This window comes from Furfurilactobacillus sp. WILCCON 0119 (assembly GCF_053471565.1).
Genome location: NZ_JBPCCV010000001.1, coordinates 252,702 through 310,372 on the forward strand (window position 1 = coordinate 252,702; position 57,671 = coordinate 310,372).

Genomic DNA, 57,671 nt, shown 5'->3' on the forward strand with positions numbered 1-57,671 from the left:
ATTTATTACCGGGACAACTCATCGAGGGACAAGATAGTTATACATGGCAATATCGTAATACGATTGGGGGCCGGTTACTGGTCGACATGATCAAGGAGCTTTCACGAAGCGATAAGTTACGGCTACTGGAAAACCTTGCGGATCTGGTTGAATTCACGGATTCACGGCTGACAGTCTTCCTCCATCCAGACAACCTGTTATTTACAGATAGTTTGACCCCACTCGTGATTCACCGGGGCTTAGAAGACATTGTGCCGCCGTTACAAATGGGCCAGCGGGACTTCTTGCGTCAGTACAAAAGCTTTGTCATTTTCTTGATGACCCCGCAGTACGACTACATGGACCTCTATCAAGGCACGTTAGAAGACGTGAAGCAGACACCATTTAATGCGGCTGTTCTCCGGGCCAGCACCGTGGCAGAATTGCATGACTTCTTGACGAACAGCTATCGTGAAGAGCACGACCGGGTTCTTCACGTTGAAACGGTGATTCCAAAACGCCGGGCCCGCTTCTTCCAAACGGGGTTTTACGTTTTGGCTTCCCTGGTGGTGATCCTTGTTGGGACTGTTCTCTACTACTCCGTGAACAAGGTACCGTATGACAACCGTCTGATGACCAGTCAGAAGGACTACTTAGCCACTGACTATGACCAGGTGATCACCGATTTGAAGGGGGATAATCCTGATAAATTGCCAAAGACGGAGCAGTACATCTTGGCGTCATCCTACATCAACGTCGAAAGTCTCAGTAACACCCAGAAAAAGAACGTGTTGAAAAACGTGACGTTAAAGTCTGACCAAAGTTACCTGAAGTACTGGATCTATAACGGTCGCGGGGACTTTAGTAAGGCGTTGAACATTGCCCAGTATATTAACGATGACCAGTTGATCCTGTATACCTACACAAAGTTGTATGACCAAGTGAACGCCGATCCAAAACTGAGTGGTTCACAAAAGCAGGCCCAACGAAGCAAGTACCAGAAACAAATTGATAAGTACGAGAGCAAGCTAGGGGGTGCGAAGAATGGTTTTGGCAACTAAGTTCACGGAAGCGACCACTCAGGCCGCGAACATTGATCCAAACAACATGCGCCTATTTGTGAGCAACGGGATGACCATGCACGCGATGACGGTGCGACTAAACCGTAATGCCGCCATTACCTTCGGAACACCTGCGACGGGCTATGCCTTTGCAGGCCTGGTCCAACCACTAACGGTGAGCGTCGTTGACGGCAGCTTACTCGTGGGAAACCAACCACTGGTATTAGGGGTCCCGCTGACGGTACGGGGGATGACCTACCAACTGTTACCAAAAGGCACCTTTGTGGCCTATGACTTAAAGGGGCGCGGCGACCTTGTTGTGGGCCCACACCCAAGTGATGACATTAGTCTCCGTGAGAGCCTCGTCAACTTTCACATTCATCGCCAATCAACTGGTTTTGAACTAAGCGTCTTTAGTGGTGACTGCTTCTTGAACCGGCAGTTGGTTGCCGCAGCGACGGTGCCCATGGCCGCCGGGGATGAACTGATCTTTGACGGTGTGCGGGTGCTGGTCAAAGAAGACTACCTTCAGCTGGCTGATCCACTGCAACGGACCCACGTGAAGCTGGCACAGATGCCAACCGTGGATGCCGATCTCCCAGATGACTATCCCAATTACCACCGCTCACCACGGATCATCTACCGGGCGCCCGAAGAAAAGGTCAAGATTGATGAACCCCAACCAGCGCCGATGTCACCGGACAATCAGTTGGGACGGGTCATTTTACCGCCCGTCTTGATGGCTGCAATGGCCTTGATCATGACGTTAGTGTCAAAGGGGAATCCCGTAATGATCCTCTCGATGGTCGGAATGAGTCTGGCCACAGTGGTGACGTCCATCACCGCGTATTTCAAGGGGAAGAAGGACTTCCGGGTCAACAGCAAGCTTCGGCAGGCTGAGTACGATGCCAACCTGACGAAAAAGACGATTGCGTTAACCAAGTTGGCGAATAAACAGGCCCAAGCCTTGCTGTACCACTATCCTGATATGGACACGATCCAAACGATGGTGGCGCAGGTCAATTCACGAATTTACGAAAAGACACCACTTCAGCATGACTTCCTCACGTACCGACTGGGGTTAGGAACCGTGCCGGCAAGCTTTAGTGCTCAGTATGAGGATGATCCGTTCACAAAGGACACCTTGGCTAAGGAAGCCATGGCGTTAAAGACGCGGTTCCAAAACATTGATAATGTGCCGATCACAACGGATCTGATGCACGGACCCGTGGGACTGGTTGGACAACGTGAACTGGTCATTGAGCAGGTGCAGGCGATTGCCATGCAGCTCGCAACGTTCCACAGCTATCATGATTTGCAATTTATTTCGATTTTTCCTGAGGCTGAAAAGCCAAAGTGGGACTGGATGCGCTGGTTGCCACACGCAACGCTACAGGCAATGAACGTCCGGGGATTTATCTACCACGAACGGAGTCGTGATCAGATTCTGAACTCCTTTTACCAGATCCTAAAGGACCATGACCAACAGTTGAAGGAAACGGACAACGGGCAGGAAAAGCTGGTCTTTTCACCGCACTACGTCGTCTTTATGACCCACGAAGAACTGGTGTTAGATCACTCGATCATGGAATACTTCTCTAAGGACTTAACAGAGCTTGGGGTGTCCATGGTCTTTGTGGAAGACGTGATGCAAAGTCTGCCAGAACAAGTCCACACGGTGATCGACATTGCCGACTACCACACCGGGCAGGTCGTGATCGAACAGGGTAAGTTAAAGAATCAACGCTTTGTGCCGGATCACTTCCCAGTTGGCTTTGATGCCGAGGGCGTGGCCCGTGGGTTAGCTGCCTTAAATCACCAAGAAACGTTAAAGAATTCCATTCCAAAGGCCGTGACGTTCATGCAAATGTACGACACCCAACGTGTGGAAGACTTGAACATTGGTCAACGTTGGCAGGAACATGAACCGTTCAAAACCCTGGCTGTGCCACTTGGTGAGCGGGGCAAGGATGACATTGTCACGTTGAACCTGCACGAAAAGGCCGATGGTCCCCACGGATTGATTGCCGGGACCACCGGTTCAGGGAAGTCTGAACTGGTTCAGTCATACATTTTGTCGCTGTCAGTTAACTTCCGTCCGAATGACGTCGGCTTCCTGCTGATCGATTATAAGGGTGGTGGGATGGCCAACCTGTTCCGGAACCTGCCGCATTTATTGGGGGCCATCACCAACTTGGATGGTGCACAAAGTATGCGGGCGCTGGATTCCATTAAGGCCGAACTGCAACGCCGGCAACGGTTGTTCAGTCAGTTCAACGTGAATCACATCAACCAGTACCAACGCCTCTTTAACGAGGGCACCGCGACGGAACCCATGCCGCATTTATTCCTCATCTCCGATGAATTTGCCGAATTGAAAACTGGGCAACCAGAATTCATGAAGGAATTGGTTTCAACAGCGCGGATCGGGCGGTCACTGGGGATTCACTTGATTCTAGCAACGCAAAAACCAACCGGGGTCGTGGATGACCAAATTTGGTCGAACTCCAAGTTCAAGATTTCGCTGAAGGTGCAAGATAAGGCCGATTCAAACGAAATCCTGCACACGCCGGATGCCGCGTCCATCGTGGAACCTGGGCGGGCCTACCTCCAAGTTGGGAACAACGAAAAGTACGAACTGTTCCAGTCCGCTTGGAGTGGGGCGGATTATAACCCTGATCAGGAAATTCAGCACGTGGATCAAACCGTTTACGCCATCAATGAGCTGGGACAGTACGAAGTGCTCACCCAGGATTTGAGTGGTGACGACGATAAGAACGCCGCTGAACTGCAAAAGCGGCCGAGTGAACTGGAAGCCGTGATCGATTACATTCACGATTACGCACAGGCTAATAACATCAAACGGTTGCCGCGGCCATGGTTGCCACCATTGGGAGATATCATTGCCATCACGCCTGATGCGACAATTGACTACCACCAAGCTTGGCAAGGACCACTGGACGTCAAGGTGGCAGTCGGGACGGTCGACATTCCGTCACAGCAGGCCCAAAAACCACTGTTCCTTGATCTCAACGAAAACAGCCACACGGCCGTGATTGGTTCCGCCGGTTACGGGAAGTCCACGTTCCTGCAAACGATGATCATGCAGTTAGCCCGGCAGAACAATCCGGAACAACTGAACGTCTACTTGCTGGACTTTGGGACCAACGGTTTATTACCACTGCAGGACTTACCACATGTAGCCGACATCATCCGGGTGGATGAAACCGAAAAACTGGCAAAATTGCTGACGCGCTTAGATAACGACGTTAAGACGCGTAAGCGCCTGTTGAACCGTGCCGGGGTTGCGACCCTTGATCAATACCGCGAGGCCACAGGCGAGCAATTACCGGTCATTGAAGTCGTGATCGATAACTATGACGCCGTTCGGGACTCACCATTTGAAGATCCGTTCGAAAGCATGATGAACACGATTGCCCGTGAAGGGGCCAGTATTGGGATCTTCCTGTTGATTTCGGCTAACCGGCAGGGAGCCTTCCGGATGCAAATGACCACCAACTTGAAGACGCAAATTGCTCTTTACCTGATCGATGCCAGTGAAGTAACTGATGTCGTGGGCCGGACAAAACTAACCATCGAAGACCTACCGGGTCGGGGGATGGTCAAGTTGGACGAACCACGGGTCTTCCAGACGTTCGAACCTTGTGAGGCTGAGGATGCCTTGCATGTCTTGGAGGCGGTCAAGAATGAGGCCGGACAAATGGCGAATGATTGGACCGGTGAAGTGCCAGAAGAAATTCCAATGGTACCGGATGAGTTTACGTTCGATGAGTTTAAGGAGCGAAAAGCAGTGAAAGCGGCTGGTGAAACAATGATGCCGCTGGGATTGAAGTTAAGTGATACCTTGCCAATTGGGCTTGATTTTGAGCGAAAGAATCTGTTGGCATTGATCTTTGAAACAGAAGAACAAATCGAGGCTTATCATGATGTTGTCATTAAGGGCCTACAAGCACAAAGCAAGGCTAATCCAGTGATGTATTTTGGTGATGATGACGATGCTGAGCTTTATCAAGATACTTTTGCATTAGTTGTAAAACCTGCTAATTACCGTACTGTTCTAGACAACCTTTTAACTGGGATACAAACACCTTCCAGCAGTGATAATCGGACAATCGTCTATATCAAGGATATGATGAAATTCATTGAACAAGTTGATTTGACTGATAATGAGGCGGAAATCTTGTTTAAGCAAGCGGGTAAAGCAGGCTATCATCTGATTATTGGCGTCGACCGAAAAGACCTTGAAAATGCGTTTGTGCCAATGATGGTTGTCCTTAAAAACAGGATTACAATTGGGATTATTGGGAGTCGGATGACTGATCAACAATTGATTAATGTTGGCTTAATTAGTAACGAGGCCTACCCGAGTGTAAATGAGGGTTATTACTTTAGTGGTCGGAATTATGAAAAAGTAAGTATGCCCAAAAATTAACATAACTAAGTAGATGTGGAGGATAGGTTGATGGGAAAGCATGATGGTGAAATTGCCGGAAAACGACAGTTACAATTCAGTCAATTATTGAAGGCTCATGATTTAGACGGCAAAATTCAAACTTTGGAAGATGCCAAAAGTGACTTAAAAGGCGCAATCAGTGATTATGTAGATAATAATAGTGACTTTAGTAAAATTGTTACTAACATAACGCCGGACCAGTGGACAGGAACAACCTACACTAAGTTTGGACAGGCGGCTTCCAATTACTCATCGGATTATTCCAGTTACATTACTAAAGTGCAGGATTGTGTAACGCAAATAAATAAAAAGATCAGTGATTTAGAGAGACAACGTTCACATTGTTACTCGTTGCGTGAGTTTTTAGAGGGTGAGATTAGATCCCTGCTAAACGATAAATAGCGGAAGAGGGAAACGATAATGGGAAAAATTTCAATTAACGTTGGTAACTTTAATTCCAACGTAAGCTCTGTTAGAAATGCCGTTAGTAGCGCTAGCGGTGAGAAGTTAAGTCGAATTCAATTAAAACAAACGAGTGCCAGTCCGTTTACTCGATTAGCCGATTCGAGTTCAGAAATTGGTGGGTTGATTAGCAAAATGAACAGTTTACTAAATCAGGACGTTAGTAACTTTAGCCGTGTTCCGAGTGAGATTCAAAAAGCCGATAATAAAGCATATAAGTGATGGAGGTCAACTTGATTTATGGTTAAGGTAAATATGTCAGAGGTGACTGACGGGTATCAAAAATTAACAAAGCAAAGTTCAGCTGTACAAAAAAGCTATCAACATGTTAGTAGCGCACTAAATGAGCTAGCTTCAACAAAAGGCTTTTCAGGTGCAACTGCGAACAACATGACCAGTTACATTCACCGAGCAGATATTACGAACTTGCGGTTGATTGATTTAGAACTAAGTGAGTTGGTCGACAGTTATAAACAGGCAATGGCTTTGTTTCAAAGCGAAGTGGATAATTCTAGCGCAGCCATTATTAGTAGTAGTGCGTTAAGTAAAGCCAGTAGTGCGCTGAGTAAAAATGAATCAAACCGAAGCACAATTGATAGTAAGGTTCACGCGGCCATTAGTAGTGCAAGTTCGGTCATGTCTCTGTCACAACCATCAATGAATAAGATGAAGACTGACATGAGCGATGCCCAAAAGGTAGTAAAAAAGACGCATCAAAAATTGGAAAGCTTTAGTAGTTCAAAGGTTGGTAAAGAAGTTAGCGAAAACATTAGTAACATCAATAAAGGTTTAGTTAGCCCAACAATTGCCAAAGCGGCTAAAGTTAAAAAGAATGACTTTAGTAAAATGCGACTAATGATGGCGACCAATAAAGATCAAGATAGATATTATAAATTATCCGGTAAAAAGGGTGCCTTTAAGAATGCCGGAATGGTTGGTGCAGCGGTTAACTGGGTTTCTAAGGGTAAGAATCGTTATGTTGATTGGAAGCTTTTAGGTGCCGCAATGGAGGGGAAAGTATCATCTAAGTACGCAGAAGGCAAAATTGAAGGTGGGGTTTTTGCAGGGAAAGTGCATGGCTCAAAACCAGGCTGGGGAATTTCAGGTGAGGCTGCGGCAAAATTGTTCTATAGTGTATTGCAAGGGAAAGCCGGTATGACCAAATCGTTTGCAGGAATGGACGCAAAGGGTGAGACGGATGCGGCAAAGATTGATCTTAAAGGGAAATTAGGGAACGATGCAATAAATGTTGAAACGGGAGTGGGTGCAGATGTGTCATCCTTTGCTGGTGAAGTTGCAGGTTTTGATTCTACCTCGGAAAGGAAGGCTGGTTTTGCTGCGCAAGCTGACGGAGCCGTTGCTAGAATGTCGCTTGGTATTAATTTACTGAAACCAAAAGGTGGTCATGAGCCATTGTTTTCGGCACATATTACGGGAAGTTATGGACCTCAGATTCATGCAGGTCATATGGATAGTATTAAAAAAATTGAACATGTCTTGCCTCATGTGGCTTTATATCAAGTGACGCAATTACATGACCTTGGTTTAGAAAATTATGGTCTTGGTGGTAGTATTTCATACCCTATACTTGGCTTTGATTGGAGAAAATAAAGTGTATGAGAAAAGAAGTAATTACGTTAAGCTGTTTTGCCGTTGTACTAATTTGTTTAGGAGCCATAACAAATAGTGATAAAATCGTGCTGCTTTTGTTTACGGTAATTGTGATCTCCTTTGAGATTGGCTGTCTATTAGCAGTTAAGGTGGCTCCAACACTTATCCGGGAAAATTATCCTTTGGGACAATATTCTGAAACTGATGAAATGCTGGAATTAGGTAGGTGGGTTTTTACAATCATTCTTATAGGACTAGCTTTTATGACTTTTGGATTTCAAATTGGGATGATGGTTGATTTTTCACAATCAAACACAGGTGTAATAAAATACATAGGTATTTTATTATATCTTGGATCTATTTATTTTAGTTCTAGAATAAATCTGCTTTTTGTAAAAAAAACATTGAAAAAGGTTATTGCTATACAAAAAAATAAAACTTCAAAATAAATTAAATTGTATAAGCGAGAAAATGTAAGAGAACTCCACGTTTTTTGAGGATTCTGATTAATGTCTGAGGAAAGTATAAAAATCATATCTGATGACGTTAGAGGCTAATTGGAGAGCAATGAAGAATAAAATAGTCTATATGTTAGTGTTCGCATGCTTAGCTTTTTTTATGTTTTTCGGATTAATCATGTTTAATAATAGTGACAAAGTTACTTTAGGGCTAATGATGCTTATAGGAATTGTTTTTGGATTGGGAAGCTTGTTTATACTTCGTTTCACGGATAATTTAAAACAAGGAAAATATTCAATAATCAGTTCTAAAGTTATCGAGAAGGTCTTCAAAATTGGAATGTTTATTATTTCTTGTTTTTTGATGTTAAGTTCCATCAATGTTTTTTTTAGTATGAGCGACCTCTTTTTTAAAGAATATGTTGGAAATATTGGAGTCTTATTGGGAACTATTTATAGAGTGCTACTCATCATTTACTTGTTTAATATATTTACGGTATTGGGAAGATTCGTTAAAAATCATTTAATTAAATAGTTGCTGTTTGATGGAAAAATGAATGCTAATTATGTAATAAACTAGGAGAACATAATGAATAACACAGAAGATACTGAATTACCATCATTTTCAAAGTTACCAATTGGAACAATAGTTTCTTTGAAAGGAATCGATGAAAAATTATTGATAGTATCAAAAGTGCCAATGACTGAGCAAAATCAGCAAAAAGTATACTTTGACTATGGTGCGACATTAATTCCAACTGGATTATCGGGAGAAAAAGTATTTTTCTTCAACTCTGAGGACATTGATGAAATTGCTTATCCACCATATGAAGATGTGAATACTCAAGAATTTCAAGAAGCACTGGATAAATATATGGCAGAACATGCTAATGAATTGATTAAAGGCGAGAGTGATGTGAATGCTTCTAAGGATAAAAAAGAAGACCAAGGCCTTGATGATGGTTCGGGTGATCTAAGTCAGCTTTTGAAGAATAGACAAGAATCTATCAATAGCGGCACGAAACACGAATAATTAATGCAATCCTCAAAAAGGTAATCCGTCGTTAACTTTTTGAGGATTATTTTGAATAACCAGTACCGACGCCTTTTTAACGAGGGCACCACGACGGAACCCATGCCGCATTTATTCCTCATCTCTGATGAATTTGCCGAATTGAAAACTGGGCAACCAGAATTCATGAAGGGATTGGTTTCAACAGCGCGGATCGGGCGGTCACTGGGGATTCATTCGTAACAAACCAATACTTAGTTTAAGCGAAGGATACTACATGCGTGGTCGTAACTATATCAAGATTAGAATGCCACGTGGATAGTAAATATATAGTAATCGTTCCTGGATAATGAAAGGTAACTTATGAAAAGGCCATCTAAAGGAGCAACAATTATTGGTATTACTTTGTTGATTTTGATCATCGGAATTATCGGAGGAACTGTTACTGTGAAAAATATTGTGGACCATAAAAAGCAAGAAGAACGCGAAGAAATGATGAGAGAAGTTAATAAACATGAGGATGCAATATATGATTTTATTCATAATCAAGATAAATATCAGAGAGTTAATTCTATTCAAATAAATGATAAGACTGTAAAACATAATCCAATGGGTGGAATTGACGTAGACGGAACGGTAAATAACAACAAAGATTTAAGCTGGAATATAAATATTGATAGAGATAGTGAGAGCGGTGAAATAATTGCTGTGAATGCAGCTAATTCATCAAAGCTTGATGATCTTTTTAATGAGGATAATTACAATGGCAAATAGTGTAAATTGGGGGAACATTATCTGAACAAGACCGCGTTAGCGCTGCAAAAACGGAATATAAAGACTGAAAAAATCAAACGGTCGTGATAAACCAAGGTCATGGTAAAAATATTAAAAGTGTTTAGATTGGTTATGTAGCAAAGGTAGTTCATGGCAATGCTTCAAATAGCGGTTTGGACGCTTATGTTATCGTGCCCCATAAGTCTGACATAAAAGCGTGGAGAACATACAGGAGAAGAGTTTATCCACTACATGCACTTTGGTATTTGGGCACCCAAACTAGATCAATGGCATTCGACCAGATAGTTTTTGCAAGAAAACCCAGATTTCTTATTAATAAACCCTGAGGCAAGCAGACAATATTTCTCTGACGAAGAATTTTCAGAGCTCTTAAAAAAGGTAAGTCGACGAAAAAATATAAAACTTAAAGCACATAATTTTATAAGGCATTTTAAGATGTTTTAGACAGCAATATTGTCTAAAGCGTTAGGTACTTGTACCGAGTTATCAGATAAAGATATTAAGAACAAGGTGTATTTATCTGAGGACAACAAGAAGTATTTTAATAATTATTCTGGAGACTAAATGGACGAATATAGAGGACTACAAAATGGACGATGACGAAAACTGGAAAGCCACGGCATTCTTTGATGTTAAAAAATCTAATAATTACTCTGTCATTGAAACAGAGGATGATCGATTTTATTTGATGTCTGTTTATCGTCCATGGTATGGAATTTATGGATTTCTATCATCTACTAATCGTCGACAAGTGATGGAAGTACCTGCAGAAAGAGCAAAGGAATTAAGAATCGATATAAAAGAAGAAAACTTTGCACAGGAACTTTGGGCTATCACAATAATATGTATTGCAGTATTGGGAATTAAACTTTGGATGTTTTTAAGCCTAGCATTTGATTCAGCATTTCAGGAATACGCGGGACTAATAGTTATTGTTTTAGGAATTATTGCGGGCATTATAAGACTTCACATGATGGAAAAGAGAGAACGTCAGGATATACAAGAAATCAAAGAATTTCAGACAACGCACACCATGAAAATCAGATCAAATGCATATGGCAATTTTCTATTATTAATGATTGCTTCAGTTTGTATGGTTATTGCGGCATATGTCTATGTGAAAATATTGGTTGTTCCAACAATTGGGATATTTTGGCCTCTTTTATATGGTCCATCTGGTAAAAGAGTTTATAAAAAAGCAGTCGATTCTGATGTGCCTGGTATGAGTTTTTATCGATGGAAAGACTGGGGCAACGAGGAGATTATTGGAATGGAAGATCCTTCTGAAAGTTTGCCAGTAGTTAAAGTTGAAAAGAAGAATTATTAGTGATTGATTTTTATTGTCCTAGTCATTTACTGCATAGATATAGTGGTGTGTTTTGAATAAGATGACAATAGCTACATAACGATTTCTGAGAAATTTGGGGTATGAATTATGAGTTTAGATGAAAGTGGAATGACAACTGATCAAAAAATCGACAACCTATTTAAGATTTATAAATCTAAATCGATGGTAGATGGGAGCTATAAACTGGTTTGGGGGTCAAAGATCGACGATTCACTCTTTGTGCAAGAGCGAAACGTTCAAGAGGATAAACAAAACAATGAGAATGTTCATAAATATACTCGAAACATGGTCCTTTTTTTACCACCATTATTGTTAGGATTAACACATGATGGCACTCTTGCGACATACAAAGCAGATGTTCTGATGATAAGTACAGTGGCATTCTTGATATTGTGGTATGCCCTTGAAGAAATTGATCAATGGCTTGCATTAAAGGGATCAAAGTTAACTAAGATTGAAAGGTTAGCAGATGTTATGCATGTTGAAGATGAAAAGAAAATAAAAGAAATGTTCGATAAAGCAGAGCAAAGACATAGATTAGTATCAGGGCTTTTAATACTCTTTACTGTAATTGCGGGTGCTAGCTATTATTTTTTCTCGTTCCATAGCATTTTATTTTCTATGTTTGAAATTCTTGAAATGCTGACATTCTTTTCAACTAGCATAACTTATGCGCCATATGAAAGATGGCGAAGGAAGTACTATGGCAAGGTTTTGCGGACGGAATGATTGGAGTAAAAGAGAGTTTTTTAGGTAAAGAGATTCTTCCAAATCATTACCTGTCGTGCAACTTAAAGAGTAAAGCCAAGGTTTAACAAATGCATTACACAAAAAAGACGTTGACCCCCGTATCCCGGTGGCCAACGTCTTTAATTTTGCTCTGTTAATTGCGGTGGGTAAAGCGTGCCCACCAATAGATAGAAATGTAGAAGAACACACTCAAAATACTGATGATGACACCTAACCGGAAACCAGGTGCGCGATAAACCAGGCGAACGTGGTGCTTGCCTGATTGAAGTTTAACGGCGCTCAGGTTACCGGCGACGCGTTGAACGGTGGCATCCTGACCATCAACATAAACGTGCCAGCCCTTGTCATAGGGAATGCTCAAGAAGAGCATTTTCTTATCAGGCTTGATGGTGATTGTACCGGCGAGGTGATCAGGAGTCCAGCCCTTATCCAGATGCAACGTTGACTGGTGTAGGGTTGTTAATGAATGATAGAAGGACTGATCATCCAGCGTTTGCAGTGCCTTTTCGGGTTGCTTAATGGGTTCACGACTCAAGACCTGCACGTGAACGGTGTCGCCCTTACTAAAGCTGCCTAGCGACAGTGCTGATTGAGAACGGACAACCACGCGGGTGTGGCGACGCGCATTGTTCACACTGATCTGAGCGTGTTCCACACTCAATTCAGGGAAGTAGGCGTACAGCGTTCCGGTTGCCTGTGGCGTGACCGTCAGATCATACCGATAACGGCTGTTGACCTTTTGACCACGGTGAACGTGTGTCACCTTGACCCGTTTGAAGTAGTGCGTCTTGGTGCCATTAATACCTTGCCACAAGCGCTGCTGATTCGTTAGGGCCGCCGTATCGGCAAACTTCACGTGGGTGACTTGCTCATTTGCGGCAAAGCCCAGCGGCAGTGCAGTGGGGTGGTCAATAATCTGGTAATTATTGGCGGTCATCCGCAGTTCATAACGCACAGCCAGCAGGGCGTTAGTGAGGTGGGTACTTCCCTCAGCACTGATCCGGCGGGCGTTTTTACTGTAAAAGCCCAGCTGTTCCAGCATGGTCCGGGTGGACTCATTTAAGGTGGAACTGTACAGGTCAATCCCATAACTATTGAAGAGGAGCAGGTCATTATAGTTATTGTAAGACTCACCGTACGCGTCGTTTAATAGTGAATTTCGGTTATTAACGCGGTAAAAGGCGTGGGCGTCTTTTTGAAGTTTATCAAAGTGGGTTTGTTCGATGTCGTAATTCTTGGCGTACAGGGATTGATTACCAAGCGCAGCGGGAGCCATTCCAAGAAAGAGGTTGCTTCCTAGTTCGGCAGCGGTCAGCACTGCCAGTCCTGCGATGGCCCAGTAACGTCGTTTGGAACCCGTTTGTCGGAACAAGAGCCAGCAAGCAGCAAGCCCAATAAGCGTCACCAGCCAAAACCACGGACTAATATAGTACGCCACGTCAGGATCATGTTTGGCTACAAACGGTTGAACGATCAGCGCGGTCACATAGCCGACTGAAATTAGGATGGCGCTAATGCCAAAGGCGCGGTTATTGGTCCGTTTATCCTGAAGGACGTGTGCCTGCCAGGCTTCATAAGCACAGATGAGGGCAACAAAGGTCAAGAAGTACACGTCACGGAACGGAAAGCCGTTTGGGCGTTGAAGCATGTGCCAAATGGTGTCCAGACCGGTGAAAAAGAGGCTGATGACCAAAAAGCCGAGGAGCCAGCCGGTCGTCTTTTTATGGTGTCGACTGATCTTAGGACTGAGGAAGAAGCCGATGACTAAGAGGAGGGCGAAGCTCCCCATGTACAGGCTCGGATCGTGATCCAAGCGGGCGGTGTAGTTGGTCCCATTCATCCCCAATTGAACCAGGGCTTCGAGACCAAACTGGGGGGTGGGGAGAAAGGCCGATAAGGACAAACTTTCCTTACTCGTTTGGAGCATCCCCAGTAATGTCGGAATCAAAATGAAGAGGGTGCTCAAGCCACTTAACGCCGAAACCCCGATAAAACGGTAGATGAGCGGGCGCTGTTGACGACCAGTGGTAAGCAGCGACTGGCCAGTTGGCGCCGCGTCAGCCAACAGATAGACAAAGTAGCAAACCGCAAAGAGACACGTCATGTACCCTAAATAGTAATTGGTCACGATCGTTGCCCACAGTGCAAAAAAGTAAAGGTGAGTTCGGTTTTCTTCCACCAACCGCCGGAGCCCTAGCATTACCAGTGGAAGGAGGATAAGGGCGTCCAGCCACATAATGTCGTAGAAATAGGTTGCCACAAAGCCGCTAAGGGAAAAGACGAGCCCGAAAAGAAGGTTGGTCCAGTTGGTGTTATGGTAGACCCGCCGGAAATAGTAACTGGTGCTCAGACCGATCGCACCGACCTTGAGCATGATGATAAAGGTCACCGCTAACGGAACTTGTCCAGCTGGGAAAAAGAACAAGAGGAGGTTAAACGGACTTAACATGTAATAGGCAACAAGCGGAAAGGCATTGTCACCAAGAGACAGGTTAAACGAATAAAAGCTAAACTGTCCGGTGGTAATGGCGTGGCGAAATTGGGTCAACCAAGCAATGTACTGGGTGCCCATGTCACTCACCAATAAACTGCGATTACCAAACGGGGTTAAATGCATGCACGCAAAGGTGATTGCTACAACAACAATGGGACCAAGGAAGGCCAGAAGGTCGTACCAAAAACGGCGGCGGCCGTAACGATTCATGAGGGGTGTCACGTCCTTTCAAAAACGCAATTGATTATTTTTCTTCCTTAACAATGTAAACGGGCCGGTGTTTACTTTCTAGGTACAACCGGCCAATGTACTTACCGACGATTCCTAAACAAAAGAGTTGGAGGCCACCGACCAGTAAAATGATGCAGACGGTTGAGGGCCATCCGGCCGTGTGATCACCGTGGATCAAAGCCCGAACAACGATAAAAATGAGGGCAATGGCGGACGCGAAAAAGGAAAGAAAACCGGTGTAGGAAGCGATGGATAGCGGTGCATCAGAAAAGTCGATAATCCCTTCTAATGAATAGCTAAAGAGTTGGAAGAACGACCAGTGGGTATCACCGGCGACCCGGTCCTGGTTTTCATATTCAATGTACTTGGTGTTGAACCCGACCCAGCTAAAGATTCCCTTTGAGAAGCGGTTGACTTCTGCCATGGATAAAATGGCGTTCACCACCTGCCGGGTCATGAGCCGATAATCCCGCACGCCCTGAACCATTTGCGTTTGCGAGATCTTATTGATCAAGCGGTAAAAGGCCCGACTGAAGAACGACCGGATCGGGGGTTCACCCTTGCGGTCCACGCGCCGAGCGCCGACAACGTCGTAACCGTCGTTTAGAATGCCATCCAACATTTGTTCTAGTAAGGACGGGGGATCTTGAAGGTCAACGTCCATTACGGCAACAAGCTCACCGGTGGCGTGTTGAAGACCAGCGTACAGGGCAGCCTCCTTCCCGAAATTACGGGAAAATGACACGTAATGAACGTGTTCAGGATCTTGGCTTTGCAGGTCTCGCAACACGGCAAGCGTTTTGTCGGAAGAACCGTCATTAATAAACCAGTATTCTGGTTCGTAATCTGGATAGCGTTGGTTGAGTGTTTTGAACACGTCTTGAACAACAGGGTAGAATAGTGGAATTGTTGGTTCTTCGTTGTAGCACGGAACGATTAGTGAAATGAAGTGTTTACTCACGAAAGAAACTCCTTTTCTTTATTAGTTTAATTAAGTGGTGCTATACGCAAAAATGTAATATCGTCGCACTAGCAATTATAACGAACTCCCGGCAAGAATGACCGGCTTTTGTCGAAAAAGTCACATTGTTCATGAAGCTTCTCATCTTTTTCAAGGAATGGGAATGAGACAAGTCAATGTTTAGCAACGATTGTCATGAACAAACTAACAAGTTGCCAATAACAAAATGCGGTGAAAACAGTGTGATAAGCCGAAATGAATTACTGACTGAATAATCGATTGCCTGAATTTAAGCAATTAATCAGGGCACAAAAGGGTTGAGCAAAATGCTTTACTTCTGCGGTCAGCGGGTTAAACTAAGGGCTCCAATGGTAAAGGACCATTGTACTTTTGTTCGTTGCTTAGCCACGAGTAGAAAAGAGGGTGTCCTCATGAAGCAATATCAAATGCACCGTCAGCAATCAAACAACTGGACGGTTGAAGTGTTCCAAAATCAGCGCTGGTTGCCAGTGCTTGAACACGTTGATTACGAGACGGGTCAGACGGCGTTAACACGGTTGACCCAAGAACGGGGGATGTTTTCAGACTATCGACTTCATTATCAAAATGAGTCGACGCGTCAGACACCCCGTGTTGCATCATAATAAGGTAACGCCATGAACGGGGACTGATTTTTAATCAGGCCCTTTTTTGCTTGTCGGACTGACGATTTAACGTTACGATTACGACACGAATAACGTGAGAATAAGGATCAATTGAAATCTGGGGGATATGGCTTCGTGGAAGTAACATGGACAGCAACAGCTTCGGCACCAAGCGTGAAACGCTTTTTGTTAACACGCGGCGTGAGTAAAAACTTGTGGGAACGGCAAAAGCGTCAGGGTGGTCGCCAACTGCTGAACGGGCGACAAACGACCCCTGACCAGGCAGTGAGTGTTGGTGATCAAGTCACGCTGATTGTTGCGGACGAACCGGCGGATGACCGGATTCTTGTCAGTCATGAACCAGTTGAACTGGTGGCGACCACCGCGCATTGGCTGGTGGCAAACAAACCAGCGGGTGTTTCATCAGTTCCGGGGCCAACAAACCAAACGGACACCATGGTCAATCGGATCAAAGGGTGGTTAGTGGCAAATGAGGCAACAAATTTGGTGCCGCACTTACTGACCCGGTTGGATCGTGACACCAGTGGAATCATGCTTGTGGCTCGCGATGGCCTTACACAAGGATTGATGACGCCACAGGTGGAACAACATGCCATGAAGAAGACGTACTTAGCGTTGGTTGCGGGTCAAATGCCCACGAAGCATGACATTATTGACGCACCAATCGGGCGTGTGCCGGACCAGCCAGTTCGCCAGATTGATCCGGCAGGCCAGTCCGCCCAGACGGAATACTGGGTGGAAGAGACGTTTGCGACGGCTAGTTTACTGCGGCTTCAGCTGCATACCGGCCGCACTCACCAGATTCGGGTGCACTTAACGAGCTTGGGGCACCCCTTACTCGGCGATGAATTGTACCAGGGGCCGACCGAGTTAATGAAGCGGCAGGCGTTGCACGCAGCGAGCCTTAGCTTTGTCGATCCATTGACGGGTGAGCAACAAATCGTAACGGCACCGTTGCCAGCAGATTTCGAGGAAACGCTCACACAACTGCGTCAGGCGGAAACGGTGTAAATACCAACATTTCAACGCGATTTCTGGTATAATAGTTTAGATAATTTTGTGATTAATTTGTAGTGAGACGAGGAGTTTTAAATGGTTTCCCAGTTCAAACCAACATGGATGGTTCCGGCAATTTATAATGTGTCGCCAGAGCGGTTACAACAGGCGGGCATCAAGGCGATTTTAACAGACCTTGATAACACGCTGATTGCTTGGAATAATCCCGATGGTACCCCCCAGTTACAACGATGGATCGAAATGATGCACAAAAATGACATTCGGATCGTGGTTGTGTCAAATAACAATGCGTCACGGGTGTCGCGGGCGGTCTCATCCCTGAATTTAGAGTTTGTGTCCCGGTCATTGAAGCCACTAACCCGTGGGATTCGCCAGGCACAACGTCAATTAAACTTAACAAACGATCAAGTTGTCATGGTGGGTGACCAGTTGCTGACGGACGTATGGGCGGCGAATAACGCACACGTCCGCAGTATTCTGGTTAAACCAATCATTGAAACCGACAAGTGGAATACGCGACCGAACCGGTTCTTAGAACAGTTCGTTATTCGGCGGCTCCACAAAGTTTACCCAACCTTAACGTGGCAGGAGGATATAAAATGAGCGAAACGGCACAAGTAAGTGCAGAAGAAACAGAACCACTGTACTGCATTGGATGTGGTGCACAAATTCAAACAACGGATAAGGACGCGGTGGGCTATACGCCACAGTCAGCACTGAAAAAGGGGCTGGAAAATGGTGAGCTGTATTGCCAACGTTGTTTCCGGTTGCGTCATTATAATGAAATTGTTCCGGTGTCCTTAACGGATGACGATTTCCGCCGGTTACTGGCCCAAATTCGTGATGCAGATGCACTGATCGTGTACGTTGTCGACATTTTTGACTTTAACGGTAGCATGATTCCTGGTCTTCACCGGTTTGTGGGGGATAACCCGATTTTGATGGTCGGTAATAAGGAAGACGTGTTACCGCGCTCATTGAAGCGGAGCAAGTTAACCGACTGGTTACGGCAACAAGCCAACGCAAACGGCTTACGGCCCATTGCCACGACCTTACTGAGTGCTAAAAATGGGCGTGACGTCGATGAATTATTAACGATGATCGATAAGTATCGTGGCGACCGTGATGTTTACGTGGTTGGGGTCACCAACGTTGGGAAGTCAACGTTGATCAACCGGATCTTGAAGCAAAACACCGGGGCAGCGGATGTGATCACAACATCACGGTTCCCGGGGACCACGTTGGACAAGATTGAGATTCCGCTTGGGGAAGACCACGTGTTGGTTGACACACCAGGGATCATTCATCCAGAACAAATGGCCCATTTCTTGAGCGCGGAAGCCTTGAAGTACGTGGCGCCGCAAAAGGAAATCAAGCCGCGGGTTTATCAGCTTCAAGCCGCACAAACGATCTTTATGGGTGCCGTGGCACGGTTTGATCTGGTCGCAGCCCAAACGGACAAACGGAGTGTTGGGGTTTCAGCCTACTTTGAAAATAACTTAACGCTTCACCGCACGAAGTTAGCAAACGCGGATGCCTTTTATGAAAAGCATGCTGGTGAACTTTTGACACCGCCAACTGCCGATGAATTGGCTGACTTGCCACCACTGACTCGCCATGAATTCCGGACAACGGAAAAAAGTGACCTTGTCATTGAAGGGCTAGGTTGGGTAACGGTGCCAGCTAACGCAACGGTTGCGGGTTGGGCGCCAAAGGGCGTTAACGTCTTATTGCGACGGGCCATGATTTAGGCCGATTAAAGGAGAATGAATTAATGGATTTAAAGGGTAAACAAAAGCACTTCTTGCGCTCACAGGCGCATTCATTACGGCCGTTATTTTCCGTTGGGAAAAACGGTTTAACGGACACCTGGTTAGCACAACTAGCCGGTGCGTTAGAAAAGCGCGAATTGATCAAGGTCAACTTGCTACAAACTGCCGATGCAACGGTGGCAGAAGCGCGTGATTTCATTGAAACAGATAAGCGAATCACGGTCGTTCAGACCATTGGTCACACGCTGGTGCTCTTCATGCCAGCAAAAGACCCTGCTGATCAGGATCTGTCGAAGCGAGTGGCCGCGTTAGCGAAGTAATGGTAATTGTTTGGTAGGTAGAGGCAAATAATGATAACAACGACGTTAACTAAACAGGGCCAGCCAGAGGTGCTGACAGAATTAGTGACCGAAATGCCAAAACGACGGGTCGGAATTCTTGGGGGGACGTTTAACCCCCCACATTTGGGCCACTTAATCATTGGCGATCAAGTTGGTAAGCAACTGGGATTGGACAAAGTGCTCTTCATGCCAAACGCCCAGCCGCCACACATTGATGAAAAAGCGGCCATTGACCCGTTATTGCGGGCGCGCATGGTTCGTCGGGCCATCTTTGGCAATCCACTGTTTGATCTTGAAACAGCGGAAATTGAACGCGGTGGCAAGAGCTATACGTATGACACCATTGTTGACATGAAACGGCGCCACCCAAACACGGATTACTACTTCATTATTGGTGGCGACGAGGTGGCTTACCTGCCGAAATGGTACCGGATCGATGACCTCGTCAAGCTGGTGACGTTTGTGGGCGTGGGTCGCAATGGCTTTCAAAAGGCTACGCCGTATCCCGTCATTTGGGTCGACGTTCCGACGCTGGCAATTAGCAGTTCAATGATCCGCGACAAGGTCAAACGCGGTCAGTCGATTCGTTATTTAGTTCCTGAAGCTGTCGAAGCATACATTAAGGAGCATCAGTTATATCATGAATGAAAACTTACATTATCAACAACACATTTATAATGGAACCCGGGCAGAGCTTATCGAAGCTGTTCACGCCAAGCTGAATGAATCACGGTTTGATCACGTCATGCGCGTTGAACAGACGGCGTTAGCATTAGCAGAGGCCAACGGGGTTGATTTGGAGAAGGCCAGCATTGCAGGGCTCGTCCATGATTACGCGAAGCAACGAACTGACGACGCCTTTGTTGCGATGATCAAGAAGCACCACATGGATCCTGACCTCCTGAACTGGGGGAACGCCATCTGGCACGGGGTCGTCGGCGCCGAATTTGTTCGTGATGAACTGGGGATCTACGATGAGGAGATCCTCAATGCGGTTCGTCAGCACACCACGGGGGCGGTTGAGATGGCTCCGTTGGCGCAAGTCACGTACATGGCTGATTACTTGGAGCCAGCTCGGCATTTTGACGGTGTGGAAGAAGCCCGCCAAGTGACGGCTAAGGATCTAGCAGCCGGGGTTGCCTACCAAACCGAGCACACGCTGACCTACCTGATCGAAAAACACGCACCAATTTATCCGGCAACCATCGCAACGTATAATTACTGGGTTGCCAACAAAAAGATGAAGTATAACTACTAAAAAGTGAAACGAGGAATGATTGTGGATAGCAAACAAATGTTAGAAATTGCCGTTAAGGCAGGGGATGCAAAGCGGGCCGAAGATATTGAGGCCTTAGACGTCCAAGAAGTTAGTTTGATGGCAGATTACTTTGTCATGATGAACGGTGGCTCAAAGCGGCAGGTTCAGGCCATCGTGACGGCTGTTGAGGATGCCGAAGAAGAAGCCGGCGTAACGGTTCGACGGATCGAAGGAAAGGCAGAAGGGACGTGGGTTCTGTTGGACTTTGGTGACATCATCGTGCATGTCTTCCAGGAAGAACAACGACACTTCTACAACCTTGAAAAGCTCTGGTCAGACGCACCACTGGTTGATCTGAACGATTGGTTGGGCGAAACAGCATGATTTATGACCAGTTCGCAGCCTTTTATGACGAACTGTTTGATCCAGCCATGTATGATTCATGGCTGGATTTTGTGCGTCGTCAGGGGGTTAGTAAGGACGCCCAGATTCTGGATCTGGCGTGTGGCACTGGTCGACTTGCAGTCAAGCTCGTTTCAGCCGGGTACCACGTAACGGGGCTTGATCTCGCACCAGAAATGCTTACATTAGCGGTTCGGTGGGCTGAACAGGCACACGTTGAATTACCACTCATCGAGGGTGACATGCTGGCGATTGGGGATTTGCCGCAGTATGACATGATTACGTGTTTTGACGACTCGTTGTGCTACCTGAAGGATGAAACCCAGATGCTCACGGCCTTTCAGGAAGCGCATGCCCACCTAACGTCAACGGGACAGTACCTTTTTGACGTTATCACCCCGTACCAGACGGACGTTGTGTACCCCGGGTATATGTATAATTTTCATGATGAAGACCGGGCCTTTATGTGGAGTAGTTATGAAGGTGATGAACCGCACCAAGCAGAACATGACCTGAATTTCTTCATTTGGAATGAACAAAAACAGGCGTACGATCAGCACTCCGAGCTTCATGTGGAACGGACGTATCCGGTTGAAACGTACCAACGGCTATTGCAGGAAGCCGGTTTTTCAAACGTAACGGTTACCGCTGATTTCGGGACCGCTGCGCCTACGGCAGAAACGACTCGGTGGTTCTTTAGCTGTCAGGCATAACTTTTGAGGAGGGCGACATGCGCGTTGTTGGTGTGGTTACGGAGTACAATCCGTTTCATAATGGGCACCGGTACCACCTAGAGCAGGCCCGCTCACTGACACATGCGGATGTGGTGGTGGCCGTCATGAGTGGTAACTTTGTTCAACGAGGGGAAGCTGCGTTGTTGGATAAGTGGCACCGGGCAAATGAGGCACTCCACAATGGCGCTGACGTCGTGGTGGAGCTCCCGTTTTACTGGGCGGTCCAACCAGCCCATTTGTTCGCAGAAGGCGCGCTACGCTTGCTTAGCGCCCTTCAAGCACAGACAATGGTGTTTGGTGCTGAACATCCAGAAACAGACTTTACGGCGCTTGCCCAGGTTCAGATTGACGACGCGGCGGCGTTTAAGACGTTTGATCAAACGTATGCCACGCAGTTTACCAGCCAGTTGGCGGAAAAGACCGGCTTTTTACTGGATCAACCGAATGACATTCTGAGTTACGGGTATGCGGTGGCTAATGCAAACCTTGACCACCCGCTGACCTTGCAGCCACTAAAACGGCAGGGCCAGGGGTATCACGATGAGGATTTAACGACCGCCACCACTGCGTTTGCCAGTGCAACGGCCTTGCGGACGGCCCTGTTCAACCAGAAATCACAAGCTGAGCTTGCCCCCTATGTGCCGGCCACAACACTGGCAGACTTAACGGCAGCTGATGTGACACCGCAAGCAGGGTGGTCAGCGGCCATGTGGCAGTTGCTCCGTCACACGTTACTCATGACGCCGATCGAAGAGTTGGGGCAGATCTATCAGATGGCTGAGGGGCTGGAGTACCGGATGAAAGAAGCCGCTGAACGTCACCAGACATACAGTGACTTCATGGATGCCATTAAGACAAAACGCTACACGTACTCACGCCTTCAACGGGTTTGTTTGTACACCTTATTACACGCCACGGCGGCCGAAATGACGCCACCGCAGGCTGATTATCTGCGCCTGCTTGGGTTTACCCCAACAGGGCAGGCCTTTTTAAACCAGTATAAAAAGCAGTTCACGTTACCAGTGGTGAACCGCTTTGACCAAAAATTAAAGCACGCAACACTGAATCTTGATTACCGGGCGGGCATGTTATACGAAATGCTCACGGGAGTCCCACAGGACTTTCGTCACGACCCATTACGTGTAAACCCTTGATGGCGTGAGTATTTTAGCTGTCAAGGATTTAACGTTGACATTAACTGATGGCGCCGGTATAATGGATTTCGTTGCATTAGGAGGTTTATCGATGAAATGGTCGCTCAAGGAATTAGATAAGTATCGGAATGAGCCGCTTCAAATCGACGAAACTTTGGATGTGAAGGTCGACATGATGGATCGTTTTGACGATCGTGTCATTGATATCGACCCGGTCAAGGTCGTCGGAAGCATCACGGTGGACCGTGATGACGTTCTGCTAGACGTTCATGTTTCTGGTCAGATGGTAGTCCCATCCAGCCGGTCACTTGAACCCGCAGCGTTTCCGTTTGACTTCGACATGAATGAAATTTACATCACTGAGGATAGTCACTTTGATCGTTATGAAGAGAATGAGACAGTTTTACTGTTAGAAACTCAGACGATTGATTTGAACGAGGGTGTGATTGATAACATCATTGCTCAGATTCCAATGCAAATTCTGACTGATGCGGAACGTAATGGTGAGGACCTACCAACCGGGAACGGCTGGTCAGTGATCTCAGAAGACGATTACAAAGCCGATCAGGAAGAAAATCAACCAATTGATCCACGTCTTGCTAAGTTAAAGGGATTGTTCCCTGATCAGGATCAAGACCGTCATTAAGCTTAGCAGATTTTAAAAACACATGTGTGGATAAAATCATTCAAGGAGGTGCTCGTTCACATGGCTGTACCAGCACGGAAAACATCAAAAGAAAAGAAGTTAAAGCGTCGCGGTCACATCAAATTAGCTACGCCTAACTTGTCAGCATGCCCTAACTGTGGAGAACTGCGGATGTCACATCGCGTTTGCCCTAGTTGTGGATACTACGATGGCAAGCAGATCGTTAAGACTGCTACCAACGCTTAATAAGTAACACTTAAAACCACTCAAGAGACCTAGGCTCTTGGGTGGTTTTTTCGATGCTCGCTGGAACCTTGATTCAGCGGTTTTTACATAAAAATGGTGTGCGTCTGCCGTTGGCTCCTGTATAATTAACAGCCGTGACAAAAAACTCATTGTGGGGGTATTGGAATGCGCAATGCTTTATTAGTAATTCTCATTGTAGCGGGCTGCGCGTTTGCAGGGTACTTATTTACAGACCTGTGGCGCCACCGCCAAGATCTTCGGCAACCGACCGCCCCCAGAGGGTGGGTTGCGTTAAGCGCAGTCGGTATTTTCTTCCTATCAACGTTAGGGGTGTCCGATTTCGCCGTTAGTACAGCCATTTATTCGACAACGGGGTGGGTGAAAATGAAACGCCTGCCGGGCACGTTAAACGTTCAGGGCGTGCTTTCCTTTATTATCATGGGCATTGGGTTCATCGGCACGGTTCATGTTGATCCGTTGACCCTTGTGCTGCTGGTGGGCGCGCAGGTTATTGGCGCGGTGATCAGTCCGCGGTTTGTTGTTAAACTGCCGGAACGAATCATTAAACAGTGGCTTGCGTGGGGCCTGATCATTGCGGCCTGTTTTATCTTAGCAGGACGTCTGCACCTGATTGCTGGCAACGGAACGGCCACGGGGTTAACGGGCTGGAAACTGGTGTTGACGTGTGTGCTTCAGATGGTCTACGGTGCGTTAAATAACATCGGGATCGGTTCTTATGCCATGACAACGGCGACCATCTACGCCATGGGGTTAAACCCCATCGTGGCGTTTCCCATCATGATGAGTGGCTCAGCCCTGTCCGTTGCTGCCGGGAGTAGCTTGTTCATCCACTATGGTGATTATGACCGCCAGTTGGTGAGCGTTGTGTCGGTGGCCGGAATCCTTGGGGTTGTACTCGGCCTCATGGCTTTTTCACACTTCAACATTGCCATTATTTCTTGGTTGATCCTGGGAGTCCTGTTCTATACGGCCGGAAACTTGCTATATGGATTGCACCGTTCACGGGTTTAACGCCGAACGGTAGCGAATATGGCGGAAAAATGATAAAATGAGAACGTTACTATAAAATGATTAACGCAGTACCAATGAATAATAAAAGAAAGTCGGAGTGTTAAGTTAAATGGAAAACGCAGAACAAAAGGGTGCCAAGAAAGAACGAATCCTGATCATTGAGGATGAAAAGAATCTGGCGCGCTTTGTGGAACTTGAATTAAAACACGAAGGGTATGCCACTCGGGTTGAATATAACGGCCGGACGGGGTTAGATGCCGCTTTAAACAGTGACTTCGACGTTATTTTATTAGATTTGATGCTGCCAGAATTAAACGGCCTGGAAGTTTGTCGTCGGGTTCGTGAAGTGAAGAGTACACCAATTGTCATGATGACCGCCCGTGATTCTGTTATTGACCGGGTTTCTGGTTTGGATCATGGTGCTGACGACTACATCGTCAAGCCATTTGCCATTGAAGAATTATTGGCACGGGTTCGGGCCTTATTACGGCGGATCGACATTGAGGGTGAACAAAAGAACTTCAAACAAACGGTCGTTGAATACAAGGATCTTCGGATCGAAAAGGAAAATCGCATCGTCCGTCGTGGTGATGAGATCATTAACCTTACAAAACGTGAGTATGAATTGTTATTGACCCTAATGGAAAACGTTAATGTGGTGTTAGCCCGTGACGTCCTGCTACAAAAAGTTTGGGGCTACGAGTCAGAAGTTGAGACCAACGTAGTTGACGTGTACATTCGGTACTTAAGAAACAAGATCGACCGGCCCGGAGAAGAAAGCTACATCCAGACGGTTCGGGGAACAGGGTACGTGATTCGATCATGATGACAACAGATGAGCAGACGCCTAAAAAACGCCACCGCTTATCGTTAAAATGGAAGTGGACACTCGGTACTGGGACGGGTGTCTTTGTCATTTTTACGGTAGTTTTAGGCCTTTTATTTTCTAGTTTTACCACGGTGTTGCTTCGCGAGGAACGACAGCGGACTAATGATGCGGTCGACATTGTGACGCAACGGGTCAAAACGGCGTCCAAGTCGTTAACGACAGCGGATGTGGAACCAGTGCTGCGGCCAAGTGGACGGTTCAATCAACCGAGCGATCCAAGTAAACCTAATCAGCATCAAAACCTGTACAGTGACGAAATCATCCGCACATTGGCGAGTGATAATCTAGCTGTAACGGTGTATGACCGGAGTGGGGCAGAGATTTTTGCGTCTCGAGTGGATGAGGAGCCGTTTAAGGCAGTTTCCGGGCGGCGGTTGACGTTGACCCGGTTAAACGGGCGCCGGGTGTACGTGGAACGGGCCCCCATTTATGCGCATAAGGGGTCTAACCGTGTCGTGGGGTACGTCCAGGTCACCAATCAATTACAAGATTATTGGCAGACCTACAAGCGGATGGGCTCCATCTTGATTGTTCTATTGTTGATTGGATTACTGGCAATCTCTGTGTTTGGTTACATGTTGGCGAGCTACTTTTTGCGGCCAATTGCGGACATTAGCGAAACCATCGAGCGTGCCAGTGCCGATCCACAATCAAGCGCCCGGGTACCATCCTCCAAAAGAAATGATGAATTATCTGATCTATCGGAATTGTTGAATGGCATGCTGGACCAGATGCAACGTTATATCGACCAGCAGCAACAGTTTGTGGGCGACGTCTCGCATGAATTACGGACCCCGGTCGCCATCATTCAAGGCCACATGGAATTATTAAACCGGTGGGGAAAAGACGACCCTGCGGTGTTAAACGAATCCATTCAGGCCTCCCTCGCGGAAACAAAGCGGATGCAGAGCTTGGTCCAGGAGATGCTAGATCTCTCACGTGCTGAACAGGTCGAAATTGACTTTAGAAACCAGGTCACGGACATCAAGGAAGTGGTGAACCAGGTCTTTAGCAACTTCGAAATGATTCATCCGGAGTTTACGTTTGCGTTAGATGATGACTTGCGGAACGCGACTTATGTATCAATGTTTCGGGATCACCTGGAGCAGGTGTTGATCATTTTGATGGATAATGCGGTCAAATACTCACAAACGCGAAAAGAGATTCACGTGGCCATGTCTGCGGCGGGTCACAACGTGCAAGTCCAAGTGCAAGACTTTGGTGAAGGGATTGCGCCTGAAAACATCGACCGTGTCTTTAACCGCTTTTACCGGGTCGATAAAGCCCGGTCCCGTGAAAAAGGGGGCAACGGCCTGGGCCTATCCATCGCGCAACGCTTGGTGGAAGGATACAACGGAAAAATTTCTGTTGAATCTGTATTGGGCCACGGATCCATTTTCCAAATTTCGTTGCATGTGTTGAGTGCTGAAGAACGGACACGTTTGGAGAAGCTCCAAGCGGCCCAGGAACCAGCGAAACCACTGGATGAACCATTGGCGGATAGCAATTTATTGGAATAAAAAAATCCGTTAATAATATTTAGTTATAAATAGTCCAGAAAGAATGTCCGGTTAATTAGTGAATACAACACTAATTAACCGGACATTCTTTGCTTCCTTAATTTAGGCTACCTACATGAAAGCCTTACCAAGTGTTAATTCTAAAGGATTGCTAATTTCGTTCACCCCATTGACGGTTAAATTTCAGCATGGTAACCTGCACACAAGGGATTAAAAAAATTGATTTTTAACAACTTTAAATAAGCAATTAATGATAAGGAGCGAGGAAAATGGGACGTCAGCAACGGGGAGAACAAGACCAAGCTTGCCATTATAAACTGTATAAATCAGGGCGATTTTGGGTCGCAGCTGGAATCAGTGTTTTGGCGATTCAAGGGGCTGGTATTGTCAGTGCAAAGGCAGATTCTTCGACGACCGCGCTACCAGTTGAACAACCGCAGTCAGTGTCACAGAGCTCCAGCCAAGGGTCAGCAGTGGCACTAACGCAAAACCAAAGTCAGGTCAATCCAACTAGTTCGTCCTCACAGTCAGTAGCGACACAAGCGGTCATGTCAGTGGCGTCTTCTGATGGACAGGTTCAAGCTTCAGCGGCATCTGCACAAACGGCAGATGGTCAAACCGCGGCGACGACGAGTAACGTTCAAACTGAAAGTGATCAATTGCCATCTTCCAAAGCGGCTCAAGCGAATGATCTGAACGACCAGTCAACTGTTCATGCGATCCAAATGAAGACAACTGCCGTTGCGTCACCAGTTGCTGAGCAGATTTCTGCCGGTTCCAACGAGTCCGCACATTTGGATTCAGATGTGGTTCAAATTGATGATCCTCAGCTTAAAAAGGCAATGTTAACTGAATTTCAGGTGACGACTGGGGAATTAACGTATGGTGACGTTCGTCATGTTCACTTTGCAAGTAGCACGAAACAAATTGATATTAGTTTAATTCCACAAGCAACTAAAAATCCGTTAACTAGTTTAACGGGGCTGGAAGTGCTACGAGAACTACCAGTAGACTGGAGTGTTCGGCTAATGGTCTACCTTAAGCCGGGCGTTTCGCTCGTACCGTTGACCGGGCTTCACATTACGAGTGCCTTGACCATTCAGCAAGATGGTGCCGGTAATTGGACTGACGCTGACATTGCAGCGTTAAATTCACTAACGTTTGGAAAACTTGATTTATATTGGGGCATTGAACTTGCCGGAAATACAAGTAATGTCAATTCAACAGGGTTAACGAACAATCAACTTTTGAAATTGGACCCAATGTTTACTAATGCCTCACTAGCTAATCCAGATGCTTTGTATTTCTCATTATCAAACCAACGATTATCTGACTATTCTTATTTCTCAAAGTTTTCTAATGTCCATGTATTTTCCGTTAATAACTACCGTGTCTACAACACGCCGGTGAACGCTGCACAGACTGGTAATGATCTAACAATCACCAGTCAAACGGTTGGGATCGATGGGCAACCGGCATTGACGGGTTATAAAACCTACAATAGTAGCGATGCACCGTTAGTGACCATTAATGGTCACCAATACATTATCAAAAATTCAAAGCAATATAGCACGATTCGCTATGCCATTATCGACAATCAGTATGGCGTTAGCGGCTATCCATCCCTTTCAGAAGTGCAGTATGCTAACGGGAATACATTGATCCAAACCGGAATGGAATACTACCGGACGACGTGGGGCAATGTGAACGTTAACTATGTCGATGAGCAAGGAAATGTCATTGCAGACGCCGAGGTAGTGAATGGTGACGTTAACGCTACCTATGCAACCACGCCAAAGACAATTGCGGGTTATAGCGTTAAGTCCGTCACGGGTGATACAACCGGAACCTTTACTGTGCAGCCGAAAACAGTGACGTACGTTTATACTAAGGATGCTGTTAAAGGTGCAGATGTAACGGTGAAGTATGTGGATGAGCAAGGTAAAGAAGTTGCACCAGCGGAGACATTATCCGGTAACGTCGGCGATACTTATACGGCGGCTCAAAAAGAAATCGGTGGCTACACCTTCAAGAATACTGAGGGAAACAGCACCGGAACGTTTACTGATCAGCCGCAAACAGTGACGTATGTTTACACCAAAAACACGGTTCAGGGTGCCGATGTAACCGTTAAGTACGTGGATGAGCAGGGTAACGAAATTGCGCCATCAGAGACGCTATCCGGAAATGTGGACGATGTCTATACGGCCACACAGAAGTCAATTGCTGGCTATACATTTAAAAAGGTTGACGGTAATGTTACCGGAATGTTTACAGAGCAAGTCCAAACAATTACGTATATTTACGCAGCTAATGAAGAACCAAGTGTAACGCCAGGCGGTAACGGCAATGGTGAAGGGACACCTAACAGCGGTAATAACGGAACTGATGCTAAAGGCCCAGATGGCGAACACTCAAGCGAACTACAAACAAGTGGACATGAAAGTACGCCAATGGTTCCAATTGTTCAGAACGAAAAACCAGGCCACGATACAAACGTTAAAAAGCAAATGTTACCTGAAACAGGGACGACCGCAACTGATCGATCCACCGTTGTGGGCGTAATGACGGTATTAGGAACATTAGTTACGTTACTAGGCTTCGGGAGACGTCGGAAAGATTAGTAAATTTTAGTTTAGAAGCAAAAAAATAGGGCTCGAAATCAGAAGATGATTTCGAGCCCTATTTTTATATGACGCGGCAAACGATGAGGAAAAATCGCTTAGTCGTTATCGTGATGATGTTGTTGCTTACCAGCGTTACGTTGCCGGTTATTCTTATCCTGACTGGAATCAGCAATTGGCGCAGCTGATGTTGCCGGCGTTTCTGTCGCCGTAACGGGTTTCGGTGTTGGCTTTTTAATTGGGTTCTTTTCCAATTCTTCAGCAATTTGTGCCCGAATCCGTGGCCGGTACCAAGCGATGATCAATGTTTGCAAACATGCGAACAGTCCACCGACGAAGAAGTACAGCCCCAATGCGGCTGGTGTTGAGAACGTGACGAATAAGATCATAACGGGACTCATAATCATCATGGTCCGCATTTGCTTCTTCTGATCTTCTGGTAATCCTAACAGTGACAGGTAACCCTGAAGCAGGTAGGCCAAGAAGGAAAGAATCGCCAAGATTAGTTTTGGTTTGTCCAACTGAATGCCGTAGAACGTTGCGTGCGTTAATTCAGGCGCGTAACGAATGGCAGCGTAGAGGGCAGCAAAGATCGGTAATTGAATGACTAATGGTAAACAGCCAATCCCACCAGTCATCGAAATGCCGTTATCACGGTACAATTGCATCATTTCTTGACTGATGGCTGTCTTTTCCTCGGTCGTTGTTGCGGCCTTTTGGCGGGCCTGGATGTCTTGCATTTGTGGCCGAACCATGGACATTTTTTCTTGTTGAACGGTTGCCTGGCGTGATTGCCGAAGCATTAGTGGTAACAGAACTAACCGAACGATTACAGTCAGTAAGATGATTGCCCAACCGTAGCTTCCGCCAAGGAACTTAGCGGCCCATTCCATGAAGTGGACCATGGGTTGCCCACCGTATGTCCAGATGATCCCAACGGGTTTCCCGTGGCTCGTCCGCACACAGCCGCTTAACAGCAGTGCTAAAACACCGAGTGCGCTGAGCACCGCGATGCGATTATTCTTTTTCATAAGGTATGATGAATCCTTTCAGATTAACTTTGGTAACTTGCTAAGAATACTAAAAAACGGGGGTGATTTCAATCATTCGTCAGTAAATGTCAAACTTTTTAAACGGTTGGTGGGGTAATTCATGACTCGCCAGTGTTGTGACGTGCGACCAAGAATTCGGTGAGGCCTTGATGGCTTCTGTCACCAACTCAACCATGCTTGGCGACCCCGTAAGACGATCGTGACGTCGCCGTTAACCTCATTACGAGCAAACCCAGTCAAATGGTGCCGGATTGCGAGTTGCGACACGGAGTAACGAAAGCCCACCCCCTGAACGCGACCCTGGGCGGTAAGATGAACGGTGATTTCTGCCATATGAACCTCCAAAAGACGGGATTTGTTGGGAAAGCTACTGTCATCGTAGCATGAAACGGTGCGGATTATGCTATAATTTGACGTCAGTGAGGTAATTATAATGGAAAAAATCGTTTCGCTTCAAAACAACCGGGTGAAGACCTGGAAGAAATTAGCCACCAAGAAGGGCCGCGAACAAGCGGGGACTTATTTACTTGATGGTTGGCACCTCGTCAAGGAGGCCGTTGCTGCTAACGTCGAACTTGTGGCTGTTATGGGAACACGTGAGGCCTGGCAGGCTTATGCAAGTGAACTCCCAGAGCATTTGAACGCCATTGAAATTAGTGATGACGTGGCTAAAGCCATCGGGGACACCGTAACACCACAAGGGATTTTTGCAGAGGTGAAGGTGCCAACGACCAGCACAACGTTACCAGAGGTCGTCACTGGTGCTTGGTTGTTCTTGGATGCGGTCCAAGATCCAGGGAACATTGGGACCATCGTTCGGACCGCGGATGCAGCTGGCTTTAGTGGGGTTGTTTTTGGTCACGGAACGGCAGATCAGTTTGCACCAAAAGTGGTTCGGGCCATGCAAGGCAGCCAGTTCCACATTCAGTTAGTGTCAGAGGACATGTATGCCGCTGTGCGCTACTTTAAGCGTTCAGGCCTCCCGGTTTACGGGACCAAGCTTGATCCAGACGCACAATCCTACCGTGATGTAACGGTGGGGGCCGACTTTGGGTTGATCATGGGGAACGAAGGGAACGGCATGGCTGCGGAATTAGGTAAGCTCACAACGGCCAATTTATACATTCCAATTCTTGGTCAAGCAGAGTCACTAAACGTTGCCATTGCGGCCGGTGTCTTGATGTTCCGGCTGAAGGAAGCTTAATCAATTTAGTTTGCATAAAACGAGCCAAAAGACTATGAAAAAGTAAGCAAACCTGCTACAATACGTTTCAGATTCACAATTGTTCGTTAATTAAAGAAAAGGAAGCATTGAATGAAACCAAATGAATGGAAGCAAGATGCTGAATACGTTGCGCTGGTTAGCGATTTACTAGCGCGTCCAGAAGTGCAGCGGTTGGCAGACTTCACGCAACACCATAACAGCACGCGGTTAGAACACTGTTTAAGTGTCTCATTTGATAGTTACCAAATCGCCAAACGGCGGGGCTGGGACTATCAGGCGGTTGCTCGTGCTGGGCTGTTACATGATTTGTTCTATTACGATTGGCGGACGACAAAGTTTGACTTGGGGACGCATGCTTTTATCCATCCTCGGGTCTCATTACGCAATGCGGAAAAGCTGACGGAACTGTCTGATTTAGAAAAAGACATCATCCTAAAGCACATGTTCGGATTGACGATGGCCTTGCCAAAGTATAAGGAAAGCTTGTTGGTCTCCCTGGTGGATGACTACGAAGCGGTCCATGAGTACGGGAATCACACGCGCCGCAAGTGGCGGGCCATGGTTCAACGGCTCCAATTAAAATTTAGTTAATGACTCAGTTGTGATTAACAACGGGTAGTTAAGTTCAATTAACGAACGAAGGGGGGACAAAAAAATGTCAGAGACAATGACAGAGTTGGCACAATTCAAGATGTGTCCGAAGTTTGAAAAGACGTTTTCAATTCTTGGAAAGAAATGGAACGGCCTCATCATTGAGTCACTACTTGCTCAAGGTGACCTCCGCTTTAAAGATATCGCAAGTTCCATTGATAAGTGTTCTGACCGAATGCTTGTTGAACGATTGAAAGAACTTGAAGAAGCAGGCATTGTGACGCGTGACGCATCCGAAAACTCGACGTTGATCGAGTACCGGTTAACGGACAAGGGACGCGACATGAACGACATGATGACAACGATCCACGAGTGGTCAGACAAGTGGAGTGGCCCTGAATGCTAGTTTGGACATTGACCTTTCTAGTGGCTTAGCCTAAAATAATGATTCGTAAGCAATAAATGCAATGACAAAAAAGAGTAGTGTGACCGCCTTCAGGGAGTCGTGACATGGACTGAAATCACGACATGAGGTAACACGAATTCACTTTTCGAGCAGAGATTGGGCGAGATCCTTATTTAGTAAGGATCATCAAAAAATTCTCCGGTGGTCCCCGTTACGGCCTTTGAGTGGTCAGTGGACGATTGTCGCACTGGCAACAAGGGTGGTACCGCGGATTGTCGTCCCTTTCCTGATGGACAGGAAAGGGGCTTTTTTTATGCTTTTTTACTGTCCGAACGGAGCATCACGCACCGCAAAAGCAAGGTAGTTGTACGTCATTTAAGGAGGAGACACATGACATTAAAAGATCGTTTGCAAGAACTACATGATCATGGTTTGGCAGACATTAAACACAGTGATAATTTGGAACGAATTAACGAGATTCGGGTTCAATTATTAGGGAAAAAAGGGCCAATTACGGAAGCGCTTCGGGGACTACGCGATTTAACGGCTGAAGAACGGCCAAAGGTGGGGAGTTTTGCGAACCAGATTCGCGATGAACTTACCACGGCAATTGAAACCCGGCGTCAAGAACTAGAAGCAGCTGCGTTAAACGCACAACTGGCTGCGGATACAGTGGATGTTACATTGCCGGGGGTTCCTGTGGCTCAGGGACAACCACACGTGATTCAAAGCATCATTGACCAGTTGGAAGACATGTTTATTGGCATGGGGTACCAGGTGGTTGATGGTCCAGAAGTTGAAGACGATCATCATAACTTTGAAATGATGAACTTGCCAAAGGACCATCCTGCCCGTGATATGCAGGACACGTTCTACATCACACCCGACATTTTGATGCGGACGCACACTAGTCCTAATCAGGCCCGAGCCATGGAAAACCATGACTTTAGTAACGGTCCGTTGAAGATGATCAGCCCCGGCCGTGTGTACCGGCGTGATACAGATGACGCAACGCACAGCCACCAGTTCCATCAGGTCGAAGGACTTGTGATCGATAAGCACATTACGATGGCTGACTTAAAGGGAACGCTCGAAATGGTGGCAGCAAACCTATTCGGTGATCAGTTTAACGTTCGGTTACGCCCAAGTTATTTCCCATTCACGGAACCATCTGTTGAAGCAGACATCACGTGTTTCAACTGTCTGGGTAAGGGCTGTGCGGTCTGCAAGTACACGGGCTGGATCGAAGTTTTGGGTGCCGGAATGGTGCATCCAAACGTGTTGAAGATGGCCGGCGTGGATGCCTCCGTTTATGGTGGGTTTGCCTTTGGCCTTGGTCCGGACCGGTTTGCCATGTTGAAGTATGGTGTCGACGACATCCGGAACTTCTACCTAAATGACACACGTTTCCTAACACAATTTTACAAACGGGGGTAAACAACAGCGATGAAAGTTTCAACAGATTGGTTATCAGAGTACCTCACCCTGGATGTGGCCCCAAAGGACCTCGGTGAAAAGATTGAACGAACGGCCGTTGAAGTGGACCGGGTCTACAAAATGAGCGACGGCATGAGTAAATTGATTGTTGGGGAAACGTTGAGCGTTGAACCACACCCAGATTCAGATCACTTGCACGTTTGTCAGGTGAACGTTGGCGAAGATGAACCACAACAGATCGTGTGTGGGGCACCAAACGTTGCCGTGGGCCAAAAGGTGATCGTTGCGATGCCTGGTGCCTGGATCGGCGGCCACAACAAGATTAAGAAGGGCAAGATGCGCGGCGTCGTTTCAAACGGAATGCTGTGTGCCCTCCAAGAAATTGGTTTTGATGCCAAGATCGCACCAAGTGACTACGAAGATGGGATCTACATTTTGCCAGCTGACAGTGTTCCTGGTGAATCTGTTTTTCCAATTTTGGGCATGGATGACGACATCATCGAAACGGACCTCACACCAAACCGTGGGGACATGAACTCCATGAACGGAACGGCGTGGGAAGTCGGCGCCATCTACGGTCAAACACCAAAACTTCCAGAATTCACCCTGACAGAAGCAGCGTCAGCCAACGTTGCCGACCTCATTAACGTCACGGCAGACCCTGCGTTAGCACCAACGTATAAAATGCGTGTGGTCCAAAATGTGACGGTTCAAGCAAGCCCACTATGGCTGCAAAAGCGGTTATGGGAAGCGGGCATTCGGCCGATCAATAACGTCGTTGACGTTACCAACTACATGATGTTGATGTATGGTCAACCCTTGCACGCCTTTGATTATGACAAGTTGACGAGTCATAACATTAGCGTTCGGTTGGCACATGCTGACGAAACGTTGACCACGTTGGATGACGAAGAACGGACGTTGCGCGATACAGATATGGTGATTGCTGATGGCGACCGTGCCATCGCCTTAGCCGGAACCATGGGTGGGTTGGACACAGAAATTGATGACAAGACAACGACAATTGCCATTGAAAGTGCCATCTTTGAACCCATTCACATTCGGAAAACAGCGCGTCATTTCAACCTGCATTCGGAAGCTTCCATGCGGTTTGAACGTGGGATCAACCCAGCTGACAACCAGACAACGTTGGACCATGCCGCAGCCTTGATGGCTGAACTGGGCGCTGGGGATGTTGCTACGGGAACCGCAGTTGGTAGTGAAACGGTGGTTAATCCGGTTGTTGTTCCAATTACGTTGACCCGGATCAACCATGTGCTGGGCACAACGTTAACGGCAGCAGCTGTGCAAACGTTATTTGATCACTTAAACTTCCCAACAACTAACGACGGGGAAACGTTCACCGTGACGGTTCCCGTTCGCCGGTGGGACATTGCGATCGAAGCTGATTTGATGGAAGAAGTTGCCCGACTTTACGGCTATGACAACTTGCCATCAACGTTACCAACGGGACCAACCACACCGGGCTCATTGACGTCAGCGCAACGGATCATGCGTGACGCCCGGCATTTGCTGGAAGGTGCTGGTTTAAACCAGGCCATTAGTTATGCACTAACGACTACGGCAAAGGCTGAACTGTTCATGATGCGGGATAGCGAACCAACGTTATTGGACTTCCCAATGAGTTCTGATCACACAACGGCGCGGATGAACTTGATCAGCGGGTTGTTGGACGACGTGGCGTATAACGTTGCGCGTAAGCAAACGGATGTCAGTTTGTACGAACAGGGACGGGTGTTCTATCGCGAAGGTGATGACATTCGGCCATTGGAAGAAGAACACATCGCGGGTGCCATTACGGGCACAATGACACCCGCGACATGGAACAATAAGGCTGCGGCCGCAGACTTCTTCAGCATGAAGGGGATCGTTGAGCTGTTCTTGCACGACATGGGCTTGTCGAAACCCGTTAGCTATCAAGCGAACCAAACACGGCCAGAAATGCACCCCGGCCAAACGGCAGACGTTTACGTGGGGGATGAACTGGTTGGGTTTGTGGGTCAAGTGCACCCAACGATTGCGGCTGATTACAAGATTCCGGCAACGTTTGTGTTTGAACTGAACTTGCAGGCCTTGATTGATGCGGACCATGACCGGCAGCAGTACGCACCAATTTCGAAGTTCCCAGCAGTAACGCGGGATGTGGCCATCTTGGTCGATGAAACGGTGACAAACGCGGATGTGATTGCAGCCATTGAAAAACGTGGCGGCGCTCACTTGGTGGACGTTACACTGTTTGATGTTTACGCGGGTAACCATCTGCCAGCCGGGAAGAAATCATTGGCATATACATTAACGTTCCAGGATGTGAAGGGAACGTTGGTGGAAGCGGACGTAACAAAGTCCTTCGATAAGGTCGTGAAGGAACTGGAAACAAGCTTCGAGGCAGAAATTAGGTAGAGCGAAAGCTAGCGCGTTTAGGCTAACTCATCTAACTAAAAAATCGGTATCTATGGACGTTTTTGGTCCATGGATACCGATTTTTTAGTTAGATGAGCCAAGGCCTGTGCTAGCTTTCGCATTTTCGGCAACGAAAACAAAAAAGGATGGGAACGCACTCAATGTCTATGCATGATTTCTGTCCATGAGAACCTGTTTTGTGTTAGATGAGCCAGAGCCTGTGCTAGCTTTCGCGTTTTCGGCAACGAAAACAGGGAAAAACGCATTGATAGGGGTCACTTTTAGCGGCTTTGAGAGACCACTAAACCGGTTAATTATGTCAAAATCGTGTCATTGCTCAAGTGAGTGTAGTTTTGAACAGCATTTTTCGCTACAATGTAAAGGATGATTTTAAATTAGGGGGCAAACTTTATGCAACGTCGTACACGTCCGCGTCAACACACGGGCCGTAACTGGCTGATCGGGATTTTCCTTGCAGTGATCGTTATCATTGTTGGGGGCATTCTTTTCCGCAATATCAGTTATTCTAACAACCTAAAAGCCGTTGATCCAAGCAGCCATAAAAAGGTGCAGGTTCAAGTCGAACAAGGGGCCACGGCTCAACAGGTTGCCACAGCGCTTCAAAAAGAGGGCGCCATTAAGAACGCCAGCGCGTTTAATAAGTACACGGCTGATAATAACATGGCTGATTTTAAGGCCGGTTATTTCGTTGTGACAAAGAACATGACGGTTAAGCAAATCGCGAAGAAATTGAATCAACCCGGGTCAGACATGCCGTTATTGACCACTGCAAAGAATTCACTGTTAATTACAGAAGGTGAAACGGTTGAACAGATCGCTGAATCCTTGCCAAAACATTCTAAGTACACCAAGCAAGAATTTTTGGACCTGATGAAGGACGAAAGTTTTGTTAAGGGCTTAGCTAAGACATACCCTGACTTATTGTCATCCAGTATGTCATCAACTGGGGTGTGTTATCACCTTGAAGGGTACCTATTCCCAGCCGTTTACGACACCAAGAAGCCAGCAACCTTAAAGGCACTGGTTGAACAAATGGTTGCGGCAACTAATCAACGTGTTCAACCGTACCTCAGCAGTTTCCAATCTGAAGGTTTGACGGTTCAACAAGCGATGACGTTAGCCTCATTGGCGCAAAAGGAAGCCAACACGGCAAGCGATATGCAAACTGTTGCTGGTGTCTTCTTCAACCGGATCAAGGCTGACATGCCATTACAATCTGATGTTTCCGTGCAATATGCACTGAACAAGAAGAAGCCAAACTTATCCTTAGCTGATTTGAAGGTTGATTCACCATATAACCTGTACGCCAACACGGGTTACGGTCCTGGACCGTTTAACAACCCTGGGTTAAGTGCAATTGAAGCGGTGGCACAACCAGCAAATGAAGATCAAGGGTACCTGTACTTTGTGGCCAACATGAAGACTGGGAAGATTCATTACTCAAAGACACTTGATGAACAAAATGCTTACACAAGTAAGTACCAAAGCGATAACAGCAAACAAAAATAGGGTAAACGAAAAGGAGACAGGGTAATGACAGAACAAGCAAAGCGTCCGGTTGTAATTGGTGTGACTGGTGGTTCTGGGAGCGGAAAGACAACCGTTAGCCAAGCCATTTATAACCAGTTGGCCGGCCATTCGATCCTGATTTTACAGCAGGATTCCTACTATAACGATCAGGCGGAAATGACGATCCCTGAACGCCGGGCCGTGAACTATGATCATCCCTTAGCTTTTGATTACGATCTCCTGATCGAACAGCTCACGCACTTAATCAACTATGAGGCCATTGAAAAGCCTGTTTATGATTACAAAGAATTAACGCGAAGCACTGAAACTGAACATCAAGAACCACGTGATGTCATCATCCTGGAAGGAATCTTGATTTTGGATGATCCCCGGTTACGTGATTTGATGGACATTAAGGTGTACGTGGACACAGATGACGACATTCGAATCATTCGCCGAATTGAACGGGACATTAACGAACGGGCCCGGACATTAGACAACGTCATCGACCAATACCTGGCAACAGTGAAGCCAATGTACCATCAGTTTGTGGAACCAACAAAGCGTTACGCAGACTTGATCGTGCCCGAGGGTGGCGAAAATACGGTGGCTATCGACCTGTTGTCAACAAAGATCCGCGACATCTTGGCAAAAGATGGTAAGGACAGTATGTTTAAAGCACAAAAGAGCGAAAACTAGCACGTTTAGGCTAACTCAGGTAACACAAAACGGGTTCTTATGGACGACTTCTGTCCATGAGAACCCGTTTTGTGTTACCTGAGCCAGAGCCTGTGCTAGCTTTCGCGTTTTCGGCAGCGAAAACAAAAAAGGATGGGAACGCACTCAATGTCTATGCATGACTTCTGTCCATGAGAACCCGTTTTGTGTTAGATGAGCCAAGGCCTGTGCTAGCTTTCGCGTTTTCGGCAACGAAAACAAAAAAGGATGGGAACGCACTCAATGTCTATGGACGACTTCTGTCCATGAGAACCCGTTTTTTGTTAGATGAGCCAGAGTCTGTGCTAGCTTTCGCGTTTTCAAACGTCAGCAACCAACTTAGTTTAGTCCGTGAAAGACTCCGTTTTGTATAAGCCAAACGTTAAATCTAATGAATCCGGCAATTTTCTTGGTTAGTCCGTTTACAAGGACAGTTGTGCATGGTAACCTTGTGACTGTTGAAATTAGTGACAAAGGAGTTACATTAAAAATGGCTGAAGAAAAAACATACCCAATGACCGAAGAAGGTCTTAAAAATCTTGAAGAAGAATTAGAGCACTTAAAATTAGTGACCCGTCCAGAAATCATCGAACGGATCAAGATCGCTAGAAGTTACGGTGACCTTTCAGAAAACTCTGAATACGAGTCAGCAAAAGACGAACAGTCAAACATTGAATCACGGATCTCCCTGGTTGAAGCAATGATTCATAACGCTGAAATTATTGACAACTCTGGTGTTGCAAGTGACGAAGTTTCCTTAGGGAAGAACGTCACGTTCAAAGAATTACCAGATGAAGAACCAGAGACATACACGATTGTGGGGGCCGCAGAAGCAGACCCAACAACCGGAAAGATCTCAAATGACTCACCAATTGCCCAGAGCTTGATTGGTCATAAGGTTGGGGACGAAGTTGAAGTTAAACTCCCAGTGGGTAGCATGCAAGTTGCCATCCTCACGGTAGAAAACGCTGACTAAGTTCATTTAATTAAACGTGCGGGTGCAGATGATGTAGGTCATCCAGCACGCGCACGTTTTTAGTTATCAGGATGCTGAATTGTTGTTTGCAAAAAACTACGGTAAACTATTATCCTAGTTAGACGAATGCTCGAATTGAGAAAGGAAATTAAACATGCCCGTTATTAATGAACAAGATCAAGCAGCAATGGCGCGGTACACGGAATTTGTCCGTAACGCACCGTTTACATCAATCACCCAGGATCCCGGTTGGGGTGCAATTAAAAACAATTGGGAACCGCTCCACATCACGTTAGAGGCTGATGGAAAAATCACCGCGGCAATGTCAATTTTGATGATTGCAAACGAAGATGGGGAAAAGCTTGCTTACTGTTCAAAGGGCCCCGTTTGCGATCCAACCGACGTTGCAACGATTGACGCCCTGGTTGCCGAAGCAGAACCAGCGCTACGTGAAAACAACGTGTACGTATTACGGATGGACCCTGAGGTCGTGTACAATGACGATCTCTCAGCTGAGTTTACTGCGCATGGATATGAAGTGCGGAACCGGAACGTGGGGATGCATGACACCATCCAACCCCGGTTTAACATGGTGATGGACTTAAAGGATAAGAGCGCTGATGATGTGTTGATGACGTTCCGACCAAACACGCGCCATGACGTGCGCCATTCCATCAAGCCTGAATTGATGGTTGAAGCTGGAAACAGCATGGCCGAAATGGACCGTTTTTACGCGTTGTATGAAGAAATGAGTCACCGGCAGGGGATTACGTACCGGCCACGGGACTACTTTGATCGGATGGTGACGGCGTTTGCTGATACCGATATTTTACGGATCTTCATTGCGCACTCAGAGACTCAAGACTTAGCTGGCTCATTGGCCTTTAAGTACGGGGACAAACTGTGGTACATGTACGGTGGTAGTGTTAATGCAGAACCAAAACTGCTGGCACCATACCGGATCCAATGGGAAATGATTACGGAAGCCCTGGCCGCTAAAAAGGATCGTTACGACCTTGGTGGTGTGTTTGCGCTTGATAAGAGTGATGGATTGTGGTTATTCAAACATGGGTACGTCCGTGAAGCGACAGAATACCTTGGCGAAATCGATAAGGTCTATGACGCAGATGCGTATGCCCGTTTTCTTCACAAGTAAAAACATTGTGATGCCAATCACACCAAGCCATTAGCCGATTTTAATTGCTTGCGTTCACAAGCGAATGTGCTAAAGTTAGTTCATGAAAGCGAATTCATTGAGTGGAGGCAAGCGGCATGCAGATTACAGTGACAGATGCAGCCAGTAAGTGGTTTCAAGATGAAGTGGGCTTAAAACCCGGCGATGGCATGAAGTTTTATGGGAAGGTCTACGGAAAGACACCAGTGCATGATGGTTTTTCCATGGCCATGGTCCCGGATAAAGATCCTGATCGCCCAGTTGGTGAGACCGAAAAAGATGGCATCAAATACTTTGTGAACTATGGTGACGCATGGTTTTTTGCTGGCTATGATTTTGTGATTGATTACGACGATAAATTAGATGAACCGCATTACGAATATGTAGCGCAACCAGAATCCAACATGAACTAGATGGTGGTTACAATAAGGGCCCGCATAGACAATCAATGTCTGTGCGGGCCCTTATTTTGTAATGATTAGCCGAGGTGCTTGCGTCGGTACACCCATTCAGTGCCGGCCGTTAAGCAGGCCGCAATGATGGTGGCGATGAGCCCGGTCAAAAAGTACGGTGGCCGGTAGGTGAAACTAACATCATGATGGCCTGGTGATAACCGGAGTGCCATGAATTCGTCGGCGATGGTCGTTGGTGTGACTGTGTGACCATCGACCTTAACGTGCCAACCCGCTTGGGCCGGAATGCTGGTCATGAGGACTGGTTGATCTTTGGTGGCCGTGACGGTTCCGTTGATGTGGGTCTGTCCCCATGAGGTGACGAGCAGGGGATGTTGTTGAAGCCGTTTAATGCCGTGTTTGTATTGAGCACTTGGCAAGTGGTACAACGTGACGTTTTGAAGCCACAACGTTGGTTTTTTCAGTTCAAACGTAATGGTCTGTGGCTGATCCTTTTGACCACTGGCAAGGTTCACCAAAACCGTGTTTCGATACGTGTCATATTGACTCAGCGGCTGACCGTTAAGCAGGATCGTGACGTTATCTTTTTGAAGGTTAGAACCAATTGACAGGTAGTACGCATCATCCGTTGTCGGCGTGAAGTGCAACGTCATGCTGGCCGGCTTTTTCAAGTTGGTCTTGTTGAGGGTTGCCCCGGTGATGTTGGTAATTTTATTAGTGTTGGTGACGTTAAGTGAATCAAAATTAACGGCGGTAAACAGTTTGTTCGTGCTTGGTTCACCTAAGAATGCGTTCCAGAGCTGATTTTGATTCGTCATTGGATCACGATAAATGTTTTTGACTGAAAGGGTGCTGGCTGCGGCCATGAACCCCATCCCCAGTGCATCCGGGTTCTTGTACGTGCGGATGTCAGTACTGGAGTGAACCAAATCATAACTGCTGGTGATGTCTGGTTTGTAGGTGAGTGTCGGCATGTTTTTGTACGCGACAGACTTATGATTTTGGGCGGTCGTCTCGTTTGCCGTCCAGAAATACTTCATGTTAAGCAACGCGTCCATAAACTTCGTTCCGTTCGCATACGTGACAAACCCATCACCATCAGGGTTCCCGGTGAGGTCATAAAAACCGGTCGTTTTGCGCTCCAGGGTGGAGCCGAAATGTGACCCACCAAAGTAGTCGCCCTGCATGGGATCATCTTTCGTTCGTTGGAAGGTGGTGCCGATGCGGTAAAGATCATCATCCAAAGATTTTACCGTGGTGCTGGCGGAATCAATGGCATCCGTGTAGGTGCTAAATTGATCCTGCGGGACATAACTAATTTTGTTTAGCGACAGGACCACGTTTGTACCAAGGTCGGCGGCAGTCAATAACACAAGAATTGGCAACATCCAGGTGTGATCACCAGGCCATGGGGCTAACAGCAAGAGGGCAATCAACATGAAGCTACTGCCGGTGATGATTTGACCCACGGTAAGAAAGTTAACGCTGTGGAGGGAAATGAGCAGGTAGCCCACAATGACAGCTAGTAACCCAGCCGCAGTCCCGATGGTTTCCCAGCGGAGTGGTTGCGGGGTCGGCCAGGCAATGGCTGCCAGCCAGATCAACCAGAAACAAAAGACAAAGGAAAAACGGTACGGGTACCAAATGGGAAATTGGCCTGCGTGCCACAATAAGTTTAGCGGCGTGAAACACATGGACAGGAGCAGGAAGACCGTAATCAGTCCGGCCGTCAGTTTAACGGACCAGCGCAGGGGCGTTTCGATGAAAAAGGCAACAACAAGTAACAGAACAACGGCCCCCACAAAAATGTTGGGTTGCCCCTTTGGCATCTGAGCAAAGTTAAAGCCCCCTGGGAAGAGCTTACCGAGCATTTTAGCAGGCATGTAGTCAAATGCCCACTTAACCTTAACAACGGTGTAGGAGGCCTTGCTAAGCTGCAATGCGAAGTAGGTCGGAATGAGGATGATGGCGGCTAACCCGCCTCCAATAACGGAGGCACCCGCATAGCGACAAAGATTAAGGAGACTTGTGCGCCATGTGAACCGATGCCACACCAAGCTAAACAAAACGTACAGGATGGTAAATAAGGCGACCATGTAGGCCATGTAGTAGTTCACGATGAACGTCACACCAAGCCAGCAAACGTAGGGCAACCAGTGGTGAGCCGTGAGTAAGCGTTCCAACCCGTAAACGACTAGTGGTAGCGTTACAAGGGCGTCGAGCCACATCAGGTTGAGCTGGTTTGCAACGGTCCAGCCACACAAAGCATACGCGATGGCAAACATCGGTAAACGCCAGCCACGTTGCAACCGTAACCGTTGAAGGACCCACGCCATGCTTAACCCGGCGCTCCCGTACTTCATGACGGTGATCAAAAAGACGCCGGCACTCAGGCCGCCACGACTGAAGGGCAAAATCAGGAAGTTGAACGGACTCATTAAGTAATAGGCCCACAGGCTGGACGTTTCACCGCCAAGTGCCTTACTGAAACTGTAAAAGAAGCTTCCTGGGTGGTGAAGCAATGTATTGCGGAAAAAGGCGTAAAAATCGATGTATTGTTGGCCCATGTCGACAGTTAGGAGTGAGCTAGAGCCAAACGGAGCCATTCCTCGGCAAGCAAAGTAGCTTGTCATGAGGAGGGCCGGAATGAAAAAGCTCAGGTAAAGGGGCCAGTGTTTTGTAAAATGTTGTTTAATCATGCGGGATGTGAATTCCTTTCTCTCAAAAAAGCGTAAAGATTCGTGGCGAGACTTTAGCTTTTCTACGACTTCCTTTACAATGATAGACGATACTTTTTACTCGGCAAAGCACTTTGCCGAAATTTAATGATTATGATGAATGATCGACAAGGTAGATAAGGTAGGTTAGAGGGCTAGTGTTTAAAAAGTTTATGCAACGGCGACGGGCACAAAGCAATCGCGATGATCAAACGACCCGGATCCCCATCCGGTTAAATATATTGTTGGTGATCGTGTTTGTTCTGTTAGCCGTCCTCGGTTGGCGAATGGCGTACTTGCAGATCCAAAACGGAGCCGAGCTTAAGGCAGAGGTTAACCGGACTGCAAACACAATCGAAACAAATAGCGTTCAACGGGGAATGATTTACGATTCAACGGGGAAGGTGCTGGTTGGTAATGAAGCCCACCAGGCCATTAGTTACACGAAGGGAATTAACGTCACTGGGGCCGATATGTTTAAGGTGTCTAACCGGCTTGGCAAGTATCTGTCTGTATCAAGTGATGCCTTAACGAGCCGTCAGATTGCCATTTACTACCTCGCGAATGAAAAGAACATGGCGAAAGTGGTTGCAAAAATTCCTAAGGCGGCCGCAATGAGTGATAATGCGTTGCAAACTGCAACTCAAGATTACGTGGTGGCCCACGAACCTCAATTAACGACCGCACAGAAAAATGCAGCAGCTATCTTTACCAAGATGAACGGGGCCTATTCCTTATCGACAACGTACATCAAGGAAAAAGACGTTACGGCGACAGAAGTATCTCAAATTGGGGAGCACATGTCCGAAATGCCTGGTGTAAAGACCTCGACGAGTTGGTCACGTGATTATCCATCAGGAAATTCCGTGAAGTCGTTTGTCGGAACGGTGACTACCGAAAAGCAAGGATTGCCAGAAGACGAAGTTAACCAACTACTCTCACAAGGGTATTCACGAAATGATTCCGTTGGTTCAAGTTACATTGAAAAAGCCTACGAACCGATCCTAAAGGGGACAAAATCCCGGACATCCGTGGAAGTTAGCAGCAACTCCACCATCACGAAGGAAACTCAGGAATATGCGGGTAAGAAGGGGTCAAACCTTGTCTTGACGATCAATGCGAAGTTCCAGGATGCCGTTCAAAAGGTGATCGATGATCAATTGCCTGGTGGAACGTGTCAGGGAGCCTATGCTGTTGTCATGAATCCTAATACCGGGGCTGTCTTAGCGATGGCTGGTGATTCACGGAACCCAACGACAGGGAAAGTGACGACAGATGCGTTAGGGGCCATTAACCAACCAATTGTTATGGGATCCGTCGTTAAACCAGCAATGCTGACTGGTGGGTTTGAATCTGGTGCATTAACGCCATCCAATAACACATTGAACGACCAACCAATTATTTTAACGGGAACGTCGAAGATTTCGACGGACTGGAACCAAAATGGGTCTTACCCAATGGATGCAGCCATGGCGCTGGAAACATCTTCCAACTCCTATGCCGTTCAGGTCGCCATGAAGATGGTTGGCTATAAGTATTCACAAGGGGCCTCCATTGAGGGATTACCAACGGACATGTTCCAGAAGCTCCGGAACAACTTTAACCAGTACGGACTGGGCGTGAAGACAGGGATTGACATTCCTGGTGAATCAGCTGGTTTGAAGGGGTTATCGACCCGGAAGCAAATTGGGTCTGCGTTGGTTGAAGCATTTGGTAACTATGACGCGTACACAACGCTCCAGTTGGGGCAGTACGTTTCAACGTTAGCTAATGGTGGTTACCGGATGAAGCCATACGTGGTCTCACAAGTCCGGTCAACGAAGAATGACGGGACGCTAGGGGCTGTGGACTACCAAGCAGAACCAACAGCGTTAAACTACGTCGAAGCGTCCCCAGAAGCCAAGGCCATCATCAAGCAAGGGATGTGGCAAGTGGTCAACGGGTCATCGCCTCATAAGACTGGGGCGACTGTCCTGGAAGATTTAAAGCCAGGAATCGTTGCTAAAACTGGGACGGCCGAAACATACGTTAACGGGCAACAAACGGTTACTTCAAGTATTATTTCATATGCACCAACGAAGAACCCACAGGTTGCCGTTGCTGTGGCCGTGCCAGGGTTGCCAGAGACGACCTCGTCATACCTGGTTAACCAGAACATTGCTGCCGAGATTTACAAGTTATACTGGAAGAATGTCACCAATTCGAGCGAAGCAAGTTAATCATTTCTGACAAAAGACTAGTCAGAACGCAAAAATAATGATAGAATTGTTCGAGTTGAGGCGTCTTCGCCAATTTCAAGTAGAGTGGAGGGTTAAAGATGCGCGTACACATTACCTTAGAATGCACCGAATGTGGTCGACAAACATACTTGTCATCAAAAAATCGGCGCAACAATCCAGACCGGGTTGAATTAAACAAGTACTGCCCTCACGATCGCAAAGTTACTTTGCACCGTGAAACTAAGTAATGACTGATTAGCGTCTGGGAATTTTCTCAGACGCTTTTTTGTTTTTTTCGGGCAACTAACGGGGTGCAACATGCAAACAAAGCAAGTCGTTCGTCAGCAGACACTGGCGGCATTAGAAAAATTATCAGCCACGGATAAAGTGGCACAGAGCCAACAACTTATTGCCGGGCTGATTGGTCGGCCAGAATGGCAAAAAGCCACGACCATTGGATTGACCATGAGTACGGCCATTGAACTGGATACTAGGCCGTTGATCGCGCAGGCGTTAGCAGCGGGAAAGACGGTGACGGTGCCAAGAACGTTAGCGCACCGGCAAATGGAATTTGTGGTCTTGGGACCAGGAGTGACGTTTGAAACGACCAAATTTGGTCTCGAGGAACCGGTCGGCGGAACGGTTATTGCACCAAACAAGCATGACTTAATCGTTGTTCCAGGCGTTGCGTTTGCTGACGATGGGAGCCGGGTGGGCTTTGGTGCCGGTTACTATGACCGTTATCTGGCCCAATATGCCGGGCCGACCGCTAGTTTGGTTCTCCCAGCGCAACGGCATCACGTCGCGACGTGGTCGGTAGAACGATTCGACGTTAAAATTCAGCAATTAATTTCGCTTCAGGAGGGGTAACAACACATGAGACGATGGCGACGATTCGTAAACGGCTCACCAATGACGATTACGTTGGTGACCATTAATGTGCTGGTCTTTTTATGGATGGTGTTTCGGTACCAATTACCGGCCGTTTCTCTAAACAGCACATTTTCCGGCCAGGCACTGTTAGAAGCTGGTGCCCGGTACACACCACTCATTCAAGCGGGACAGTGGTGGCGCTTGTTTACACCAATGTTTATTCACATGAGCGTGATGCACATTGGGCTAAACATGGTGGTGTTGTACTTCTTAGGCGTGCAAATTGAATCACTCTTCGGCCACTGGCGGATGCTCGTGATTTACGTGGTCAGTGGCTTCACAGGGAACGCGTGGAGTGCTGCTTTTCAACCACACACACTTTCTGCCGGTGCCAGTACGTCCATTTTTGGCCTGTTTGGTGCGTTTATCATTCTTGGGATCATTGAACGAGCGAACCCGTATTTACGGCAGGTTGCGCGTCAATTTGGCTTACTGGTGGTCTTAAACTTAGTCTTTGACCTCTTTAGTGCTGGCGTGGACATCTGGGGGCACATTGGGGGCCTTCTGGGCGGCTTTGTTGTCGCGATGATCCTTTGGGTTCCAGCTAATCATAGCTACCGTCGTTTGCCGATCTGGTGGCGTGGATTAGGGGTCATTGGTCTTGGCGCTGTGAGCGCAGTGCTGTTATTAATTATGTAATGGTAAAACGGAGGTAAACAAACATGTATCGTGGTGAACCAGCGTCATTACGGACGTTATACGATGTGCAACAACTGCTGAAAATGTTTGGCATCTACGTTTATGTCGGAAAGCGGTTGTGGGACATTGAGGTGATGGCCCTCGAGTTAGATAACCTATACAAAATGAACACCATCGATAAACCAACGTGGCTTCAGGCGAAGGTTGTCTTGAATCATGAACACCACATTGAGGAACAGAAACCGGAAAATTCTGGGCAAGCCTAGGCAGTGCGCCGGCAAATGTGTACAATGTGTGTATTAGGTTTAAAAGATGGGGGAATGTGTTGTGTTAGTTGCGATGTCGATTGCTGAATGGATTTTTGATATTGTTGGGTTAACGATCGTGGTGGGCTGGGTGATCTGGCGCATTGTGATGGTGGTGCGGCGGAATCGTGCCGCAACCATGTTGGACCAGGAAGAGTTCCAGGCGGGAATGCGCCGGGCCCAAATTATTGATGTTCGTGAGAAGAAGGATTTTGATGCGGGCCATATTTTAGGCGCTCGGAACATTCCTTACTCAACGTTCAGCCAACGGTTTAAGGAAATTCGTGAAGATTTACCTGTCTATTTATACGATGAAAGCCGGACGTTAAGTGGTCGGGCTGCACTTCGGTTAGCCAACAACGGCTACACCAAGTTGTTCATCCTGAAGGGCGGCTACGGTCGTTGGGAAGGCAAGACCAAATCCAGCAAGTACTAATCAAAACAGGCACCTATGGAATAATCATCCATAAGTGCCTGTTTCATTATCTAAGTGTTGTGCAACACTCAGTTGATTAACCTTGGTGTGAAGAACGTGACTTGCGTAGAGCGCGACGGCGGTTGTCGTCGATGCGGTCTTCTTCAGCTTCGATTGGTGTGATAACCGTTTTGTGGAATGACACCAAACTTGCGACAACGGCCCCAAGTGAAGCGATAACGCCAACTAAAAAGCCTTTATTGAATGATTTCATGCAGATGACCTCCTCAATGGTTTAGTAACACATTCATTATGTCGTTTTTTGGGAAGGACGTCCAGCGGAAAGAATGGAAAATTTATGACATTGATCATTGCCCACCGGGGACTGATTACTCAGGGAGTTGAAAATACACAATCAGCGTTTGAAGCGGCCCTTGCACTCGGGGTTGACGGGATTGAAACGGACGTCCAGCAAACGGCTGATGGTGTGCCCGTTTTGATTCATGACGAAGCCATTGATCGAATCACTACGGGTCAAGGACTGGTCAATACGTGGCAGTGGGCGGATCTACGCCGGTTACCGCTGCGCCATGAACCAGCGGGGCGTTTATGGTCCCTCAGTGATGCGTTAACGTGGCTAACGGCCCATCAGTTTACCGGCGTGTTGAACATTGAAGTAAAAACAGATCATGTCCGTTATCCGGGTCTTGAAGCACAGGTGGTGACGTTGGCCCAACAAGCGTGGCCATTTACCATTGTGTTCAGTAGTTTTTCAAGCCGGTCCCTTCGACAACTGGCAGCCTTAGCACCTGACATTGACCGGGCACAATTGTTTCGGTGGCCAACGCGAATGACTAACCGTTTAGAAGCAACTGGCGTAATCACAAGCACCCATCCGAGAATCAGTTGGGTGCGGTGGGCCATTCGCCACCAGCGTTTATCAAACCCAGTGCAACGACGCGGATGGACGGTCAATCAACCGGACGACTTACGGCTGTGTTTTCAGGCAGGCCTTGGCGCAGTGATTACAGATCAACCGGTATTAGCACAACAATTGAGACAAGAGGTGATGAACGATGACAACTAAATCACAAGTGCTTTTGATCGTAGGGCCAACGGCGGTGGGGAAAACGGCCCTGTCGATTCAATTGGCCCATCAGTTCGATGGTGAAATCATTTCCGGAGATTCCATGCAGGTGTATCGGCACCTAGACGTTGGGACGGCCAAAGTAACGCCTGATGAACAGGATGGGATCCCCCATTATCTGATCAATGAGCGTGACGTGACGGATGGTTTTACCGTGGCGGACTTTGTGGCCCGCGCCGAAATGTTGATTGCAGAGATCACGGCACGAGGGCACTTGCCAATCATTGTCGGCGGCACCGGTTTTTATCTCCAAGCGTTGTTGAAGGGCATGCAGCTGGGTTCGCCGGCCGATGAAGCCTTGCGGGCTAAGTGGACGGCGCTAGCTGATGAACATGGTGCTGAGTGGCTATGGGCGAAACTAAACGCTGTGGACCCCGCTGCCGCTGCCACCATTCCGGCGGGAAATGTCCGCCGGTTGGTGCGGGCGCTGGAAGTTTATGCGAGCACTGGCCACTCCATCCTGGCGCAAACGGATCAACCCGATCAATATGACGCATTCATTGTTGGTTTGAATACAGACCGGGCGGTGTTGTACGACCGGATCAATCAACGGGTCGACCTAATGATGGCAAACGGCCTAGTTGAGGAGGCCAAATGGTTGCTTGATCAGGGCGGCCTTACGCTTCAGGCGGGCAAGGGCATCGGCTACAAGGAGTTGTTTCCGATGTTAAACGGCCAAATGGATCAAGCGGCGGCAGTTGAATTATTGAAACGAAATTCGCGGCACTATGCTAAACGTCAACTAACGTGGTTTCGGCACCAGTTACCGGTCACCTGGTTTGACCTGGTTAGCGGGCAGAATCAAATTAGCGATGTTGCCGCGGCAGTGAGTCAGTGGCGCCACTCAATTAAATGACTGGTCGATGGTGGTTGTCTGAACGTGTTCAGATGGTCACTTTTTTTATTGGCACTGTTCACTAGTTATGAAAATGCCCTGCCTATGTCAGAAGTTCTAACATGAACAATTGACAGGAATCGGTGTTGGTGGGATGATACACCTGTTAAATCATGTGCAGCGTAAAAGGGGGGGCAGTGATGTCAGAAAAGCAATTACGGCGGTCATTAGCAGTTTTACCAATGAGTACCGTGGTGGCACTGACAGCACTGACACCTCGCCAAATTCGTTATTATGAAACCCAGGATCTGGTTCATCCAGCTCGCAACGAAGGCAATCGCCGGCGGTATTCATTGAATGATGTTGACCGGTTGCTGGAAGTGAAGGATGGCTTGGCAAGCGGGATGGATTTTGAAACGATGCGGAAACTTGCACGTAAGGCCCACCAACAGGCACTAGCGGATGCCCAGCAAGTTTCAGATCAACGGGTACGGCGGATGTTGGAGGATGAAATGCAGCAATTGGCAGGAATGCGACCACCACGGCAGCATCTGGGGCGGCCCTTTTAGAACTGGTCACGGAACAAGAAAGGATGAGCAGTACATGGCAAAAAAGGTATACACCAAGGATGAGATTCGGCAACTGGTTAAAACGGAACACGTGGAATTTTTACGGTTAATGTTTACTGACTTAATGGGCTCCATCAAAAATGTGGAAGTCCCTACGAGTCAGCTCGAAAAGTTGCTGGATAACAAGTTAATGTTTGACGGCTCGTCCATTGACGGGTTTGTGCGCATTGAAGAAAGTGACATGTACCTTTATCCTGACTTGTCCACGTGGATGGTCTTCCCATGGGGGAGTGAACACGGAAAGGTCGCCAGAGTGATCTGTGAAGTTTACACGACTGATGGCGAACCATTTGCGGGCGACCCACGGAACAACCTCATTCGGGTAATGAACGAAATGAAGGATGCCGGGTTCACGTCGTTTAACATTGGTCCTGAACCAGAATTCTTCTTGTTTAAGATGGATGAAGACGGTGAACCAACGTTGAAGCTAAACGACAAGGGGAGTTATTTTGACTTGGCCCCAATGGACTTAGGTGAAAACTGCCGTCGTGACATCGTGCTCGAAATGGAAAAAATGGGCTTTGAAGTTGAAGCCGCCCATCACGAAGTCGCACCTGGTCAACATGAAATTGACTTTAAGTATGCGGATGCACTGGAAGCAGCGGACAACATCCAGACGTTTAAGTTGGTTGTTAAGACCATTGCCCGAAAGTACGGCTTGTTTGCGACGTTTATGCCAAAGCCATTGGAAGGCATTAACGGTTCAGGGATGCACATGAACATGTCATTATCGACGGCTGAAGGAAACGCCTTTTATGATCCAGAAGGCGAGCTTGAGCTAAGTGACACGGCTTACCACTTCCTTGGTGGTTTGTTGGCACATGCCCGGGCCTTCACAGCGGTCGTTAACCCCATCGTGAACTCATACAAACGGTTGGTTCCGGGATTTGAAGCCCCCGTTTACGTGGCGTGGTCTGGTTCAAACCGGTCACCACTTGTTCGGGTTCCAAACGCCCGGGGAAACTCGACACGGCTGGAATTACGGCAGGTGGATCCGTCAGCTAACCCATATCTGGCGATTGCAGCGATGCTAGAGGCAGGACTGGACGGGATCCGTAACGGCTTAACGCCAACGGATTCGGTGGATCGAAACATTTACTCGATGGATGAGAGTGAACGGGAAGCCAACCACATTAGTAACTTACCAGACAACTTGCATAATGCAACAAAGACATTACAGGCTGATCCAACGATGAAGTCTGCCCTAGGGGATCACTTGTACCAGAGCTTTGTGGAAGCAAAGAAACTGGAATGGGCATCCTACCGTCAGGCAGTAACGAAGTGGGAACGCGATCAATATTTGGAACAGTATTAAAAATAGAGAGCGAAAGTAGGCCTAATCGCGCCCACTTTCGCGTTTCAGCGACTTTGTAGCTCTGAGATGTGATATTCCTTCTAAAAATAATGCTTCAAGAATATTTAAGTGATGACTTCCGTTAGGGACGAAAGCATGCTATACTAAACCCATAAAAGATCATGGAACCAAACAACACCAAGCCCCCTGACTACTTACACTAGTCAGGGGGCTTTTTTACGTTTATATAAGGCTAAACGGGTGGGTTAGCGTGTTGCCAAATCATTATTTGTGTCGCCGACGGGCTAACCAGTCCGTAAATAAAGCAACAAGGACGCCGACAATCAACGGTGAAAAAAGATCACGAAACATCAAACAACACCTCCCCACTGTTGCAAGTGTGGGTTGGCAACAGGTTTCTTATCTAAGATAATGACGGTGAGAACAATCATTGAAGGATAAATGTTATCAATATCTAATTTAAAAATTATAGTAATATCGAAAAATGAGTGCCATTATGGTGCACCCGAACGTAAAAAATCCCCCGGTAAAATTCACGTTAGAATTTTACCGGGGGATTTTTTAGTAGTGTAACTTACGATAAGTCCGTTTTCTTAACTGCGTGGTTGTAGAATGCCCAGGCAACAGCACCAAAGAAGATGGGGCCGATGATTGTCCAGAAAGCGGTGTAGTAGTCATGTTCCAAAACGGGTTGGATCATGGTGAAACAGATGCCGGTGAAAACGGTCAGCCAGGTAATGGTTGTGACCGTCCACGTGGTCCGGTGTGATTTGTAAAAAACAAATGGTCGTTCTAAATCGAGGCGCCGTTTGAAGAACGGGAAGGCACCCACCAAGAAGAGGTACGGAAAGGCCGATGAGACATTTTCCATATCCGTCAAGACGGTATAAAAGGCCTGGGCGCTGCTACCACCAAACGAAACGGCGAAGATAACGACCGCCACGATAACTGCTTGGGTCCACATGGCAAAAGCTGGCACCTGGTACCGGTTCAATTTTGTGATGCGTTTTGGCCAAAACTTTGCGGGTGTTCCCATGATGAAGGCCTTTAGTGGGGCGTATACCAGAACGAAGAAGGCTCCGGTATCAGATAGAAATTCTTCCACACCGATCAAACGACCAAACCAGTTTCCTAAAACAGTGGCGCCATGGGGCGACAGATTCATCGCGTGGCCAAGGGTGACCCCGAGGTTGTTCATTAAGACGTAAAGCACGTTTCCTAAATCAGTGGAACCCTTACCAAGGATGTGGTGCCAGTTAGCACTAACACCCCATAAAAGGATCCCGACTGCGTAGATGAAGAGCATCAAAAACGTTGAAATAAGCATGGCGCGCGGAAACGTTTTGGCCGGATGCTTGACGTTATCGATCACACCACCCATTGTTTCCATCCCGCCATACGCGAAGATGGCGTAGACAACGAACGACATGAGCGCGATTGGCGAACTAAACTGTGGATTTGGTGAGTGAAAAATCGCGTGGGTGGTCATGGGTTCGACAAGGTGACCGTGTTGCATGATCAGCAATACGACACTGATGATCATGAAAAAGGCTGTAATGATCAGAGTGAATGCACCACCAAACGCCGCAAACCGGGCAATCTGATTGATCCCGTGAGTTGAAAAGTAGGTAACGACGATCATCCAGATGATGGCTAGAATCCCAACCGTTTCCGTGGAGTTTAACCCAAGAAAATGCCATGACTGGGTGGTGTCATGGCCGGCAAAAGCCGTTGAAAAGGGAATCCAGACCTTGGCGCATTCTGATACTAGCCAAACGATCCAGCCGGATAACCAGATGAACGTCCCGATAAAGGCCAGGCGTTCACCGATGGATTCAGCCAGCCAGGAGTAAATTCCACCATGAGCTGCTTTAAACGATGCCCCGTATTCGGCAAACATCAAAACAATTGGTAAGAAAAATAAAATGGCGGCGAGGATGTACCAAAAAATCGCTGCGTATCCCATTTGATCAAACGCCACGGTCGTGTTGTTCAATCCGTAAATGGAGGTAAAAACCATGAGAATCAGGCCGACGAGGCCGATCTTGTTGTGCTGCTGTGTTTCTTCCACTGTATAAGGACTCCAATCTAAACGCCAGGATGAAAGGGTGGTGTCATTAAGTGTTGCCACCCGAATGAAAAAATATACATTAAATAATTAGAACAATGGTACCTATTTTAGCACAAATATAGATGGTAAGAACTGTTATGACAAACTTTCACGAAGAAGAATGATTGATTATCGGCGATAATTGTTTCATGCAACATTGAATAAATGTACGGTGTGTAATCGCAATAATGGTGTGAACACTAATGGCATCACTCATTTGACGCCGTGTTACATGTTTCATGAAATGAAACGTGTAACAGGCCGTTCTCAAAGCGTTTGGCTTTTAGTGAAAGCGCTTCCTAAATCGACAAAACCTCGTTAAGCTAATCACGTAATCAAGAAAAATAAATTATTCAGAGGAGTTAGTCATTATGCAAAAACGTGATTTTATCGATACCAACACTTACACCCAGGAACAAATTCAATACATGATCGATCTTGGAATTAAATTGAAAGCTTCCATCAACGCCGGCTACTACCCACAAGTTTTGAAGAACAAGACCCTTGGAATGATCTTCGAACAATCATCAACCCGGACCCGGACATCCGCTGAAGCAGCTATGACCGAACTTGGTGGCCATGCCCAATACTTGGCACCTGGTCAAATCCAATTGGGTGGTCACGAAACTATCGAAGACACATCTCACGTGTTAGGGAACATCGTGGACATCATCGGTGCCCGTGTTGAACGTCATAAGACGGTTGCCGAAGTTGGTAAGTTTGCACAAGTGCCCGTTGTTAACTTCATGAGTGACTACAACCACCCAACCCAAGAATTAGGGGACATCATCACCATGAGCGAACACTTACCAGCTGGTAAGAAGTTGAGCGATTGTAAGATCGTCTTTGTTGGGGACGCTACTCAAGTGTGTGTTTCAACCATGTTTATGGCAACAAAGATGGGCATGGACTTTGTTCAATTTGGACCAAAGGGCTTCCAAATCAAGCCTGAAGAACTGGAAATTGGTAAGAAGAATGCCGAAGTTTCTGGTGGTTCTGTTCTGATTACTGAAGACGCTGATGAAGCCATGAAGGATGCCGACTTCATCTACACTGACGTTTGGTACGGCTTGTACGAATCCGAATTACCAAAGGACGAACGGATGCACATCTTCTTCCCTAAGTACCAAGTAAACGCTGACTTAGTTGCCAAAGCCTCAAAGGACGTTAAGTTCCTACACTGTCTGCCAGCAACCCGTGGTGAAGAAGTCACTGACGAAGTGATCGACGCTGACTACTCACTTGCTTGGGAAGAAGCCGGCAACCGGAAGACTGCCATGCGTGCCATCTTCACTTACTTGTTGAACCCACTGATGAAGCATGCTTCTAAGGAAGATGCTGAAAAGTTCCAGAGTGAAATTGACGACATGCTCGCTCACCAAGTTAACGAACAAGCATAGTTTACTTGCCTAGTGCCGTAGGGGTGGCAACGAAAGGAACGCACGATGAATACAAACAAGAAAAAATTCCGGCTTTTTGATGCCGTACTGATGGCCGTTGTGGTCGTGTTGGTGGTTGAATCCGCCGCACCGGCTGCCGCCATTGGACCATCACAATTCTTTTGGTGGATCTTCCTTCTGATTCTCTTCTTCATCCCGTATGGGTTGATCTCGTCAGAATTAGGAACGACCTACGTTGGCGATGGTGGTTTGTATGACTGGGTCAAACAAGCATTTGGTCGCCGGTGGGGCGGTCGGTTAGCCTGGTTATATTGGCTGAACTACCCGTTGTGGATGGCGAGTTTGGCGGTGTTGTTCGTCGAGGTGGCCGCCCAAATCTTCGGTCTGCATTTAAACGTCTTCTGGCAGATCATCATTCAACTGGGGTTTGTCTGGACGGTGGTAACACTGGGAAACAAGCCAGTTAGTGAGAGCAAATGGATCATGAACCTCGCCGCGTTTGCCAAAATCTTTACGATTCTGGCCTTGGGGATCATGGGCATCTACTTTGCAGTGACAAAGGGGGTTGCCAACAACTTCAGTGGGACAAACTTACTCCCAAAGTTGAACCTGTCTAGTCTAAGCAATCTGTCCGTTATTATCTTTAACTTCTTAGGGTTTGAGGTCGTTGCCACCATGGCTGACGACATGGACAACCCGAAGAAACAAATTCCCCAAGCCATCATTTATGGTGGGATTCTGATCGCTTTCTTCTATCTATTAGCAGCCTTTGGGATGGGTGCCGCCATTCCAACAAACAAGCTGTCTGCTTCATCTGGTTTGATTGATAGTTTCGTTCTGATGATTGGCCACATGAACTGGTTTGTTATCATCATTGGGATCATGTTCCTCTACATCTTGGCGTCCGAAATGATTTCATGGGCGCTCGGGGTCAATTACGTCGCAAATTATGCGGCCAAAGACCATTCCTTGCCCGCCATTTTTGGGAAGGAAGACGCAAAGGGAATGCCCGTTGGGACGGGTTATCTAAACGGCATCGTGGCCTCTGTTTTGGTCATTGCCTCACCATTTATTCCTAATCAAAACATTTTCTGGGCTTTCTTCGCTCTAAACGTGGTTGCCTTACTGC

At 47.1% G+C, this 57,671-nt stretch carries 56 protein-coding genes and 1 other annotated feature (2 of these 57 cut by a window edge); of the genes, 49 read left to right on the forward strand and 7 right to left on the reverse strand.

Translation table 11 applies throughout. The features are described from left to right. The 11 genes from essB to ACRYI5_RS01470 all read left to right on the forward strand — a co-directional run. Nucleotides 1-1,040, forward strand: partial view of a type VII secretion protein EssB gene (gene essB / locus ACRYI5_RS01420; protein WP_448224294.1) — the 3' portion only. Its footprint begins 142 nt before the window's first position; the window shows 1,040 of its 1,182 coding nt (coding positions 143-1,182); the start codon falls outside the window, past its left edge; its stop codon occupies nucleotides 1,038-1,040. Continuing rightward, a complete protein-coding gene (essC, locus tag ACRYI5_RS01425; RefSeq protein ID WP_448224016.1) occupies nucleotides 1,024-5,493 on the forward strand; it encodes a type VII secretion protein EssC in 4,470 nt (1,489 codons plus the stop codon). Before essB ends, essC begins: the two co-directional genes overlap by 17 nt. A gap of 30 nt (nucleotides 5,494-5,523) precedes the next feature. Beyond that, a complete protein-coding gene (locus ACRYI5_RS01430; RefSeq protein ID WP_448224017.1) occupies nucleotides 5,524-5,916 on the forward strand; it encodes a YwqH-like family protein in 393 nt (130 codons plus the stop codon). Nucleotides 5,917-5,934: 18 nt separating this feature from the next. Then, a complete protein-coding gene (locus ACRYI5_RS01435; RefSeq protein WP_448224018.1) occupies nucleotides 5,935-6,198 on the forward strand; it encodes a TIGR04197 family type VII secretion effector in 264 nt (87 codons plus the stop codon). An 18-nt stretch (nucleotides 6,199-6,216) separates the two neighbouring features. Beyond that, nucleotides 6,217-7,587, forward strand: coding sequence for a T7SS effector LXG polymorphic toxin (locus ACRYI5_RS01440; RefSeq protein WP_448224019.1), 1,371 nt, complete (start codon nucleotides 6,217-6,219; stop codon nucleotides 7,585-7,587). A 5-nt stretch (nucleotides 7,588-7,592) separates the two neighbouring features. Next, nucleotides 7,593-8,036 carry a hypothetical protein gene (locus tag ACRYI5_RS01445; protein WP_448224020.1) on the forward strand — a complete coding sequence of 148 codons (444 nt, stop codon included), beginning with the start codon at nucleotides 7,593-7,595 and terminating at the stop codon, nucleotides 8,034-8,036. A 598-nt stretch (nucleotides 8,037-8,634) separates the two neighbouring features. Next, on the forward strand, nucleotides 8,635-9,078 hold the full coding sequence (locus ACRYI5_RS01450; protein WP_448224021.1) for a DUF4176 domain-containing protein: 444 nt from the start codon (nucleotides 8,635-8,637) through the stop codon (nucleotides 9,076-9,078). A 51-nt stretch (nucleotides 9,079-9,129) separates the two neighbouring features. Next, nucleotides 9,130-9,300, forward strand: coding sequence for a hypothetical protein (locus tag ACRYI5_RS01455; RefSeq protein WP_448224309.1), 171 nt, complete (start codon nucleotides 9,130-9,132; stop codon nucleotides 9,298-9,300). Between the two features lie 120 nt (nucleotides 9,301-9,420). Continuing rightward, nucleotides 9,421-9,831, forward strand: coding sequence for a DUF1310 family protein (locus ACRYI5_RS01460; RefSeq protein ID WP_448224022.1), 411 nt, complete (start codon nucleotides 9,421-9,423; stop codon nucleotides 9,829-9,831). A 610-nt stretch (nucleotides 9,832-10,441) separates the two neighbouring features. Then, entirely contained in the window at nucleotides 10,442-11,179 is a 738-nt protein-coding gene (locus ACRYI5_RS01465; protein WP_448224023.1) for a hypothetical protein, read from the forward strand. Nucleotides 11,180-11,287: 108 nt separating this feature from the next. Continuing rightward, nucleotides 11,288-11,929, forward strand: a complete 642-nt coding sequence (locus ACRYI5_RS01470) for a hypothetical protein (RefSeq protein ID WP_448224024.1) — start codon at nucleotides 11,288-11,290, stop codon at nucleotides 11,927-11,929. Between the two features lie 154 nt (nucleotides 11,930-12,083). On the opposite strand, the gene ACRYI5_RS01475 is transcribed toward ACRYI5_RS01470, so the two are convergent. Together ACRYI5_RS01475 and ACRYI5_RS01480 are read right to left on the reverse strand one after the other, a co-directional pair. Further along, entirely contained in the window at nucleotides 12,084-14,654 is a 2,571-nt protein-coding gene (locus tag ACRYI5_RS01475; RefSeq protein WP_448224025.1) for a YfhO family protein, read from the reverse strand. Between the two features lie 34 nt (nucleotides 14,655-14,688). Then, nucleotides 14,689-15,636, reverse strand: coding sequence for a glycosyltransferase family 2 protein (locus ACRYI5_RS01480; RefSeq protein ID WP_448224026.1), 948 nt, complete (start codon nucleotides 15,634-15,636; stop codon nucleotides 14,689-14,691). A 431-nt stretch (nucleotides 15,637-16,067) separates the two neighbouring features. Here ACRYI5_RS01480 and ACRYI5_RS01485 point away from each other — a divergent pair, with 431 nt between their 5' ends. The 16 genes from ACRYI5_RS01485 (at nucleotide 16,068) to ACRYI5_RS01560 (ending at nucleotide 29,936) form a co-directional block, all read left to right on the forward strand. Next, entirely contained in the window at nucleotides 16,068-16,280 is a 213-nt protein-coding gene (locus ACRYI5_RS01485) for a hypothetical protein (protein ID WP_448224027.1), read from the forward strand. Nucleotides 16,281-16,415: 135 nt separating this feature from the next. Next, nucleotides 16,416-17,312, forward strand: a complete 897-nt coding sequence (locus tag ACRYI5_RS01490; protein ID WP_448224028.1) for an RluA family pseudouridine synthase — start codon at nucleotides 16,416-16,418, stop codon at nucleotides 17,310-17,312. Nucleotides 17,313-17,393: 81 nt separating this feature from the next. Then, the gene (locus tag ACRYI5_RS01495) at nucleotides 17,394-17,921 is read left to right on the forward strand and encodes a YqeG family HAD IIIA-type phosphatase (RefSeq protein WP_407878211.1); all 528 of its coding nucleotides are present in this window, start codon (nucleotides 17,394-17,396) and stop codon (nucleotides 17,919-17,921) included. Beyond that, entirely contained in the window at nucleotides 17,918-19,069 is a 1,152-nt protein-coding gene (gene yqeH / locus ACRYI5_RS01500) for a ribosome biogenesis GTPase YqeH (RefSeq protein ID WP_448224029.1), read from the forward strand. Before ACRYI5_RS01495 ends, yqeH begins: the two co-directional genes overlap by 4 nt. Before the next feature lie 23 nt (nucleotides 19,070-19,092). Next, nucleotides 19,093-19,410 (forward strand): ribosome assembly RNA-binding protein YhbY, encoded by a 318-nt coding sequence (gene yhbY, locus ACRYI5_RS01505; RefSeq protein ID WP_448224030.1) that lies wholly within the window; start codon nucleotides 19,093-19,095, stop codon nucleotides 19,408-19,410. A 30-nt stretch (nucleotides 19,411-19,440) separates the two neighbouring features. Next, nucleotides 19,441-20,079, forward strand: coding sequence for a nicotinate-nucleotide adenylyltransferase (locus ACRYI5_RS01510; RefSeq protein ID WP_407878216.1), 639 nt, complete (start codon nucleotides 19,441-19,443; stop codon nucleotides 20,077-20,079). Continuing rightward, the gene (yqeK, locus tag ACRYI5_RS01515; RefSeq protein WP_448224031.1) at nucleotides 20,072-20,689 is read left to right on the forward strand and encodes a bis(5'-nucleosyl)-tetraphosphatase (symmetrical) YqeK; all 618 of its coding nucleotides are present in this window, start codon (nucleotides 20,072-20,074) and stop codon (nucleotides 20,687-20,689) included. The genes ACRYI5_RS01510 and yqeK overlap by 8 nt, the downstream gene beginning before the upstream one ends. A gap of 18 nt (nucleotides 20,690-20,707) precedes the next feature. Continuing rightward, entirely contained in the window at nucleotides 20,708-21,073 is a 366-nt protein-coding gene (gene rsfS / locus ACRYI5_RS01520; RefSeq protein ID WP_407878477.1) for a ribosome silencing factor, read from the forward strand. Next, complete coding sequence (locus ACRYI5_RS01525; protein WP_448224032.1) at nucleotides 21,070-21,804, forward strand: class I SAM-dependent DNA methyltransferase; 735 nt, start codon at nucleotides 21,070-21,072, stop codon at nucleotides 21,802-21,804. Before rsfS ends, ACRYI5_RS01525 begins: the two co-directional genes overlap by 4 nt. A 17-nt stretch (nucleotides 21,805-21,821) precedes the next feature. Beyond that, nucleotides 21,822-22,979 carry a nucleotidyltransferase gene (locus ACRYI5_RS01530; protein WP_448224033.1) on the forward strand — a complete coding sequence of 386 codons (1,158 nt, stop codon included), beginning with the start codon at nucleotides 21,822-21,824 and terminating at the stop codon, nucleotides 22,977-22,979. Nucleotides 22,980-23,070: 91 nt separating this feature from the next. Continuing rightward, nucleotides 23,071-23,625, forward strand: coding sequence for a YceD family protein (locus ACRYI5_RS01535; protein WP_407878222.1), 555 nt, complete (start codon nucleotides 23,071-23,073; stop codon nucleotides 23,623-23,625). 60 nt (nucleotides 23,626-23,685) lie between these two features. Further along, nucleotides 23,686-23,871 (forward strand): 50S ribosomal protein L32, encoded by a 186-nt coding sequence (rpmF, locus tag ACRYI5_RS01540; RefSeq protein ID WP_407878224.1) that lies wholly within the window; start codon nucleotides 23,686-23,688, stop codon nucleotides 23,869-23,871. 165 nt (nucleotides 23,872-24,036) lie between these two features. Next, a complete protein-coding gene (locus ACRYI5_RS01545) occupies nucleotides 24,037-24,903 on the forward strand; it encodes a sulfite exporter TauE/SafE family protein (protein ID WP_407878229.1) in 867 nt (288 codons plus the stop codon). A 109-nt stretch (nucleotides 24,904-25,012) separates the two neighbouring features. After that, nucleotides 25,013-25,729, forward strand: coding sequence for a response regulator transcription factor (locus ACRYI5_RS01550; RefSeq protein WP_407878231.1), 717 nt, complete (start codon nucleotides 25,013-25,015; stop codon nucleotides 25,727-25,729). Further along, complete coding sequence (locus ACRYI5_RS01555; RefSeq protein ID WP_448224295.1) at nucleotides 25,729-27,312, forward strand: HAMP domain-containing sensor histidine kinase; 1,584 nt, start codon at nucleotides 25,729-25,731, stop codon at nucleotides 27,310-27,312. The genes ACRYI5_RS01550 and ACRYI5_RS01555 overlap by 1 nt, the downstream gene beginning before the upstream one ends. A 269-nt stretch (nucleotides 27,313-27,581) precedes the next feature. Beyond that, on the forward strand, nucleotides 27,582-29,936 hold the full coding sequence (locus ACRYI5_RS01560; RefSeq protein ID WP_448224034.1) for a MucBP domain-containing protein: 2,355 nt from the start codon (nucleotides 27,582-27,584) through the stop codon (nucleotides 29,934-29,936). Between the two features lie 98 nt (nucleotides 29,937-30,034). Here ACRYI5_RS01560 and yidC read toward each other — a convergent pair whose 3' ends face one another. Further along, the gene (gene yidC / locus ACRYI5_RS01565; protein WP_448224035.1) at nucleotides 30,035-30,967 is read right to left on the reverse strand and encodes a membrane protein insertase YidC; all 933 of its coding nucleotides are present in this window, start codon (nucleotides 30,965-30,967) and stop codon (nucleotides 30,035-30,037) included. Nucleotides 30,968-31,147: 180 nt separating this feature from the next. Further along, nucleotides 31,148-31,321 carry an acylphosphatase gene (locus ACRYI5_RS01570; protein ID WP_448224036.1) on the reverse strand — a complete coding sequence of 58 codons (174 nt, stop codon included), beginning with the start codon at nucleotides 31,319-31,321 and terminating at the stop codon, nucleotides 31,148-31,150. Between the two features lie 100 nt (nucleotides 31,322-31,421). Between ACRYI5_RS01570 and ACRYI5_RS01575 the strand changes: the two genes are divergently transcribed. From ACRYI5_RS01575 to ACRYI5_RS01620, 10 genes are all read left to right on the forward strand, one after another. Continuing rightward, complete coding sequence (locus tag ACRYI5_RS01575; protein WP_448224037.1) at nucleotides 31,422-32,192, forward strand: TrmH family RNA methyltransferase; 771 nt, start codon at nucleotides 31,422-31,424, stop codon at nucleotides 32,190-32,192. Nucleotides 32,193-32,303: 111 nt separating this feature from the next. Next, entirely contained in the window at nucleotides 32,304-32,804 is a 501-nt protein-coding gene (locus ACRYI5_RS01580) for an HD domain-containing protein (protein WP_448224038.1), read from the forward strand. A gap of 64 nt (nucleotides 32,805-32,868) precedes the next feature. Further along, a complete protein-coding gene (locus ACRYI5_RS01585; protein ID WP_407878241.1) occupies nucleotides 32,869-33,210 on the forward strand; it encodes a winged helix-turn-helix transcriptional regulator in 342 nt (113 codons plus the stop codon). Nucleotides 33,211-33,262: 52 nt separating this feature from the next. Next, nucleotides 33,263-33,496 (forward strand) — a binding site (T-box leader). A gap of 104 nt (nucleotides 33,497-33,600) precedes the next feature. Continuing rightward, nucleotides 33,601-34,647 (forward strand): phenylalanine--tRNA ligase subunit alpha, encoded by a 1,047-nt coding sequence (gene pheS, locus ACRYI5_RS01590; RefSeq protein WP_448224039.1) that lies wholly within the window; start codon nucleotides 33,601-33,603, stop codon nucleotides 34,645-34,647. Nucleotides 34,648-34,656: 9 nt separating this feature from the next. Further along, nucleotides 34,657-37,068 (forward strand): phenylalanine--tRNA ligase subunit beta, encoded by a 2,412-nt coding sequence (gene pheT, locus ACRYI5_RS01595; protein WP_448224040.1) that lies wholly within the window; start codon nucleotides 34,657-34,659, stop codon nucleotides 37,066-37,068. A 411-nt stretch (nucleotides 37,069-37,479) separates the two neighbouring features. Then, nucleotides 37,480-38,598: an endolytic transglycosylase MltG gene (mltG, locus tag ACRYI5_RS01600; protein WP_448224041.1), complete on the forward strand. Its 1,119-nt coding sequence runs from the start codon at nucleotides 37,480-37,482 to the stop codon at nucleotides 38,596-38,598. Between the two features lie 24 nt (nucleotides 38,599-38,622). Beyond that, on the forward strand, nucleotides 38,623-39,297 hold the full coding sequence (udk, locus tag ACRYI5_RS01605; protein ID WP_448224042.1) for a uridine kinase: 675 nt from the start codon (nucleotides 38,623-38,625) through the stop codon (nucleotides 39,295-39,297). Nucleotides 39,298-39,805: 508 nt separating this feature from the next. Continuing rightward, complete coding sequence (gene greA, locus ACRYI5_RS01610; RefSeq protein WP_407878248.1) at nucleotides 39,806-40,291, forward strand: transcription elongation factor GreA; 486 nt, start codon at nucleotides 39,806-39,808, stop codon at nucleotides 40,289-40,291. A gap of 154 nt (nucleotides 40,292-40,445) precedes the next feature. Continuing rightward, on the forward strand, nucleotides 40,446-41,447 hold the full coding sequence (locus ACRYI5_RS01615; protein WP_448224043.1) for a lipid II:glycine glycyltransferase FemX: 1,002 nt from the start codon (nucleotides 40,446-40,448) through the stop codon (nucleotides 41,445-41,447). A gap of 116 nt (nucleotides 41,448-41,563) precedes the next feature. Beyond that, nucleotides 41,564-41,878 (forward strand): HesB/YadR/YfhF family protein, encoded by a 315-nt coding sequence (locus ACRYI5_RS01620; protein WP_407878251.1) that lies wholly within the window; start codon nucleotides 41,564-41,566, stop codon nucleotides 41,876-41,878. Between the two features lie 65 nt (nucleotides 41,879-41,943). On the opposite strand, the gene ACRYI5_RS01625 is transcribed toward ACRYI5_RS01620, so the two are convergent. After that, complete coding sequence (locus ACRYI5_RS01625) at nucleotides 41,944-44,577, reverse strand: YfhO family protein (RefSeq protein WP_448224044.1); 2,634 nt, start codon at nucleotides 44,575-44,577, stop codon at nucleotides 41,944-41,946. 191 nt (nucleotides 44,578-44,768) lie between these two features. Between ACRYI5_RS01625 and ACRYI5_RS01630 the strand changes: the two genes are divergently transcribed. The 6 genes from ACRYI5_RS01630 (at nucleotide 44,769) to ACRYI5_RS01655 (ending at nucleotide 49,127) form a co-directional block, all read left to right on the forward strand. Beyond that, complete coding sequence (locus ACRYI5_RS01630) at nucleotides 44,769-46,814, forward strand: peptidoglycan D,D-transpeptidase FtsI family protein (protein WP_448224296.1); 2,046 nt, start codon at nucleotides 44,769-44,771, stop codon at nucleotides 46,812-46,814. A gap of 98 nt (nucleotides 46,815-46,912) precedes the next feature. Beyond that, the gene (gene rpmG / locus ACRYI5_RS01635) at nucleotides 46,913-47,062 is read left to right on the forward strand and encodes a 50S ribosomal protein L33 (protein WP_083483979.1); all 150 of its coding nucleotides are present in this window, start codon (nucleotides 46,913-46,915) and stop codon (nucleotides 47,060-47,062) included. Between the two features lie 70 nt (nucleotides 47,063-47,132). After that, nucleotides 47,133-47,684, forward strand: coding sequence for a 5-formyltetrahydrofolate cyclo-ligase (locus ACRYI5_RS01640; protein WP_448224045.1), 552 nt, complete (start codon nucleotides 47,133-47,135; stop codon nucleotides 47,682-47,684). Nucleotides 47,685-47,690: 6 nt separating this feature from the next. Then, complete coding sequence (locus tag ACRYI5_RS01645) at nucleotides 47,691-48,386, forward strand: rhomboid family intramembrane serine protease (RefSeq protein ID WP_407878256.1); 696 nt, start codon at nucleotides 47,691-47,693, stop codon at nucleotides 48,384-48,386. 23 nt (nucleotides 48,387-48,409) lie between these two features. Continuing rightward, nucleotides 48,410-48,652: a YqgQ family protein gene (locus ACRYI5_RS01650; protein WP_407878258.1), complete on the forward strand. Its 243-nt coding sequence runs from the start codon at nucleotides 48,410-48,412 to the stop codon at nucleotides 48,650-48,652. Nucleotides 48,653-48,698: 46 nt separating this feature from the next. Beyond that, a complete protein-coding gene (locus ACRYI5_RS01655; protein WP_407878260.1) occupies nucleotides 48,699-49,127 on the forward strand; it encodes a rhodanese-like domain-containing protein in 429 nt (142 codons plus the stop codon). Between the two features lie 76 nt (nucleotides 49,128-49,203). Here the strand turns inward: ACRYI5_RS01655 and ACRYI5_RS01660 are convergent, their stop codons facing one another. Continuing rightward, the gene (locus ACRYI5_RS01660) at nucleotides 49,204-49,380 is read right to left on the reverse strand and encodes a DUF3042 family protein (RefSeq protein ID WP_448224046.1); all 177 of its coding nucleotides are present in this window, start codon (nucleotides 49,378-49,380) and stop codon (nucleotides 49,204-49,206) included. Between the two features lie 84 nt (nucleotides 49,381-49,464). On the opposite strand from ACRYI5_RS01660, the gene ACRYI5_RS01665 reads away from it, so the two are divergent. The 4 genes from ACRYI5_RS01665 (at nucleotide 49,465) to glnA (ending at nucleotide 53,032) form a co-directional block, all read left to right on the forward strand. Further along, nucleotides 49,465-50,193, forward strand: coding sequence for a glycerophosphodiester phosphodiesterase family protein (locus ACRYI5_RS01665; RefSeq protein ID WP_448224047.1), 729 nt, complete (start codon nucleotides 49,465-49,467; stop codon nucleotides 50,191-50,193). Beyond that, the gene (gene miaA, locus ACRYI5_RS01670) at nucleotides 50,183-51,109 is read left to right on the forward strand and encodes a tRNA (adenosine(37)-N6)-dimethylallyltransferase MiaA (protein WP_448224048.1); all 927 of its coding nucleotides are present in this window, start codon (nucleotides 50,183-50,185) and stop codon (nucleotides 51,107-51,109) included. The genes ACRYI5_RS01665 and miaA overlap by 11 nt, the downstream gene beginning before the upstream one ends. A 179-nt stretch (nucleotides 51,110-51,288) precedes the next feature. Next, nucleotides 51,289-51,657 (forward strand): MerR family transcriptional regulator, encoded by a 369-nt coding sequence (locus ACRYI5_RS01675; protein WP_448224049.1) that lies wholly within the window; start codon nucleotides 51,289-51,291, stop codon nucleotides 51,655-51,657. 34 nt (nucleotides 51,658-51,691) lie between these two features. Next, nucleotides 51,692-53,032, forward strand: coding sequence for a type I glutamate--ammonia ligase (gene glnA / locus ACRYI5_RS01680; protein ID WP_448224050.1), 1,341 nt, complete (start codon nucleotides 51,692-51,694; stop codon nucleotides 53,030-53,032). A 574-nt stretch (nucleotides 53,033-53,606) separates the two neighbouring features. Here the strand turns inward: glnA and yjeM are convergent. Then, nucleotides 53,607-55,103 (reverse strand): glutamate/gamma-aminobutyrate family transporter YjeM, encoded by a 1,497-nt coding sequence (gene yjeM / locus ACRYI5_RS01685; protein ID WP_448224051.1) that lies wholly within the window; start codon nucleotides 55,101-55,103, stop codon nucleotides 53,607-53,609. A 410-nt stretch (nucleotides 55,104-55,513) separates the two neighbouring features. Here yjeM and ptcA point away from each other — a divergent pair, with 410 nt between their 5' ends. Further along, nucleotides 55,514-56,542 carry a putrescine carbamoyltransferase gene (gene ptcA / locus ACRYI5_RS01690; RefSeq protein WP_448224052.1) on the forward strand — a complete coding sequence of 343 codons (1,029 nt, stop codon included), beginning with the start codon at nucleotides 55,514-55,516 and terminating at the stop codon, nucleotides 56,540-56,542. Nucleotides 56,543-56,587: 45 nt separating this feature from the next. Further along, nucleotides 56,588-57,671, forward strand: the 5' portion of a protein-coding gene (locus ACRYI5_RS01695) for an APC family permease (protein ID WP_448224053.1). It continues 320 nt past the right edge of the window; the window shows 1,084 of its 1,404 coding nt (coding positions 1-1,084); it begins with the start codon at nucleotides 56,588-56,590; its stop codon lies off the right edge, out of view.

Bases quoted from the DNA above. Each gene is read 5' to 3' on its own strand.
- ACRYI5_RS01510 (WP_407878216.1), top strand. From the start codon at position 19,441: ATGATAACAACGACGTTAACTAAACAGGGCCAGCCAGAGGTGCTGACA.
- essC (WP_448224016.1), top strand. From the start codon at position 1,024: ATGGTTTTGGCAACTAAGTTCACGGAAGCGACCACTCAGGCCGCGAAC.
- ACRYI5_RS01650 (WP_407878258.1), top strand. From the start codon at position 48,410: ATGTATCGTGGTGAACCAGCGTCATTACGGACGTTATACGATGTGCAA.
- ACRYI5_RS01575 (WP_448224037.1), top strand. From the start codon at position 31,422: ATGGAAAAAATCGTTTCGCTTCAAAACAACCGGGTGAAGACCTGGAAG.
- mltG (WP_448224041.1), top strand. From the start codon at position 37,480: ATGCAACGTCGTACACGTCCGCGTCAACACACGGGCCGTAACTGGCTG.
- rpmG (WP_083483979.1), top strand. From the start codon at position 46,913: ATGCGCGTACACATTACCTTAGAATGCACCGAATGTGGTCGACAAACA.
- ACRYI5_RS01460 (WP_448224022.1), top strand. From the start codon at position 9,421: ATGAAAAGGCCATCTAAAGGAGCAACAATTATTGGTATTACTTTGTTG.
- pheS (WP_448224039.1), top strand. From the start codon at position 33,601: ATGACATTAAAAGATCGTTTGCAAGAACTACATGATCATGGTTTGGCA.
- ACRYI5_RS01485 (WP_448224027.1), top strand. From the start codon at position 16,068: ATGAAGCAATATCAAATGCACCGTCAGCAATCAAACAACTGGACGGTT.
- ACRYI5_RS01675 (WP_448224049.1), top strand. From the start codon at position 51,289: ATGTCAGAAAAGCAATTACGGCGGTCATTAGCAGTTTTACCAATGAGT.
- ACRYI5_RS01550 (WP_407878231.1), top strand. From the start codon at position 25,013: ATGGAAAACGCAGAACAAAAGGGTGCCAAGAAAGAACGAATCCTGATC.
- ACRYI5_RS01570 (WP_448224036.1), bottom strand. From the start codon at position 31,321: ATGGCAGAAATCACCGTTCATCTTACCGCCCAGGGTCGCGTTCAGGGG.
- yqeH (WP_448224029.1), top strand. From the start codon at position 17,918: ATGAGCGAAACGGCACAAGTAAGTGCAGAAGAAACAGAACCACTGTAC.
- ACRYI5_RS01615 (WP_448224043.1), top strand. From the start codon at position 40,446: ATGCCCGTTATTAATGAACAAGATCAAGCAGCAATGGCGCGGTACACG.
- ACRYI5_RS01535 (WP_407878222.1), top strand. From the start codon at position 23,071: ATGAAATGGTCGCTCAAGGAATTAGATAAGTATCGGAATGAGCCGCTT.
- ACRYI5_RS01545 (WP_407878229.1), top strand. From the start codon at position 24,037: ATGCGCAATGCTTTATTAGTAATTCTCATTGTAGCGGGCTGCGCGTTT.
- ACRYI5_RS01450 (WP_448224021.1), top strand. From the start codon at position 8,635: ATGAATAACACAGAAGATACTGAATTACCATCATTTTCAAAGTTACCA.
- ACRYI5_RS01585 (WP_407878241.1), top strand. From the start codon at position 32,869: ATGTCAGAGACAATGACAGAGTTGGCACAATTCAAGATGTGTCCGAAG.
- greA (WP_407878248.1), top strand. From the start codon at position 39,806: ATGGCTGAAGAAAAAACATACCCAATGACCGAAGAAGGTCTTAAAAAT.
- udk (WP_448224042.1), top strand. From the start codon at position 38,623: ATGACAGAACAAGCAAAGCGTCCGGTTGTAATTGGTGTGACTGGTGGT.
- yqeK (WP_448224031.1), top strand. From the start codon at position 20,072: ATGAATGAAAACTTACATTATCAACAACACATTTATAATGGAACCCGG.
- ACRYI5_RS01555 (WP_448224295.1), top strand. From the start codon at position 25,729: ATGACAACAGATGAGCAGACGCCTAAAAAACGCCACCGCTTATCGTTA.
- ACRYI5_RS01560 (WP_448224034.1), top strand. From the start codon at position 27,582: ATGGGACGTCAGCAACGGGGAGAACAAGACCAAGCTTGCCATTATAAA.
- ptcA (WP_448224052.1), top strand. From the start codon at position 55,514: ATGCAAAAACGTGATTTTATCGATACCAACACTTACACCCAGGAACAA.
- yidC (WP_448224035.1), bottom strand. From the start codon at position 30,967: ATGAAAAAGAATAATCGCATCGCGGTGCTCAGCGCACTCGGTGTTTTA.
- ACRYI5_RS01625 (WP_448224044.1), bottom strand. From the start codon at position 44,577: ATGATTAAACAACATTTTACAAAACACTGGCCCCTTTACCTGAGCTTT.
- ACRYI5_RS01640 (WP_448224045.1), top strand. From the start codon at position 47,133: ATGCAAACAAAGCAAGTCGTTCGTCAGCAGACACTGGCGGCATTAGAA.
- ACRYI5_RS01655 (WP_407878260.1), top strand. From the start codon at position 48,699: ATGGGGGAATGTGTTGTGTTAGTTGCGATGTCGATTGCTGAATGGATT.
- pheT (WP_448224040.1), top strand. From the start codon at position 34,657: ATGAAAGTTTCAACAGATTGGTTATCAGAGTACCTCACCCTGGATGTG.
- ACRYI5_RS01665 (WP_448224047.1), top strand. From the start codon at position 49,465: ATGACATTGATCATTGCCCACCGGGGACTGATTACTCAGGGAGTTGAA.
- miaA (WP_448224048.1), top strand. From the start codon at position 50,183: ATGACAACTAAATCACAAGTGCTTTTGATCGTAGGGCCAACGGCGGTG.
- ACRYI5_RS01580 (WP_448224038.1), top strand. From the start codon at position 32,304: ATGAAACCAAATGAATGGAAGCAAGATGCTGAATACGTTGCGCTGGTT.
- rpmF (WP_407878224.1), top strand. From the start codon at position 23,686: ATGGCTGTACCAGCACGGAAAACATCAAAAGAAAAGAAGTTAAAGCGT.
- ACRYI5_RS01630 (WP_448224296.1), top strand. From the start codon at position 44,769: ATGCAACGGCGACGGGCACAAAGCAATCGCGATGATCAAACGACCCGG.
- ACRYI5_RS01440 (WP_448224019.1), top strand. From the start codon at position 6,217: ATGGTTAAGGTAAATATGTCAGAGGTGACTGACGGGTATCAAAAATTA.
- ACRYI5_RS01525 (WP_448224032.1), top strand. From the start codon at position 21,070: ATGATTTATGACCAGTTCGCAGCCTTTTATGACGAACTGTTTGATCCA.
- ACRYI5_RS01465 (WP_448224023.1), top strand. From the start codon at position 10,442: ATGGACGATGACGAAAACTGGAAAGCCACGGCATTCTTTGATGTTAAA.
- ACRYI5_RS01470 (WP_448224024.1), top strand. From the start codon at position 11,288: ATGAGTTTAGATGAAAGTGGAATGACAACTGATCAAAAAATCGACAAC.
- ACRYI5_RS01530 (WP_448224033.1), top strand. From the start codon at position 21,822: ATGCGCGTTGTTGGTGTGGTTACGGAGTACAATCCGTTTCATAATGGG.
- ACRYI5_RS01430 (WP_448224017.1), top strand. From the start codon at position 5,524: ATGGGAAAGCATGATGGTGAAATTGCCGGAAAACGACAGTTACAATTC.
- ACRYI5_RS01475 (WP_448224025.1), bottom strand. From the start codon at position 14,654: ATGAATCGTTACGGCCGCCGCCGTTTTTGGTACGACCTTCTGGCCTTC.
- ACRYI5_RS01495 (WP_407878211.1), top strand. From the start codon at position 17,394: ATGGTTTCCCAGTTCAAACCAACATGGATGGTTCCGGCAATTTATAAT.
- yhbY (WP_448224030.1), top strand. From the start codon at position 19,093: ATGGATTTAAAGGGTAAACAAAAGCACTTCTTGCGCTCACAGGCGCAT.
- ACRYI5_RS01660 (WP_448224046.1), bottom strand. From the start codon at position 49,380: ATGAAATCATTCAATAAAGGCTTTTTAGTTGGCGTTATCGCTTCACTT.
- ACRYI5_RS01445 (WP_448224020.1), top strand. From the start codon at position 7,593: ATGAGAAAAGAAGTAATTACGTTAAGCTGTTTTGCCGTTGTACTAATT.
- ACRYI5_RS01645 (WP_407878256.1), top strand. From the start codon at position 47,691: ATGAGACGATGGCGACGATTCGTAAACGGCTCACCAATGACGATTACG.
- ACRYI5_RS01435 (WP_448224018.1), top strand. From the start codon at position 5,935: ATGGGAAAAATTTCAATTAACGTTGGTAACTTTAATTCCAACGTAAGC.
- ACRYI5_RS01620 (WP_407878251.1), top strand. From the start codon at position 41,564: ATGCAGATTACAGTGACAGATGCAGCCAGTAAGTGGTTTCAAGATGAA.
- glnA (WP_448224050.1), top strand. From the start codon at position 51,692: ATGGCAAAAAAGGTATACACCAAGGATGAGATTCGGCAACTGGTTAAA.